Source organism: Fibrobacter sp. UWH4 (assembly GCF_900142475.1).
GTDB lineage: Bacteria > Fibrobacterota > Fibrobacteria > Fibrobacterales > Fibrobacteraceae > Fibrobacter.
In genome coordinates, this window is record NZ_FRAY01000003.1 from 1 (window position 1) to 57,671 (window position 57,671).

A 57,671-nucleotide genomic window follows, 5' to 3' on the forward strand; every position below is an offset into this window, starting at 1 on the left:
CACCACCAAAATCAAGAGCGCTATCCCGAAGGTGTTCAGCACGTTACTGAAGAACTTCCAGCCGCCCTTCTCGTCGCCCGCCACCTTGTATCCGGGTTTTATCCCCGCTCATAAAGAGCCCCTATAAGATCTACTTTCAGAATATACCTTTATTTATGCGGGTTCGCAAGCGGTTAGACGCTGGAAAAATCGTAAAACTGGGTGATTACCTAGATGCAAAGGCGCTTTCCATAAAGGACTGCTCGTTACGGGAAATCCCGTTCTTTGTTGCGGTTTTACGCCAGTTTGTGCAGACGATTTTTTTCATTTCGGTAATGGTTGTTTTGGGGCGTGCGCTTCTCCGGGTGATATTTTTTCAGGAGTTCGATGTCGTGGAGTTTTTGGCCAAGTTCGTCGTCTGCGGCGACCTTGAGAAGGTCGGTGTCCATGCCGCTTATGGCGTGGAGTACTGCTGCGTAAATGCCGATTGCCACTGCCGCGGAACCTTTTTCCACCGCCCATACCGATGCTCGGCTGACGCCCGCCCTTTCGGCAGCAAGCGCGACAGAAATTTTACGACGCATGCGTGCCAGACGGATTTGTTCTCCCATCTGTTCAAGGATTTTACCGGTTTTCGGCAGTAGAGTTACGCTTTTCTTACCCATGATGTCAATAAATATATATTGTTTTGATTAAATTGTCAATAAATATTGACGGATTAGCCTAATTTGAAGAATGGAGGGAATGAAATTTGAACTTTGAACGAGGTTCTACCTCCGCTCATAAAGAGTTCCTATAAGATTCAAGGGGACTCTTTCCGACATAAAGAGTGATGTTTCGTTTATCAGGGGAAAGATGGAAGCGCAAAAATAAGTCTAATTGCCATCGGATTCGGTGCAAAGATTTATCGCTCCACCTTTGGTCATTCCAAGTCCGCCTCTACTCGGATGTTCCCACGCCTTTTCAAAACACCCTATAACGCTCGCGGCGCTGCTAGCTTGCGAACACAATCTAACTGCCTGTCCCCTAGTTAGACCTAAGCCATGTCTATTCGGATGTTCCCATGCGACAGCATAGCATTTAAGAACTTCAAAAGCATCATCGGCTCGTTTGCACAAGTCAACAGCCTGCCCCTTTGTCAGACCAAGTCCACCGTCGGCAGGATGTGCCCACGCGACCCTAAAGCACAAAATAACCTCGTTGGCATATCTTGCGCGATTGCAGATTTCCGTAGCCTGTCCTCTTGTTAAGCCAAGCCCACCATCAGCAGGATGCGCCCATGCTTTTTGAAAGCATTGGGTTGCTTGATTGGCGAAAATAGCCTGAACGCCAACAACAACCAAAAACGCTATTAGAGATATTCGCTTCATTTATTTCAACTCTCTTTTGAAAATTCTTCTTTCTTTGACTTATTTTTCGCGCCCTTGGGCCTTCCGCCCTTCTTGCCGTTCTCGGCGCTGGTGGGCTTGGGACGGCTCCCAATCATCTGCGAATGGATTGAACGCACTTCCGCGTTCGTAAGAATTTTTCCGCAATGCGGACACTTTGCTGGCATAGGAATCTCCCGTTTTACCTAATCAAGATAGGTTTTACCTCGGCTCATAAAGAGCCCCTATAAGACCTGCTTTCTGAATATACCTTATTTTATGCGGGATCGCAAGCGGTTGGGCGCTGAAAAACGCTGTTTCTTGTTGTGAAAAAATCAATGGTATTGGATTGTTGGGTGGTTGACGAATGGCTTAGGGGAGTATAAATTTAGAGTGTGGTGTATGGGTAAAGCGAGGAAAAATGAAATTCGGGATTGGCAAGGCTTCTGTCGTAACGACTGCGGCGATACTTACTTTAGCTTGTTCGGCCTTTGCGGCCGATTGGTACGCGAAGGAGACGCGCTGGGCGGGGCATGACCCGGACATCATCCGTTACGAGGACGGCTATGCGCTCGCGACGACGGACAACCACATGCTCATGCAGTTTTCCGAGGATGCGCTGAACTGGAAGAACGGCGAGCCCGCCATGCCGGAATTTTCGAAGTGGCTTTACAAGTACGCGCCGAACATGATTGACATCTGGGCGCCGGACATTCATTACATCGGCGGGGAATACCGCATGTACTATTGCGGCTCCGAGATGGGCATCCGCTCGTCGGGCATGGGCTTTATGGCGAGCAAGGAAATCGACCCGACAAAACCCGGCTACGGCTGGACGGACATGGGCGAGGTGATTCACACGGTCAAGAGCGACGCCTACAACGCGATTGACGCGGCGGTGCTCAAGGACAACGATGGCAAGGTCTGGATGGCGTTCGGTTCGTGGGGCACGGGCATCCACATTCTGGAACTGAACGAAGAAACAGGCAAGGTGAAAGACGGCGCGAAGATGATCAACATCGCAAACCGCGGCGGTTCGGGCATCGAGGGCGCAAGCCTCATCGAGCACGACGGCTACTACTACCTGTTCACGGCGTGGGACAACTGCTGCAAGAAGGGTGCCGATCTCGAGAACAATTCTTACAAGACGACGGTGGGGCGCTCCAACCGCATTGACGGCGGGTACGTGGACCGCAGCGGCAAGGCTCTATTGAATGGCGGCGGCACGATTCTTTTGAGCCGTTACGGGCGCTACTACGGGCCTGCGGGCGGCGAGGCGTTCCAGGACGTGAACCGCCAGCGTTTCGTGAACCATTACTACGACAAGAACGACGGCGGTAACTCTTACATACAAGTTCGCGACATCGTCTATACCGACGACGGCTGGCCGGAACTGGGGCAGCCCTTCCTCGGGCGTTACCTGAGCGCCGAGGCGGAACATGGCGCCTTGACGCACGTGGATATCTCGAGCAGCTCCGATGCATCGAACGGCGAGTTCTGTGCCTACATCAACTACGAAGACAGCAAGATTCGCCTGCCGATGATTATCCCGCAGGCGGGCGATTACCTGATTCGCTACCGCTACGATAACAACTGGACCGAAGACGGCGCGAACGGAAGTTCGCACTTCGTGAGCATCAACGGCAAGAACCAGGAAGTGGCGTTGCCGCTGACGGGCGCGTGGAGCGCATTCCCCGAGAAGTCGGTGGTGTACATCCCAGCAAAACTCAAGCGCGGTTCGAACTTCATCGAGATTACGAAGGGCAAGCACTATGCGGAACTCGACCGCCTCGACTTCTTGCGCATTATCCGCGACACGATTCCCGCGAACGGCTTTGACAACGGCATCCGCGTGCGTTTGACGGCTGATGATGAGTTCGCCATCAAGGATGGCGGCTACGCGATTTTCGAGAACGTGATTACGGATTCCGTCGTGGGCCCGGGCGTGCTTGTGCAGGTGAAGAACGGAGTCGGCGGTACGCTTTCGCTGCGTAAGGAAAGCAAGAAGGGCGACGTGATTTCGAAATGCGATTTGCCCTCGGCAGGCGATGCCACCAAGTGGGTTGACGTGCGGTGCACCAACCTGCCGGAACTCAAGGGCGTGCAGGACTTCTACCTGACGGCGGAAGGCCTCGGCGGCGAAACGCTCGTAGGCAATATCAAGTTTGACGAGGGCGCGAAGGATTCGACGGATGCAATCCGTCGCATCGATGGTCGCGATAATCGAGCCCTCCGTGCGGGCGACATGCGCGGCCAGAATAAAAAATACCGAGACCTGAAAGGCCGGCGGTATGATAAGCAAATCCCGTACAGGGTGATGTTCTGATTTCCTATATTTGTTCTATGCTTACGATTAATGGACAGAGTGTCGATGCGGCGGGCAAGACCGTTGCCGAATACCTTGCGGAAGCGGGGTACAATACCGTGCGCATCGCTGTGGAACGGAACGAGGAAATTGTTCCGAAGGCAAAGTATGCCGAGACGGTGTTGGCTGACGGCGATGTCGTCGAGGTTGTGAACTTTGTAGGCGGCGGGTGATGCAATCCGAAATTTCGCAGATGTGCGATTCCCGCGTGCCGACTCGCGAAGAGATGCTCGCTGCGCTAGAAAAGCGGCAAGGTGCAGATGCCGTACGCAAGTTGCAGGCTGCCACGGTTGCCGTTTGCGGCTTGGGCGGGCTTGGTTCAAATATCGCGATTTCTTTGGCGCGGGCCGGAGTCGGCAAATTGATTCTGGTTGATTTCGATTGCGTCGATGTGACGAACTTGCATCGTCAGCAGTACAAGGCGAACCAGGTGGGTATGCCGAAGCCCGATGCCTTGCTTGCGAACTTGAAAGAGATTGCCCCGTACACGGAATACGAAACTCACTTTGAAAAGGTGACTGCCGAAAATGCGGTCCCGCTCCTGGCCAAGGCCGATGTGGTTTGCGAGGCGTTCGACAATGCCGAGGCGAAGGCGATGCTTGTGAATACGGTGCTCGAAAATATGCCCGAAAAGTACCTAGTCGCAGCTTCTGGAATGGCCGGCTACGATAGCGGAAATTCAATTACGACCCGCAAGGTGACCAAACGCTTTTATGTCTGTGGTGACGGCAAAAGCGATGTGAATGACGGAATCGGTTTGATCGCCCCGCGCGTGATGCTCTGTGCTGCCCATCAGGCCCTGACCGTTGTGCGTATCATTGTTGATTTTGCGTAAGAAAAAGCGCAAGTCCCATTGACAATCCATCCATAGAAAGATGCAAAGAGCATGAGATATCCCCTTTAAAAGGGGGTATTTTTTTTATTGGTGATTTTTGGAGATGTTTATGAAAAAGATAAACAGTTTTGCTGCTATTTTGACTCTAGCCGCTTTTTCAGATGCGGCTGTGAACTTGAACGTTAGTTTAGGCGACAGCATTAAGCCGGTAACCCATGTGGCCACGGGCTCGCTTTACGGCCTTACTGAGACGCTTCCGAGCAATATCGAGAAGGACGTTGCGCCCCTGAAGCCGAACGTTTTTCTTTCGCCGGCTCGTAGCGGTAGCGGCCGCCAGCAGGGCATTGGTGGTGCGTTCCTCGTTGCTCCGCGTGTCGAAGGCATCGGTGCCAAAATCCAAATTCGCCTTGCCGACGTCTTGCCTGGTTGGCCCTACAAGTTCCAGAACATGGACCACTGGAAAAACGAGGTGACTTCGGTCATTAACGACAAGCTCAAATCAAATAACAAGAATTTCGACGGTTACGAAATCTGGAATGAGCCGAACGACACCTGGAAGGTTTCGGGAATAGATTTCAATTCCGGTCTTTGGAAACAGACTTATGATTTGATTCGCAAGCTTGACCCGGGTGCAAAAATTATCGGACCTTCGTATTCTTTTTACCATGCGTCCAAGATGGAAGAATTCGTGAAATACTGCTCGCAGAACAACTGCATGCCCGACGTGGTCAGTTGGCACCAGTGGGGTAGCGGCGGCTTTGTGGGCTCTGTCGAAACCTACCGCAATCTTGAAAAGAAATACAACGTCAAGCCGCGTCCGTTGAGTATCAATGAATATTCTTCGACGGAACATAGCGAAGAAGGCTGCCCGGGTCTGTCTGTTCCGTTTATCGCCAAATTCGAACGCCACGGTGTCGAAAGCGCTATGATTTCTTGGTGGTTTGTACCGCTTCCGGGACGATTGGGTAGCTTGCTCACCAAGAACAACGAACGCGGTGGCGGTTGGTGGCTGTATAAGTGGTACGGTGATATGAGCGGCTACATGGCTAAGGTTACGCCGCCCAATGACAAGAGCGACGGCGTAGACGGCTTTGCCGCCCTTGACAAGAAGAAAGGCTTTGCAAGCATTGTGCTTGGAGGCAATACTTTGGGCGATGTAAACGTGAATATCTCGGGGATTCCCGCTGCATTTGGAAACAAGGTGAATGTGACGGTGGAATATGTGGTATGGGAAGACAAGGACAAGGCTGTTCCATCGACGACTCCGGTGTCAGACAAGGAATATGGTGTAAGTGACGGCAAGATTACGGTGCCGGTGAATATCACGAATACCAAGTACGGTTATCGTGTGTATGTGACGCCGATTATTCCTCAGGCGCCTTATAAGGATGTTGCCGCTGCAATCCCGGGAAAAATTGAAGTCGAAAATTACGATGTCGGTGGCTCAGGCAAGTCATTCCTCGACAAGGATGACGATAACAAGGGCGGCGAGTACCGCGACGATGCTGTTGATATCGTAAAGGCGGGCAATGGCTACGCCATCGGCTACACGCAGGAAGGCGAATGGCTCGAATACACGGTGAAGGTAGCCGAAGCGGGTGAGTATGGCTTGTCCGTGAGCTACGCAACTTCTTCCGAAAATACTGGCGTTAAGTTGTATGTGGATGACAAGGTCATCAAGGACGATGTCGTTTTCCCGCAAGGCGCTGACTGGGAAACTTATTCTACATACGATGCGGGCAAGGTGAATCTTGATGCGGGTGACCATGTGCTCAAACTTGAAATTGTGGGCAACTATGTGAACATCGACTGGCTGGAACTTTGTAAAACTGATTAGTGCGGAGTATCCGATTCAACAGGGGATTCAACAACTGTGATTGGAAATCGTCCGACTCTATTGGGTTCACCTAGCGTATCGAACTACAATGTATTCGACATGCAGGGACGTTTGATTGCAAGGTTCTCTGATACTGAGCTAGTAAACATTCAGGTGAAAATGACCGCCCTGGTCAAGCGTCCTGGTTCTTACCTGGTCAAGCCTCAAGAGGGTGGACGGATCTTCCGCATTGTGATCAAGTAGCCTTTATTCCATAAAATTTCTAAATTACCTGCCATGAAAACGATTGAAGTCGTGGCGGGTATTATTTGTGATGGCGATCCGCGGTTGGCGGGGACTAGGATGCTCGCTACCCAGCGCGGTTATGGCGACTACAAGGATTACTGGGAATTTCCCGGTGGAAAGATGGAGTCCGGCGAAATTTCAGAACAGGCGTTGGTTCGCGAACTTAAAGAAGAACTAGCCGTCGATGTCCTTGTCGGTGATTTTGTCTGCACCGTGGAATATGATTATCCTGCTTTTCACCTGACCATGCATTGCTATCTATGTACGATTGCGGGCGGAAAGGCTCCGGAACTTCTGGAACACGAAGCTTCTAGATGGCTTTCTCAGGCAGAGTTGCGTACTGTGGATTGGCTCCCTGCTGATTTGCAGGTGGTGGAGGCATTAGAAAGCCGTTGAGAAATTCTAAATTTTATTTTGGAATAGGTGGATAAAGGTAAAGTATTATGGACGAAAAGAAAGATGCTCTTGTTATTGGCGGTCACGAATTCAGTTCCCGTTTCATTTTAGGTTCCGGCAAGTATTCCCTTAAGTTGATTGAAGCAGCGGTGCGCGATGCCGGGGCACAGATTGTGACCCTCGCGGTGCGCCGTGCGAATACCAAGGACCACGAGAATATTTTGGACTATATTCCGAAGGGCGTGACCTTGCTCCCCAATACCTCCGGCGCACGCAACGCCGCCGAGGCGGTGCGCATCGCGCGCCTTTCCCGCGAACTCGGCTGCGGTGATTTCGTTAAAATCGAAATCATGCGCGACACCAAGTACCTTTTGCCCGACAACTACGAAACCATCAAGGCGACTGAAACCTTGGCGAAAGAGGGTTTCGTAGTGATGCCTTATATGTACCCGGATTTGAATGTGGCGCGCGACCTCGTGAACGCAGGTGCCGCAGCCGTGATGCCGCTCGCCGCTCCGATTGGAAGCAACAAGGGGCTTTCGACTCGCGAATTCATCCAAATTCTCATCGATGAAATCGACCTTCCGATTATCGTGGATGCGGGCATCGGCAAACCGTCTGAAGCTTGCGCTGCCATGGAAATGGGCGCCGCTGCGATTATGGCGAATACAGCACTTGCAACCGCCGGTGACTTGCCTATGATGGCGCAGAGTTTCAAGCTTGCCATCGAAGCGGGCCGCAAGGCTTACCTCGCTGGCCTTGGCCGCGTACTGACCCGCGGCGCTTCTGCCTCCGACCCGCTCACGGGATTCTTGAGAGACTAAATATATCTAAGCTCTAAGTTCTACCAACTAAGCTCTTTTATTGCACATCAATCTGCACCTTGTACATCGCCTTTTTCGGCGTGAGTGCGCTGCGCGGGGCTGTTGTCACGGTCACGTTCTTCTTGGTGACTCCGGGCTGTTGCTGTAGGGTCTTGAGCAGTTCTTGGTTGCGGGCCTCGGCCATATCAAGGATTTCTTTTTCGAGAGTCTTGCGGTCGAGTTCCTTGGCGTGTGCGTCGGCGTAGGCGGCGTATGCGCTGTCCTTGTCGGCGATAGCCTGGATGGCCTTTTCATCGAGTTCGTTGAGCGTCGCCTTGTTCTGCGTTGCCTTGTAGAATTCTGTTTTCAACTTGCGCGTCTTGTAGGCGTCAACGGTTCGCTTCAGGTTGAAGCTCTGAACGAAGTTTAATTTGAGCTTGCTGTCCTTGGCGAGCGCTTCAGTCATCTTTTGTGCCTTGGCGTACTGTTCGCTGCTGAATGAACTGGCGAGAGGATCGATGCGTATTTCGTCATTCTTGCCGAGGTCAAGTCCGACAATTCCTGCACCGGTCGCGGCGACATTTCCGACAACCTTGAACGGAGAAAGCGCAACCTTAACGAGCAGGTTCATCACGGTCTTCCATACGATTTTTAGGTAAGAAAATTCGGGATCCTTCACGTTGCCTTTCACGGGGACGTCGAACTGAATCTTGTCGTTTTTGTCCTTGAGAATGTAGAGGCCGACTTTCATCGGAACGGTGTATTCCGGGTCGGTTTCTGAATCCTTGTCGCCCACGTCGATGTTGTAGATGTCAATCGTATTCTTGCTTTCGATGTTCCATCCGCTCATCTTGTTTTCGCTCGCAAACGCCATGGTACCCGAACTGATGGGGTAGCCTGTGTAGTGGTGACTATACGGCGAAAAGTGCTTGAGCGCGAGGTTCTTCACGCTGATGTAGGCGTCCATCGTGCTGATGTCGGAAAGTGCGCCCTTGTACTTGAGCGAAAGCGATCCGCCTTCGGGGAAGGAGGCTGTTACGTTGATGGCGCAGGGGGTGTTGAAATTGATGTTTGAACCGTTGACGGCGATGTTGCTCACCTTGTAGTTGAACGGCTGCTTGGGCGTGTGGTCCGTGGCCGTAACGGTGGTGTTGATGACGGCGAGCTTGTTTACAACCGCCTTGAGCGGCTTGGATTTTTCGTTTGATTTCGGCTCTTCGGCAGCGGTTGTATCGGAAGAGTTGTTCTTGGCGGGTTTCATGATCGGTTCTAGCAGGACGTCGATGTTGGTTTTGCCATCCTTGAACAGGTCGAGGTGTGCGGATGCTCCGTCTACGATAACCGAGTCGACGCGGAAATCCATCTGGTCCAGGTTCGCCTTGGCGATGCCCACGCCCACGTGCGAAACGCCGATGACCTTGCCGCTGGTTTCGGTGAGCTTGATGCCGTCTACGGCGACGGTTCCGCTTACGTTCGAGGCGAGAATCTGGTTGACATTGCCTGCGACGTTTAGGTTCACGCCGAGCGAGCCTTCAAAATCCTTGTAGTTGATAAAGTCTTTGAGGTAGGGCTTGGCAATGGCGAGCGCGAGCTTGTTGAGCGTCACGTTAACGCCGAAGTCCTGCGTCTTCATATTGAATTGCACCTTGACGCCCAGGTCGCCGCCGTTCGCGAACTTGAGGTTCACGCCGATGTCGGTGTTCTTGTTGCTGAAGTACACGGCGGGAATGGCGACGGAGAAATCTTCCAGGTGAATCTTGGAGCCGACCTTGAGGTCTTCGTAAATGATGTTGCCTTTTTCGAGAGTGATGTTTTCGAGGGCGACGCTGAAGCCGATCATTTCGTTCGGGTCAAGATTCAGGGCTTGAGTCGTGTCTGCGGCTTGCGCCTGCACAGTGGCTGCCTTGGCATTTGCTGCGGTGGAGTCGGCGGTGCTGTCGGCTGCGAATTTGTCTAAAATGTCGCTGAAGTTGAATTGGTCGCCTTTCTGCGTGACTCGCGTATATAGGCCTTTCAGGTAGATTTCGCTCACGCTAATCTCTTTTTTGACGAGACGCGTGGGGTTCACGTTGATGCGGAACTTTTCGAAAGCGACGAATGGTGTGGTGCCGTCGCTTTCGTAGATGGCGAAGTCATCGACGGTGACAGTGAAAGAAAACGGGCTGAAGTCCACGTTTTCGATTTTCATCTTGCGTCCGATGAGTTCCTCGGAGTGGTCGACTACATAGTTCTTGGCTATGTTGGGGCCGACTTTGAGAGCAACGACGAGGAGGATGCAGAGAACTGCGAGAACGATAAGGGCTATGTAACGCTTCTTCATACTTTAAAAATAGAATTGTTGCTTTGGAACGGCTTGTTAATTTTTTTTAGAGATGCATTTTCTATCTTTGTTTATGATGGAAAACGATTCCCTGAATGTGTTGATCTTGGCGGCGGGCCTCGGAACGCGGCTTCGCCCGCTGACAAATGACGTGCCGAAACCGCTCGTCCCTGTGGTGGATGCCTCAATTTTGGATTTGCAGGCCCGAAAGGCCCGTGCGATTGGTAACATTCGGTTACACGCAAACGCACACTATCTGGCGGACCAGTTGGTGGCGGCAGGGAAAAAGCTTGGCTTTGAGAAGGTTTGGGTGGAGTTGCCCGAAATTCTTGGAACGGCCGGTCCGCTCAAGCGTGTTTATAATGAAGGCTACCGCGGCGGCCTCTTGATTATGAATGGGGACGCCTATTGCGATTTTGACTTGAAGGCATTTGTTCGAAATGCGCTGGCGTTGGCGGCTCAGCCGAACGGTCCGCAGGTGGCCTTGCTCGCGGTGGATTTTCCGAAGGTGAATACCTTCCGCGTGGGGGCTGATGGCCGCTTGGCGGGCATTGCCGGGAGGTTCGGCGCTACAGAAGGTGCGCCCGCGACGTTCTCGGGCGTTTCGTGGTACAGCGACGAGGCTCTTTCGCGAATCCGCGACGGGGAATTCGATATCCGTGAATTCTGGAAGCAAGAAATTGCGGCGGGGCGTGCTCCGTTCGTGGACATGACGCAGCTGCATGCGACCTGGATTGATATGGGTTCGCCCGAAGGCTTGATGTCGGCGGTGGAGGCCCGCCTTAAGGAACTTGGCCGTGACCCGAACGAAGCTGTCGTTGAACCGGGCGTAGAACTGCCCGCAGGTGTGAAAATCCGTCATTCCGTCATTTATGCCGGCGCGGAAATCGCCGAAGGCGAAACAATCGAAAACGAAATCCGTGGCAAGGGTTTCAAGTGGAACGTCCCTCCAACCCCTGTTTACTAACCACTAATCACTAACCACTCACTCATGCGTAAATTCAGAGTTGTACTTGTTGAACCGGAACATCCGCACAATGTGGGCTTTGTGGCCCGCGCCATGCACTGCTACGCCCTCGATGAACTTTATATCGTTTACCCGAAGCGCGACAAGGTGATTGAAAATTCATACCACACGGCACCGAACAGTCACGAGGTCCTGGACAAGGCGACCATCGTGCACAAGTTCGAAGATGCCATCGGTGATTGCGCCTGCGCAGTTGCCTTCAGCCGCCGCATTTACGGGTCTGCCATCAAGCACACGATGATGCCTGGGCTTTCGGAATTGTTGCCCGAGAATGGCACGATTGCTCTTGTGTTTGGTCGAGAATCTTGTGGCCTCGAAACCGAAGAGGTGAATGCCTGCACGTACCAGTGCGAAATCCCGGTGCCGGGACTTATGAGTTTGAACTTGGCGCAGGCGGTGACGGTGGGCCTGTACGAACTTTGCCGCAGCGGAGCGCTCGCCAATGGCGAAGGTCGCGCGAAGCGTGGAAGCAAGGGTGCCTGCGAAACGGCTCCGGCGACGATTGACCAAATTGACAGCTTCAAGAAGTTCCTGGACCGCTACTTGACTGGCCAGTATCACGACCAGTCGTGGCGTGACAACTTCCTCAATACGCTTTTGCAGCGCCTGCACCCGACCCGCAACGAACTTTCGGCGATGTTCGGACTTATTCGTAATCTTGCGAAAAAGCCCGCCCGCCTGGAACAGGCTGCCGACAAGGCCGCGGCACAGAAAGCCGCTAAGGCTGCCGAAACGGCAACAGACAAATAAAAGTCGTAAACACTGTTTCTGTGTCATTGCGCAAGCGCATGACGGCGTCGGTTCTGCAAAGTATATGCAAGCATTTGCTTTGATAACCTAGCAACGTCATTGCGAGGAGCGTAGCGACGAAGCAATCTATAGATAAATATGGAAATAGAGTACAACATCGCCGGGCGAATTTTGGCCAAGGAAGGCACGCGCGTCATAACGCTTGCCGAAATCCTTGCGTCGCCCTTGGTGGTGAATGGGGCTGCGGGTGCCGCGACTTGTGCCGCCGACCTCACTGAAGACATGCTTGCCGCATACTGCAAGTCTGTTTCCGCGCAGAATGCCTGCAAAGTCTATCTGTGGAAAGATCGCGAGGAATACGGCAATGCGAACGTGTTCAATGGCGGCTCCGATTACGAAGTCGTGAACGAAATCTGCTTCCTGTGCATCTACGATTGTGGAAACGAAGTGGCCCGTGAAACCACGGACCACTGGAACGAAAAAATTGACGCCGTTATTTGAGGCGTTTAGCCTGCCCAATGCTTCAATTGCGAAAGGTGCGAGTCGAAGAACTTGCGCCTTTCCGCATCTGGCGTATTTTCCGGATTAGGCATGTGCGAAAGCAAAAAGTCCAGCAGCGTATTCTTGTCGGTGTAGGCGAACTTGCCGTCGGCATAGCACCACTTGCAGTAATCCTCGTTGAAGTTGCCATCGACTTCGCGGCTGATCATCGCGTCGTCGCCGAGGGGCATGCCGCAACACTGGCAAAAGAGCTGACGTGGAGCGCCGAGCAACGTATTGATGGAAACATTGAATTCCTTTGACAATACCTTGAGCATTTCGGTGTTCGGCTGTGTTTCGCCGGTCTCCCAGCGGCTTACGGCCTGCCTGGTCACGTGAATGCGTTCGGCCATCTGGTCTTGGGTGAGATTGTGCTTTTCGCGGATGTTCTTCAAAATATCTTGGGTCGTCATAGAATCTCCTTTGTTCGATTACGGAGTCAAATATACTTACGGCCTGACACAAATGCAAGAAACAGGCTGTTGCGTTGTGTAAAAACTACTTTAGACAATCCTGTTTGTTTCGCCTAGTGGCTTATGCTTGAAATAGACTGTTTTGAAAACTATTTATATTTGGCTTATGGCATCACAGACGATTAAGATTCAGTACCTCGACGATTCTATCACGCGCCTCACGTATGTGGGCGGCAAGTCCGACTGGATTGACCTCGCGGCGGCGGAGACCGTGACGCTCAAGGCGGGGGATTTCCGCCTGATTCATTTGGGCGTTGCAATGAAGTTGCCCGAGGGTTACGAGGCGCATATCGCCCCGCGTAGTTCCACATTCAAGAATTTCGGCATCTTGCAGGCGAATTCCGTGGGCGTGGTGGATTCCAGTTATTGCGGTGCAAACGACTGGTGGAAAATGCCCGTGTACGCCACCCGCGACGTGACCATCGAGAAGGGAAGCCGCATCGCGCAGTTCCGCATCATGGAGCAGCAGCCGACGCTTACCTTCGAGGAAGGCCCGCTGAACGGCGCAGACCGCGGCGGTTTCGGCAGCACGGGAATCTAAAATTTCTACATTTGTCTGCGTATGCAGATTCTTGAAAGTTTGGATTATTGGTTTTGGATTCCGGTATTTTTTTGGATCGGACTGTACTTTTGGTTTTATCGCGTCACCTATCCGCGCTACATGAAAAAATTGGTCAGAAAAGGAATCAAATGGGCGTATGTCCCTGCGTGGCGTGGTTATTGGCTTCCGTTGGATTTTCTTTTTACACTTCTGATGGCGTTGGTATCGGCGCTTCCGGCTGTCTGGGTGTTTTTCAAGTGGCTTGATTACCCTTGGTACTACGGTTTTGCTGTATCGCCGCTGTTCTTTATCGTCGGAGCGGTTCTTTGCCGTACCGCCAAGAGCAAGACAGCAGAACTTTATCAGTCCGCTTATTTTTTGGAGTATCGTAAGGTTCGTTACGAATCCGAAATCAGGGGCAATTTCCGCAGCGAGAGCGATGTCCATAACCATACCATCTGGAGCTTTACCAAGAAGCTGAAAAATGCAGAAGCTCACGGTCGCTTGTGGAAATACGTGAATGCGATGGCGAAGACGAAAAAGATTCCGCCCGATGTTTACGCAGAGACGATGTACTAGGAGCCTTCAATGATGTCCAATATCCTAGATTCAATTGGAGTAGGCGAAAACGTCCTCGATGGCCGCGCGGCATGGAAGTATGCCGAAGAGATTCTCTTGCAGGTCTCGAGAACTTTTGCGCTCAACATCAATGTCCTGAAGGGAAAACTTCACAAGAGTATCTTGCTTGCCTATCTGTATCTGCGCATTGCCGATACGGTAGAAGACGATCCTGATATGAAGGCTTCCGAGAAGGAAATTGTCTTGGGCCTGCTTGCCGACATTTTCAGGACGGCGGACCTGCCTGAAGAGGCTGTTGCAAAATTTGAACGCTCGCTCCCGGAAAGTTGGCGTAAGTCGGAACACCCGTACATGAACTTGTGCCTGCATACGCACGTGGTGGTTCCGCTGCTGAAGGAATTGCCTGAAGTCTATGCGGCTCCGGTGCGTGCGGTGACGATTGAAATGTGTCATGGCATGGCGAAGTTTGCGCTCAGGCAAGAGGCGGCGCTCAGTTCCGGCTGGTTTACGCTGGAGAGTGTCGCCGACCTCGACGAATACTGTTACTATGTGGCGGGTATTGTCGGCAAACTTCTGACGAATCTTTTTGCCGCGGACACTTGCCTGATCGGTGATGCTCGCAAGGCCGAAATGCAGAAACTCGATGTGAGTTTCGGGCTTGCGTTGCAGGTGGCGAACATCGTGAAGGACTGCATCGAAGATTCGTCTCGCCGAGTCTGCTTTGTGCCCGAAGAAATTTGCCGTAGGCATGGATTCGCTCATTCATATGAAATGTTCAATGTCCCGACGGATGCCGCTGCGAAGGTCGATTTTGACAAGCGCCGCGCCGCCGTCATGGGTGAACTCGTGAAAAAAGCCTGGGGACACCTGGACGATGCGATTGCCTATACCAAGCTGATTCCGAATGTCAAGATGCGCACGAGGCTTTTCTGCCTATGGCCGCTCTTTATGGCCGCCGAGAACATGAAATTGATTGGCGACGGTTCGAGCCTCTTTGCTTCCGAGAAAAAGGTCAAGATTACCCGCGATACCGTGAAGCGGATTATCAAGTCGACCACATTGCATTTCTATTCGGATCGCTGGATTGAAAAGTCTTACGCTAAATTGAAGAGCGAGGCGCAAACCTTATAAACGTCATTGCGAACCCCATAGGGGCGAAGCAATCCAAAGAAGAATATGAAAAAATTTGATTTTATAAATAAGTGGCCGTTCCATTTGGGCGTTATTCTTTTTAGCATTGTTGCCGATCAGCTGACAAAGCTATGGGCGCTTGTGCGTTTTACGAACGAGACCGGAGCGCCGAATCACGACGTCATCAACGTTGTCGGTGAACTGGTTCGCTTTCAGTTGGTGTTTAACAAGGGTGCTGCATTCAGCAGTCGTCCGCAAGATCTGATGCCTTTCTTGCCTCCGTGGCTGTTTTTCTTGCTGATTTCGGTTGTGGCGACGATTGTACTTTTGTGGTTCTACAAGTCCATTGATAAGCGCGATTGGATGAGCCGTCTCGGTGTAGTGATGATTTTGGGCGGTGCCGTCGGTAACTTTATCGACCGTATGCGCCTTTCGATGGTGGTTGATTTTATCGACTGCGATTTTCCTGATTTTATCATGACTCGTTTCCCGACGTACAATGTTGCCGATTCTTTTGTAACGGTCGGTGTCGCCATTGTGATTCTTTCACCCATTATTTTGAAGAAAATCCATCAAGAAATTAAGAATGAAAAAGAGCATAGAACCGAAACGTGACCCCCTGCGTCATCCTGGAGCGCAGCGACGGGATCCACCCTTCGATCGAGAATGACTTGATTTAACCTCCTACTTCCTACTGCTTATGAATTACCTAGTAGACGAAAAGCATTCCGGTGAACGCATCGACAAGTTTCTTGTGGGTGTCATGGAAAATGTTTCCCGCACCGATATCCAGAAACTGATTGCCGCTGGCGAAGTCAAGGTGGGCGGTGTTGCCTCTCCCAAGAATTTCCGTGTCGAGGCGGGAATGGTCGTGGTGGTGGAAAAGGTTCCCGAAAAAGAAGCGAGTACGCTTGAACCGGAAAACATTCCGCTCGATATTGTCTACGAGGACGACGATATTGTCGTGCTGAACAAGCCGCGAAATCTAGTGGTGCATCCTGGCAACGGTGTGCAGAATGGAACGCTTGCTGCAGGTCTCCTGTATCATTTCAAGGAGAATTTGTCAGCGGTCAACGGTCCGTTACGCCCGGGCATTGTCCATCGTCTGGACAAGGATACACCAGGGCTTATGGTGGTCGCCAAGAACGATGCCGCGCACCGTCACCTGGCTCACCAGCTGGAAACGCGCACCTTGCACCGCACCTACAACGCCCTGGTGTGGGGGCATCCCCGCGACTTGGAAGGCACAATCGATGCCCCTATCGGGCGTAATCCGAAGAACCGCCTCAAGATGGCGGTCGTAAGCGATGGTAAGCCTTCCCGTACGCATTTTGTGGCTAAGAAATTCTTCGCTTTTGCGACGCTTCTGGAATTGCAGCTGGAATCCGGCCGTACGCACCAGATTCGCGTGCATAGCCGTTACATGGGACACCCGGTGGTGGGCGACCCGCTGTACGATGGTCGCGACGGCTGCTTGAACCGCGTGTCTCCTTTGATGAAGGATGTTGCGGCGAAGGTTCTCGAAATCGCTCCTGCACAGCTGTTGCAGGCGGTCAAGATTGAGCTCATTCACCCGACGACGGGCAAGAAGATGAAGTTCAAGGTCCCGCTAGAAAAGCCTTTCGAACAAGTTCTCAAGCTTCTCAAGAAGGAATGCCCGATGGATGCTCCTGTCTTTGATGAAGAAGACGAGGGCTTCCGCGACTTCGATCCTGAAATGCGCTTTACCGAAGGCGATGAGGCGGACGAAATGGACAACGAATCGCTGGATGTGTTTGACGAAGGCGTTTTCCCTGAATTGAAGGAACGTAAGACGCGCGCCCAGCGCTTTGCCGAACGTGCCGCCCGTGCGGCGAACCGTAAGGCGAAGGCCGCGGAACGCAAGCGAATCAAGCAAGAAAAGGCCGCGCGTAAGCGCGGCGTCGCTCCCGAGGATTTCGTCCAGCCCGGATACGAACCGACGATTGACCCTAATTTGTTGTAGTTCGGATTTCGGAATTGTGAATTCGGAATAGGTTAGTTTGTTTTAATTCTGAACTCCGAATTCCGAATTCTGAATTTCATTAATGCCGTTGGCATTAACGAAGAGGGTATTCCTTGTAGTCCTTGACACCGAATTCCTGGCGCAGGTAATCCCAGCGGACCAGGCGGTTCTTCCAGTAATACTTACGATACAGGCGGCGTGCGACGCGGCTTGTTAATTCGTACGGAATCGTGTGGTGGTCATCGGCGACACTTTCCATCGAAATGCGAAAGTCGAGTTCTCCGTTCACCACGTCGACGGTTTCGCCGACTTGTACATCAGGAATGTGGCTTACATCGACCATGGTCGCGTCCATGCATACGCGTCCGAGAATCGGGCAGAGTTGTCCACGGATAAAGACGAAACCCTTGTTGTATTCACCGCGCAGGTAACCGTCGCCGTAGCCGATGGCGATGGTTGCGATGCGCGTGGGCTGTTGCGCCATCCAGTAGCCGCCGTAGCTCACCGTTTCGCCGGGCTTCACGTCGTGGATGTGGCGGATGGTTGACTTGATTTTCATAACGGGCTTGATCGGCCACGGGGAAGGGGCTGCGCCCATGCAGTTGTAACCGTAAAGGGCGAGGCCTGGGCGAACCATGTCGAAATGGCTTTCGGGATGGGTGAGGGTTCCCGCCGAACTGCTGCAGTGGCAGATTTCGGGGCGGAGTCCTTCGGCTTCCAAAACATCGACTAGGCGTGTAAAACGCTGAATCTGAATTTCGGTTTTCGGATTCCCCGGCATGTCGGCAGTGGCCAGGTGGGTGAACATTCCTTCGAAACGCAGATTCTTGAGGCTGAGCGCCGCACGGATGTTGTTGAAGTCTTCGGCGTCAAAGCCGTAGCGGTTCATGCCGGTATCGATGGCGAGGTGGGCCTTGCAGGTGGTTTCCGTTTCGCGTAGGAATTGGTCGAATGCCATGGCGGTGCGGATATCCGTAATGGCTGCGGTCAGCTGGAATTCAACAAAGTAGGCGAAGTCCGCCGGTGTGCAGGGGCCGAGTACCAGAATCGGCAGATCCATTCCGTACTGGCGGAGCAGCATGCCTTCGCTAATGTGGGCGACTCCGAGGTAGTCGGCACCACCAAACTTGGCTGCAAAGGAGCAGGCGAGACTGCCGTGGCCGTATGAATCCGCCTTTACGGGCAGAAGGATCTTTGTGTTGGCAGGAATCTGGCTCCTGATAAATTGAATGTTGTTGCAGAGGGCGTCTAAGTTGATTTCAATCCAGTTCGGGCGCGCAATCTTATTTAAGTCGGGGGGTGTTGCTAAAAGTTTCATGATAGTGAAAATATAGGTAACTCCTAACTTTTTTTATCAAAATTCGTAAAGAAATGCTTTCAAAGAGCGCTAATTTAGGGCTAATTGTAACGGATGCGATACGAACGGAACCTTCAAAAGCCTTGGTACTCTAAGTTGGAATAAACCAGGTTGACATGTTTTTTGTAAAAAGTCTTCGTTCTCCAAAGAGGTTCGAATTTTGATGCGGCCCCATAACGACGGCATTTCTGTTCTTTTGTTCGAATTTACAATTTGCTCGATGAAAAATTGTTTACCGTTTCCGGTGAATCCGTTTGATTTTTTGTTTGTAGTTTTCTAGTGAAGAAAGATATGAGCCATTCTAATTCTGAATAAAGGAACAGATGTAGAATGGATTGCGAATAAAATAATTTCTTTATTTTGTCGTTCTGATTCCCTGACATATTTGACTTTGTGTAATGGGCTTGCTTTTAAAGTCCCGTTCCGAAGTCTGCCTAAAGGCAAGAATAATGCCCCGTCATAAGGGGTAGTGTCCCTGCCTGTATCTCAAAACACCAAAACCCTGCAAAGGGAGGATAAAATCATGACAGCAGTCATACAAACCCCGGAAACGTTCATCGCGTCCTTGATGCCGGATTCCGATAAGAAGATGGTGCGCATTGCAGGCGTATCGCTTCTGGTCGCGATACTCTTGTGCTTCTGGGCCACGACGTACGAGGTGCTGATTGACGATTCCATTTTTGTGGATACGCCAACCACCGAAATGCAAGCAACCATGAACATCATCGACAAAAAGGAGGAAAAAAAGCCCGACAAGAAACCGGAACGAAAACCTCAAGATATCCAACGCAAAAGGCCTGGCACTGGCGGAAAACCCGTAGGGCGAGGAAACCCTCGAGCCCCGCTTAATCGTGGCGTTATTCATGCGCTAGAGGCTCAAACTGCAAATGCTTCGGCTGCCGCTTACGACTTGATCAAGCAAAGCTTTGCCAAGGATATCGATAAGGTCCTCAAGAATACGAATGGCTTGCAGGTCACGGGTAAAACAAAAATTGGCGAAGTCCGTGGAAAAATTTCAGACGGTTTTAACCAAGGCATGTTTGCTGGTGGCAGCGGTGGTATCGGCGACGATATCTCGAACCTGGTCAGTGGCTCTGCTGGAGCTATATCGACCAAGGCAATGGGAAATATAAAGGCTCCCAAGGAAACGGATATCGAGTGGGGCTCCGGTCCGTCATCCCGTTCCGCTGCAGATATCATGAAGGTTGTCCGTCAGCGTACTCCGGGGCTTCGGCATGTCTACAATAAATACCTCAAAAAGAAGCCGGGGTTCCAAGGAAAGGTAACGCTCAAGTTCACGATTGCTCCAGGTGGCGAAATCATCAGTATGTCGCTGGTGTCGTCCACGACGGATTACAGCGAATTCGACAATGAAATCAAGAAATCGGTCGGTCGCTGGACATTCAGCAAGGTGAAATCAGGCAATACCACGGTGACAATCCCGTTTACATTCACGGAATAAATTATTTCGCCGCGGCTGTTACGTATTCTCGTCATCGCGAGGTGCGTAGCGCCGTGGCGATCTCCTTTTGCTATATTATAGTCTGCAAATAGGAGTATAGAAATGACAGATCCTCGCGTTACAAAGCTAGCTGAAAATTTGATTAACAACGCCATTGCCCTTAAGGCAGGCGAAAACATTCTTATCGAAACCACCGACACGCCCGACGAAGTCACGACTGAACTCGTGAAGGCTGTCGCCAAGGTGGGCGGTAACGCATTCGTGCATAACTACCGCGGCCGTGTCCGTCGCGAAATGATCAAGTCGGCATCCATCGAACAGATGCAGCTGCAGGCTGACCTTGCGATGGCTGAAATGCAGAAGATGCAGGCCTACATCGCCATCCGCGGCGCCGAGAACGCTCTTGAAAACTGCGATATCGACGGTCGCCAGATGATGAATTACCGCAAGATTACGGAGCCCGTGCTGAATTACCGTGTCGATAAGACTCGTTGGTGTGTACTTCGCTGGCCGAACCCCTCCATGGCGCAGGGTGCCAAGATGAGTTCCGAGGCGTTCGAAGACTTCTACTTCGAAGCTTGCCTTGCCGACTATCCGAAAATGGCAAAGGCCGCGCAGAACCTCGTAGACCTCATGAACCGTACCGACAAGGTCCGCCTTGTGGCAAATGGTACCGATTTGACCTTCAGCATCAAGGACATTCCGGCGATTCCGTGCTGCGGTAACATGAATATCCCCGATGGCGAAGTCTATACCGCACCGGTGCGCAACAGTGTGAACGGCGTGATTCACTACAATACGCCGACCCTTTATGATGGCAAGTACTTCAGCAATATCCGCCTGGAATTCAAGGACGGCAAGATTGTGAACGCCACTTGCGAATCCGGCGACAACGTGGCCCTGAACGCTCTCTTCGATACTGACGAAGGTGGCCGTTACGTGGGCGAGTTCGCCATCGGCTTCAACCCGTTCGTGAACGCTCCCATGTGCGATATCCTCTTCGACGAAAAGATTGCTGGCTCCATCCACTTTACGCCGGGCCGCTGCTACGAAGAAGCCCCGAACGGCAACATCAGCGCTATCCACTGGGACCTGGTGCTCATCATGCGCCCGGAATACGGTGGCGGCGAAATCTGGTTCGACGACAAACTCATCCGCAAAGACGGCTTGTTCGTTATAGATGAACTCAAGTGCCTGAACCCCGACCAACTGGGAAAATAGATTTTCATAAGAAGGAGGAAATATGTTGAAAAAACTCTCCATTTTTTGGGGGGGCTTGCTGGCTGTACCATGCTTGGCTACAAATGGTAAAATGGCTGGTGCAGGAACCGCAGAAAGTCCTTGGCAGGTCGCTGATTACGAAGACCTTAAGGCTGTAGGTATTGGTGACTACAGCATGAACGGTCATTATGTGTTGACTGCCGATATCGATGCGTCTGCTTCCCGGAACGAAAAGAATGCCGCCGATTCCACCGCCGGTTTCCAGCCTATTGGTGTAGCATATTACGGAACGGAACAGTCCGTTTTTGATGGAGTATTTGACGGCGCGGACCATATCATATCGAATCTTTATTCGATGTCGACGGATACTCGTTCAACGGCCATGTTTATGGCTGTAGGCCCTAATGGTGTTGTCAAGAATCTGAAAATGTCCGATTGCTTTATTTCGGTAAAGTTTGTCTGGGCAGCTGGCTCTGTGGCCGTAATGAATTTTGGCTTGATTGAAAATGTTGAGCTCAAGCGTGATACGGTGCGCGCCCCGGTTAGTACAGGTGGTGTGGTGGGTATTAATGAAAACGGCATCATTCAAGATGTAGACTTTAGTGGCGTCGTTTATGGCATTAATGATCGTGTAAGTGTCGGCGGTATTGTCGGTAGCAATACCGGAACAAAATCGGTTATTCGTAACGTGAAAGTCGATGCCGACATGCGGTCTACTTATTACGGACAAAAACTTGGTTTAGTTGCCGGTGACAATGAAGGCCTGATTGTTTCTGCAGAAATCAATGGAATTCTTGAACATGGAAACCGTTATCTGGGCGGTGTGACCGGATATAATACGGGAACGATTGATTCGTGTGTTTCTCATGGTTCAATTTATTCGATGAATGAAAATTCGGCTGGCCTGGTTGGGTATAATAGCGGAACCATCAAGAATTCCAGTGTCGATGCCGATACGGTTTTTGGTGAATACCGTGGTGCGGCTGGTTTTGTTGGAACGAACGATACGACTGGGGTCATCGAAAACGGCTTTGCCAAGACGAATGTTCATTCCGATAGTTCTGGCGGTTTCGTTGTTCACAATGCTGGTATCATCAAGAATTCCCGTATGGAAGGCACGGTTTCTGCCGATTCTTTCCCTGGGAGACTTGTGTCTGGTTTCGCATTGAATAACGTCGGCACTATATTAAATTCGTATTCGAAGGCAAATGTTGATGCGTTCAACAATTTGGCAGGATTTGTATTCCGCAATAGCGGCAAAATCGATAGTTGCTATGCGACGGGCCATGTGAATAACGGTAATAAGGGATCCGGTGATACTTATGGTGGCTTTGTCGGTCAAAATGACTCTACCGGTATTATTTCGAATAGTTTCGCAAGCGGGGAAGTCGTTGGTGGCATGCATGCTGGCGGCTTTGTGGGAGTAAATAAAGGAAAAATTCTCAATTGCTATGCGACGGGTGATGTGCATTCGTATTCTGTTTTTGGCGGCTTTGTCGGCGTGAACAAGGGCAATATCTACTATTGCTATGCGACTGGATCTCTTGAAAGAATCACAGGTTATGATGAGTCGTATACGGCGGGCGGCTTTGTCGGTTCCAATGAAGGTCAAATCAATAATGCCTACGCTACGGGAAATGTCACCAGTGAATACACAGGCGCTGGTTTCGTTTCGAGTAACAGTGGAACCATTTTGAATGCCTATGCTACGGGAAAGGTTTCTGGTAAGGTTGAACCTGCTGGATTTGTCGGTACGAATAGAAAGAATATAGAAAACGTATTCTTTGCTGGAAAGACTGTTGCAAGCGGCGCTGAACTTTATGGTGCCGGCTGCTTTGTGGCAGGAAACGACGGATCTGTAAAAAATGCCCTTTACAATAAGGATGGCTGCGGGTTTGGAGCGGATTCAACGGTAGACGGCGTTGCGTTTACTGAAATGAAGAATGCGTCTCTATACAAGAACTGGACTGATTTCGACAAGTATTGGACTTTGAACGATACGATGTCGTATCCGCAGTTTGTGTTTACCGCGGGCGTTCTTCCCGAAATTCCTATTGACGATCCTCCTATAAAGGTAAAGTCCAACATGGTCGTAGCGAAGGGCGCAAATGGACTGAAGCAGTATGGAAACCGCCGAAACCTGCAGGCAACGGTAACGCTTTCCCGTTCGGGATTGACAAACGTCAAGGTCTACAATTTGAAGGGTATCCTGCAGAAGACCGTGTCTTTGGGCGATCTTCACGAAGGTGTGCATCAAGTGAATTTGAATGGTGCTGTTGAAGCTCGTGGCGTGGCGTTGATTGTTCTGGAACAGAACGGCAAGGCTCTGTCGAAAGCCCTGCTTCGCTAGTTTGAACTTGCTGTAAAATTGCTGAATACAAAAAAGTCGTCCCGCAAAGGACGACTTTTTAAATGTGCGTTTGGATCCTATCAGTCCTCTGTCGCTGCGCTCCAGAGTCCTTCCAGGATGACAGTGGGGAAAACTCCCGGGATTACACACCCTTAGCGAGAATCTCACCAATCTGCACGGCGTTGAGTGCAGCGCCCTTGCGGATCTGGTCACCGGTGAGCCACAGCGTGTTGCTGTTCTCGTCGGCCAGGTCCTTACGGATACGGCCTACGAACACGTTGTCCTTGCCGGCGCTTTCGAGCGGCATCGGGTACACATAGTTCTGCGGATCGTCCTTGAGGGTCACGCCCGGAGCGTTCTTCAAGGCATTGCGAATTTCTTCGACAGAAACCGGACGTTCGGTTTCGAACCACACGGATTCGGAGTGAGAACGCAGCGAGCTCACGCGCACGCAGGTGGCGCTCGTGCGAACGTCAGAATGCATGATCTTGCGGGTTTCGTTGTACATCTTCATTTCTTCCTTCGTGTAGTCGTTTTCCGTCATCTTGTCGATCTGCGGAATCACGTTGTAGGCGAGCTGGAAGGGGAACTTGTTGATGTGCGTAGTCGTACCGGTTTCGAGGATGTCCTTGTACTGCTGCTTCAGTTCTTCCATGGCGATGGCACCTGCACCGCTTGCGCTCTGGTAAGAAGAAATGTGAATCTTCTTGATGTGGGAAATCTTTTCGATCGGGTTGAGCACCACAACCATCATGATGGTCGTGCAGTTCGGGTTGGCAATAATGCCCTTGCCGCCGTTCTCAGCCTTGTAGAGCTTGATGTCTTCGGGGTTCACTTCCGGGACAACCAACGGCACTGCCGGGTCCATGCGGAAGAAGCTGGTGTTGTCGACAACCACGGCGCCGTTTTCGACGGCGATCGGAGCGAATTCCTGGGAAATCGCTGCACCAGCGGAGCTGAGCACCAGGTCGACACCCTTGAAGGAGTCCTTGTTCAGGACTTCGCACTTGAGGGTTTCGCCCTTGAACTTGAATTCTTTGCCTGCGCTACGTTCGGAGGCGAGGAGCTTCAGGCTCTGCAGCGGGAAATTGCGCTCTTCGAGGATGGAGAGAATTTCTTGGCCCACGGCGCCGGTTGCGCCCATAATGGCTACGTTGCGAATCATAATTAACCTTTATTGTTCGGTTTGTTGTTGATTGTTTGATTGTAAAACTTCAGTGGCGTTCCAGAAACGCTTCAGGTAGATTTTCATCTGGGCAATCTGGTCTCTGGACTGTCGGTAAAGAATCAGCTGCTGTTCCGGGTTTTCCTGGAGCGTGTAGCTGTAGAGTGCGTATGCGGCAAGACGCACGCATTCGCTCGCCTGAATCAGTTCCGTGTGCGCCTCGCTAGATTCGTGCGGGTGGAAAAGCCCGAGAACCTTCTTGTTCAAGGCAACGGCATTGTTGTTGATGGCGAGCGCCTGGCTGCTGCGCTGTTCGCGTTCCGCTTCAGAAATGTTCGAGGCGAGAGGTTCGAAATTGTCGATGGCGTTGATGATGTCGGTCATGCGCTTGATGACGGTCTCCGCATCGACAAGGTAGCTTTCCATGCGGCTCAGCGAGCCGTCTTCCCGGTTCTTTTGGGCTGATGCTACCGAGGAGGCTGCCTTTGCAGAAGTTCTGGACTTGTTCGGCAGGATCTTTCCGCCTTCACCGTTCTCGAACGAGGCGATGTAGTCCTGGTACTGGGAATTCATCGCAGCAAGTTCAGCGGCGGTGTAGTCCGAAGTGGGAATGAAGGTCGGACGGTCCCAGTAGGCGATACCCATGAAGGCGGACAGCATGAAGAAGGCGAGGAAAATGTTTCCGGCCTTGGCAGCTCGGTCTTCGAAACGGATAAAGCTGATGATGGCGAAAAAGAACAGACTCGCGAATGAAAGCAGAAGTCCGCCGTCGCAGTTGTAGGTGATGAACGAGTTCTTCGCAAAGTAGAAGATGCAGTCCATGGCTACAATCAGGATCGACAAAAACACACCCAACATCTTCTGGGTGCGTGTGTCCGCAGATACGGACATGAGTATCGCCGTAAAGGTGATGCCCAGCGGGAGCACCATCATCAAGGCGATATCAGCAATCTGTTGGTTCATTTTTTAGAAAGGAAGGTCGTCATCCACGCCTTCGGGTGCGGGTGCATCGTAGGTGGGAGCGCTAGCCTGGTTATAGTTGCTGGACTGGTTGTAGGAGTTGCCTCCCTGGAAATTGCCACCGTTCTGGCCACGCGGGGTCAGAAGCTGGAACGTATCCAGGTTGACTTCGGTGCTGTAACGCTTCTGGCCGGTCGTCTGGTCGGTCCAGCTGCGGTTGGTGAGGGAACCTTCAACATAAAGGGTCATGCCCTTGTGGACACCGAGCGTTTCCATGGTGTCGGCAATCTTGCCCCAACCCACGATATTGTGCCAGTCCGTCTGTTCCTTCTGTTCACCATTGTTATCGCGATAGCGACGGCTGGTAGCAAGGGAGAACGATACGCGCTTGCGACCTGCTGCGCTTGCGCTAATGACGGGGTCCTTGCCGATATTGCCGATAAGCATCACTTTATTCAAATATGCCATAATTCATCCTATTTGTTTTTTTTGTTCTATGGTAAAAAATAAAAAATTCCGACTGTCATTTTGTGCCATTTTGTGAAAATTTTGCATTTTGCAAACAATGTTTGTCATTTTCAGGGACGAATGTACACTTTTTGTTGCTTTTACGTTTGTTTTCATTTATATTTTGATTGATTCTTCGATTTTAACTTCTAACTCCGAATTCCGAAATCTGAATTCCGAATCTATTATGGTCACACTCGCTCTCTCTCGCTTCGAAAAGGCTTTTCCAGCAAACCTCAAGGGCAAGCGCCTTGGCGCAGTCCTCCACCCGGCATCGGTTCTCCCGGATTTGCACTATACCCTCGATTTACTCAAGGAATACGACGGCAAACTCTTTAAGCTTTCTGCCCTTTTTGGCCCCCAGCACGGTATCAAGGGGCATACCCAGGACAACATGATCGAATGGGAAGGTTACACCGACCCCGAACTGGGCATTCCCGTTTATAGCCTTTACGGCGAACACCGCGAACCTACTGCCGAAATGCTCAGTCACGTGGATATGATGCTTGTGGACTTGCAGGATGTCGGTGCCCGCTACTACACGTTTATCTGGACTCTGTTCCTTTGTATGAAAGCCTGCGAAAAGGCCGGAATCCCTGTGATCGTGGTGGACCGTCCGAACCCCATCAACTGTATCGATGAAGAAGGCCCGGTGCTGGACTTGAATTACACGAGTTTCGTGGGACTCCACAGCATCCGCACGCGCCACGCAAAGACGATTGGCGAACTGGCGGTGCAGTTCAAGGAAGAACGTTTTCCCAAGTGTGAACTCTACGTGCTCGGCATGGAAGGTTACGATAAAAAGATGTGGTACGACCAGACGGGTCTTCCGTGGATTCTGCCGAGCCCGAACATGCCGACGCTCGATACCGCGATCGTTTACCCGGGCATGTGCCTGTTCGAGGCCACCAACGTGAGCGAAGGCCGCGGCACCACGCGCCCCTTCGAAATTTTCGGAGCCCCGTTTATCGATGCGGTCAAGCTCTGCAAGTACATGAACGGACTCAAGCTCCCCGGCGTGTATTTCCGCGAGAATTACTTCCAGCCCACATTCCATAAGGGCGCAGGTCAGATTTGCGGCGGTGCGCAGATTCACGTGCTCGACCGTGACAAGTTCCGCAGCTTTGACATGGCGGTAAAGTTGTTGCAGTATATCTTCAACGAGTACCCGAAGGATTTCGCCTGGAAACAGCCCCCTTACGAATACGAATTCAAGAAGTTGCCCATTGACATCTTGCTCGGCAACGGCACCTTTAGACGAGATTATATAGAGACAAGTATTTAACAGATGTGAAGTGTGAGATGTTTAGTGAGTAATTATAATTTCTCATTTTTCATTTCGCATTCCACATTGCACATTACACACCATACATTGCGGCATAGCCGCGAAGAAGGAAATTCATAATGATTCAACCAATCAATGGAAAATTTGAAATGCCCGCGCTTCCTTACGCAGCGGGAGATCTCGCTCCGGTGCTCAGCCAGGAAACCATCGAATTCCACTATGGCAAGCATCTGCAGACTTACCTCAACAACTTGAACGCCGCTCTTCCGGGTAGCGCATTCGAAGGCAAGTCTATCGCTGAAATCGTGAAAACGGCCGAAGGCGGCGTGTTCAATAATGCGGGACAGTTCCTGAATCATTACATGTACTTCATGCAGTTCAAGGCTCCGTCTGCGGGCAATGTTCCGACAGGCAAGATTGCCGAAGCAATCGCGCGCGATTTTGGCTCCTTCGAAAAGTTCCAGGAAGAATTCCAGGCGAAGGGTGCAGGCCTCTTCGGTTCCGGTTGGGTATGGCTTTCTGCCGATGCGCAGGGCAAGCTCGTGATTACGCAGGAAGGCAACGCCCAAAATCCGCTCACCAAGGGCCTCAAGCCGCTGTTGACCTTCGACGTGTGGGAACATGCCTACTACATCGACTACCGCAACCGTCGTCCGGACTACCTCAAGGGACTCTGGCAGATTGTGGACTGGAACGTAGTCAACAACCGCCTTGCATAAGGTTGACATAAACGAATATGAAAAAATCCGCTGGGTTTTCCCAAGCGGATTTTTTGATTCCGTTCGCCACTTCGTGGCTCTAGGTTTTCTTAAGGATGGGGGTGCTCCTGCTCAAAAGGCGGGCGCGGCGGCATCTTCGACATCGCAATCTTGATGATAATCGGCTCGAAGATGAAAATGAGAACCTGTGCCACGACAAAGCAGATGACCTGCGAGCTGATGAACATCGGCAGGTACGGCGGCTTGTGTCCAGGGGGAATCAAGAAGAAATACACGAACGTGACCATGACGGTTGTCATGAGCGGTGTATAGATCAGGTTCGATACGATGGATTCCACGATATGGGCCTTGAGCGTTCTCGGCTGCAGGTGGAACTTGCGTCCCAACGCCGCATTTACCTTGGGCATCGGAACAACGAGACCGATTCCGAAACTGACGGCAAAACTAAGGACGAAACTTTCCAGGAATCCGATGATAATCGCAATCATCGGCATTTCAGGCGGATGTTCGGCGGTCAGGTTTCCGGTAAGTGAAAGCGCGAAACTAATCATGAGCGCCATCATGAAAGAAATCTTGAGGCCGACCTTTTTCATCTGTTTTTGAATTTCGGGTGGCATCGGGGGAGTTTGATTCGTCATAGGTTACCTTTATTTTTATCGCAAAGTTTTTCAAAGTCAGCGACGGACATGGGTTTTGCAAAGAAATATCCCTGGAACAGCTGACAGCCTATTTCGTTGAGCATCTTGTACTGGTCTTCGGTCTCGACACCTTCGGTAAGCGAGAACAGTCCGAGATCGTTCGAAAGCCTGAGTACGTTGCGCAAGATAGTTGTTGCACGGTGGTTGTCTGCGGCCTTGCTCAGGAACTTCATATCGATTTTTAGAACGTCGAGCGGCATGTCCTTGAGCTGGTTTAGGGAAGAATATCCGCTGCCGAAGTCGTCCATTTCGACGACAAATCCCGATTTGCGGAATTTGCTCAAGATGGCCATGCGGCTTTCGGCTTCGGTCATCATCACCGTTTCGGTAATCTCAATACGGAGTCGCGACGGTTCTATCTTGAATTCCTCGATAAGCGCCATGATTTCGGCATAGACATCCATGAAGTAGAAGTCTTTGGGCGAAATGTTCACGGAGATAAACAGGTTGGATTTTTCGTCTTTCCACGAAGAAAGAATTTCGCAGGCGCAACGCCAAATGTACTTATCTACCAGGGCGATCATCCCGTTCTTCTCGAATACGGGGATGAACTTGAACGGAGGGAGGAATCCTTCGTCGGGGTGGAGCCAGCGGACAAGGGCTTCGGCGCCGATGATGGATCCATTATTGTTTACGATAGGCTGCAGATAGGGAACAATCTGCCGATTTTTGATGGCCGCTTCCAGTTCCGTGGATATTTTTTGATTCCAGAGCACCTGGTCGCGCATATTGTCGTCGTAGATGGCGATATGTACGTTGAATTCGTTCTTGATGGTGGTGAGGGCCAAGTGGGCTCGGTCGAACATGATGGATATGTCGATGCTGGGATCGGTTACGTTGTATATGCCCACATGCATCAGAATGTGCTGATCAATAGATCCGTTCGAAATGACGAACTTCGAAAGTCGTTGTTCGACGACATCTAGCCTTGCGGAGCCTGTCGGATAGCAGATGCCGAACGCGTCCCCTGAAAGTCTTCCGAAAATCCACTCCTCGGTTGCGTTTTCCCTGATCCAGTTTGCCACCCTTTTGAGGACTCCGTCACCCACCTCGTTACCAAAGATGTCGTTTATCATCTTGAAATCCTTGATGTCAAGGAGAGCGATGGAATAGGAAGAGTCCTTATCGGTTGCGACCTTGTTCCGAATCAGGTTGAACAGGTGCTCCTTGGTAAAGAGTCCCGTGAGCATGTCGTGGGTGGCTTCGTAAATTTCGCGCTGGTGGTTGAGGATATCTTCTGTATTGTCTTGGATGCTTAAGAAGTAGCCGATTTTCTTGTTCTTTACATCAGTTACCAAATGTTTTTCGATTGCGTAGTGCTTTGCAGCTTTCCCGAATCCGATGGTTTGTTTTGTACTCCAGTTATCTTCGCCTGTGTCAACGATGTTGAACCAGCTGGTCAAACGCTTCTTGACATGCTCAAAATTGTCGGAATGAATGTTCAGTATTTTTCGGGCTTTCCCGTTAATCCAAACGCAGCGGTCGCTTGCGTCAAAGAATACGACTGCTTCGGGTAATTTGGACGCGATATTTGCAAGCATTCGGTCGAGAAGTCTGAATGGTCTGTAGAAAAGCGAAAAATAGAAAATGAGAAAACTGCAAATGGTAAAACCGATCATTGAACTGTCTATGGGCGTTCTTGAGATAATGTAGTAGGTCTGCCATATTCCACCTAAACTCAAGGCGAACAAAATGACGTAGTATTTTTCGGCGTAAATTCGCGGGACTTTGATTGTTTTTACAATGAAAAAGGCTAGTGACGTTGCATAAGCTAGGTAGACGATGATGCGGTGACAGAATTGCCCTGCATAGGGAACGAGCCTATAGTAAAGCGTACCGTCGACCGTGATGGCTTCCATGCCAAAGGCGTGGCCGAAAAAAGGGTTGAAAAAATACTGGATGATATCGATGGTCAGAATGGAATAGAGAATCATGCATTTCTTTTTGTGGTTTCTCCAAGAAATGCCACAATAAGAAAGAGAGAAATCGAACAGGCACATGACCATAAGGTCCATGCCTATAGAATAAATGTAGCTGCCAATAGTCGAGAGAAATTCGTTCTCGGAAAGGACAAGTATCAAATTTCCGACGATGGGGACAATGAAGGTAAATTGCAAATAAGAAACAGGCTTCGCGACGCTCTTGCTTGACCGTCGTGAAATCGTCCCAAATAGTCCGAGAAGGATTATTAGTAGTATATATATAATTGCAAATGTTTCTCGCATGAACAATCTTTACCTTAACCACATAATACATTATTATAGGAAATGCGTGAGAAAATTTTTACAAAATGATATTCCAAGTTGGAATAATTGGGGGTGAAAATGGCTCAATAATACCCCTAAAACCCGAGAAGTTTCCCGTTCAATGGAGCGGCTGTTTTTTATCGGGCATTTGGCGCTTCGCAGTTCTCGTTATAACGATTTCGTCATCCGGGTGCATTCGAAAACGCCTGACTGGTGAGTTTTGGCGCCGACACTCTTGTAACCGAGTTTCTCGTAAAAGCCGACCGCCTCGATGCGGCTGTCGATGACAATCTGCTTGTAGCCGCATTCAGCAATCCACTTTTCGGCTTCGCGCACGGCCATGGCGCCGAGCTTCTGTCCGCGATATTCCGGCAGAACGACCACGCGGCCGATGGTTGCCGTGTCTGCGTCAATTTCATAGAAACGGCAGGTGGCAACCGGATATTCGTCATCCAGCAAGACAATGTACTTAGTGCCGTCGCCGTCGTGCTCGTCGAACTCCTCGCGGAGCGAAATGTGGTGCTGCCGGTTCATGCCCTGGATGCGCACGCTGTACGCACCCGCACGTTGCCATTCTTCTGTTGCTCGGAGAACTTTGATATCCATAGTAGATTAAGGTAGGAACTTAAAGAGGAATCATTTTACTTAAAGAGCCCAAGGCCAAGCCCGACAAATGCCCTGATGGCGATGACATCGGCGGCATACATATTTACATCGAAACCGAAATTGATTGTCGCGAAAACGGCGTCATGCAGGAGTCCTTTACGATAGTCCTCCTTTTCGACGGGGGCGTTGACAGTATATTCGTAACGGATTCCCAGGGAATAGAAAAACTGCTTGTGTGTATCGTCTTCTGCCGGGATAGATTCATCCCCAGAACTGCCGCTGTAGTAGCATAATTTGACCGTAGGGGCAATCCTGTGGTCCATATTGTCTAAAACCGGATAACCGTAGGAGATGTACGGAGCCACGCCGCCCGCGGTTTCCCCGCCCTTGTGGTAGATGTCTTCGTAGTGGATGTCGTCCCCTTCATTTTTTCCGAATCCGACGCTAAATCCTAAACCGAAGTCCCCTTTCGACGTTATTACCTTTGCGGAAATATCCCCGCCGTAGAACCTGATTTTGTTGAAGGACTCGTCAATGGTTGGCATCGCCATAAAGAAGGAAAGATCGAATGCGAAAAATCGACGTGGTGTATAATACCCTAACTGAGATCTCCCGTACAATCCCAGATGGTAGTCCATTGCAACGGAGTCGACTTGTTGGTCTATAAGTTGTGCGAGTTCCCTACGTTCTTTTTTGGATAAAGAATCCCGCTTCATCCGGTATGTTAGTTGTGAGAGAGCACTTTGTACCCTATGGCGGATATTTGGTTTTTGCTGTGCTACAGTTGAATCGATATGTTGCTTTTGCTCAAGGTATATTCGGTAATACGATGTATCTGGAAGTTTTGAGAAAAATTGGTCAATTCCTTCTTCATCATTATATTCAAAAAACTGAAATTGTCCTCGCGATATGTAAAAACCGCTCCCTATGGGCTTTCGTGAGTAACAATGTAGCAGGTACCGGCATGACCAATTAAGTAAAACCTCTTGCCGAAGTGAATCCAGCGGTTCTTCTGGATGTTCCGTATAAAAAAGAATAAGGCTGTCCCGGATGGGGTTAAAGACCGTCTTGAAAGAATAGAAGTCGCTTGCGGCTTGTATCAGGGATGAATCGGGCAATGAAAAGAGTTTTGTAACGGAATCCGCTATGATTGGCATTGAGTCAATGCTTGCTTCGTATGCATCCGGATCAACACCGTCAAAATACATGTGTGGGGAGTCCGCAAGAACTTGCGCAACTAGGATAAATATGATTAGGACGGTCGCCTTCATACGGTAAATATAGTTTTCCGCTGTGGAAACTTGTTTTGATGGCTTATGTAAAATTTTTGTACGCCCCTTGCCAAAAAATTAAAACTTAGGTACAATTTCCGCATCCCCGAACGCATCTCGTCTAAGGAAAGGCGAGGTGCGTTCTTTTTAATTTGGGTTTCACGGCCCTTTGCGAAAGAACGCCTCTAAAAATCAATCGGTCGCAGCTTGCGACCATAACAACGGAGGCTATAATATGAGTCGCAGTTACAAGAAACCGTTTGTGAAAATGGCAAAGGATGTTGAATTTCAGAAAATGGCGAATCGAGAGTTTCGTCGTAAGGCAAAAAATGTCCTGCGGGGTTCTGCCGATCCCGAGCGCCACATGCCGGAAAAGAACCGCAAAGAGGGGGATTGTTGGGGCTGGCCGTCCGAAGGTGTCAAACTGCCTATTCCTAACCCGGAGGGCATTAGGAAATAGTGAAAATCGCTCGAAAAAAGCTAAATGATTTACAAATGTATTGACAAATGTGTGTACAATAATTATATTAAGAGGTAGAATTCGTGGCTAGATGGAATTCTGAGAAAAATGAATTGTTGAAGGTGACGAGACATGTTTCCTTCGAACAAATCGAAGAAATTATGCGGAACAAAGAGGTCCTGGATGATTACGAACACCCGAATCAGGAGAAGTATCCAGGGCAGAGAATTATGGTTGTTAGGATTGAAGGCTACTGTTATGTTGTTCCTTACAAGCCTGAACCTGATGGAGATATTTGGCTTAAGACTATTGTGCCGAGCAGAGTCGCGCAGAGAAAATATGGAGGTAAGTAATGTTGTCTTTTAAGGAACATGCGAAAAAGTTCAATCTGGACGAAGAGGAACAAGAAATCCTTGCCGATTTCGAGGCGAACCATGCCGGCAAGCCTCAGATTACCGAAGAACGCAAAAGAGAACTCGCGTCGTTGGCTAATGCCTCCTACAAGTTTAGGGCCTCGGCAAAGAAACCTTATACGATTCGTCTGCACTCTGGAGCTGTCGATGTCATCAAGGCTTTCACGGACCGCTTTGGCGGGCACTACCAGACCCTTGTCGATGATGCTGTGATTGAACTTGCTGCCAAACTCAAAGCCGAGATGGTGTAGGGCTGTTTAAGGCTTGATGGTTATCGGGGTGCCGTCCTTGACGGCATCGTAGATTTCTTCGATTTCGTCGTTCGTGACGGCGATGCAGCCGGCAGTCCAGTCTTTCCCCCTGTGCCAATATTTGAAAAGAAACGCAGGAACCTTGTTCGGATAGCCGTGGATCATGATGTCTCCGCCGGGCTCGTAATTGCCTTCTTTCGCGGCATTGATTTGCTCCGCATTCGGGTACGAAATTCGGAGCGATAAATGAAACTTGCTTTTGGGGTTGTGAAGCACGATGGTGTAGTCGCCCTCTGGCGTCTTGTTGTCACCGGACTTGACCTTTGCACCCACGGGATTCTTGCCCAACGAAATTCTGTACGTCTTGACGACATTCTCGCCGTTGCGCAAGTGCATTTGGCGTTTCGCCTTTTCTACGAGAATGTTGTCGATGGGTGAGGGGAGCATGAGTTTCTGAATCCTATCCGCCCTAAAACTTGGAGTAATCCCGAGAGACCTCTATTGTTTTTGTGTAGATGTCGTTATCGAATTAATGAAATGATGTTGGCTAATGAGTTAATGTCGGCAATTTAGGATTTCTTCTGAAGTATATCTTTTGGTGGATTCCTGTGCCTGTAGTTCGGCTTCATGTAACTTGGCATAGATTTCATTTTCAATTTGAAAATGCGCGAACGCTTCCATGCTCATAAGAACCATGTTGCCATAGCCGTCTTTAGTCAAGAACACAGGCTGTCCAGATTCGTGGACGGTCTTGGAAATGTCTTCGAGACAATCTTGCAAGTCTGAAACGGGTCTTATGGCATTCATATAAACCTCACCGGTATAAGCATAATATATACAATTTTGCGCGAGAGGGTAGGGGGAAGCCTCCCCACCACCTAAAGGTGGCCATGTACACTAAGGCCTAAAGGCCAAGTGTCCAAAGGTCGCTACAGCCTTGCCCTTCTGTCACCCTGGAGCGGAGCGATAGGGCCCATGGCAAGTCTTCCGCTTCCCCTACGCCTAGGGCTCCGCCCTAAAACCAAAAAAACTTATGCTCTACGAATGTAAGCGATACAGAATCTAGCTTTGAGTTTGAAATCCACCCTTGGCATCTTGAACCGTTTTCATAGTTTTTTTGATACAGGAGAGATGATGAATCCGTTGATTTTAAAATGTAAACAGAATCGTTAGTTTGCAAGTAACAGTGTACATCTAGAAGTTCTTTTTCTTGATATAGGCTGATTGCCCCTTCCTTACTTGCATAATTTTGTGCACAGCAAGTTAGTATTAGTGTTGTAATAATCAATGCAATAAATTTGATTTTCATTTATATAGATTTTGTCAAAACTTTTATTATAAATATAAAAAACGCCCAGGCTTTGAACTGGGCGTTTTGTAATGCCTGTGGATCCTATCGCCGCTTCGCGGCTCCAGGATGACGATTTGTGGGAGATCCTTCGACTTCGGGCTGGCGCCCTTCGCTCAGGATGACACTGCGTGTCACTTCAAGAACTGCATATACGGCAGCTTGCTAGCGAGTTCCTGCACCTTGTCGGCGTTGGCCATGAGGGCGGAGCGTGCGTGCCAGGAACCGTCGAGGAACTGACCGCGGGGGCCGTCGGCGAGCGTGAGCTCGATGGTTTCGTCACCCATCTTGAGCGTGCGGCTTTCGGTGCTGGTCACAAGTTCTTCGCTCGGGTGTGCTTCGATCCAGGCGAGGATCTTGTCAGCCACTTCGTGGCTTACCTTGTAGCAGGGAACGCCGATAGCGACGCAGTTACCGAAGAAGATTTCGGAGTAGCTTTCGGCGATGATGGCGCGGATGCCCCAGCGCTTCAGGGCCTGCGGAGCGTGTTCACGGCTGGAACCGCAACCGAAGTTCTGGTTCGAGACGAGAATGGAGCCGTTCTTGTAGGCCGGATCGCGGAACGGGTGGACCTTGCCCTGGGCGGCGAGGCCTGCGATATCGTCGGCGAAGGCGTTGTCGCCGAGGCCTTCGAACGTGACGCACTTGAGGAAGCGTGCCGGGATGATACGGTCAGTGTCGATGTCGTTGCCGCGTACAGGAACGCCGGAACCTTTAACAATGTCGATAGAATTCATTTTTTAAATCTCCTTAGCGTTACTTGATGTACTTGCGGACGTCGGTGACACAGCCTTCGATGGCGGCGGCGGCCACCATGGCGGGGCTCATGAGGATGGTGCGGCCCGTGGGGCTGCCCTGACGGCCCTTGAAGTTACGGTTACTGGAGGAGGCACTCACCTGGCGGCCCTTGAGCTTGTCTGGGTTCATGGCGAGGCAGAGCGAGCAGCCCGCTTCGCGCCATTCGGCACCGGCTTCCTTGAAAATCTTGTCGAGACCGAGAGCTTCGGCTTCCACCTTGATCTTCATGGAGCCCGGAACGACCCACATCTTCACGGTCGGGGCGACCTTGTGGCCCTTGATGATTTCGGCGGCGGCCTGCAAGTCGCTGAGGCGGCCGTTGGTGCAGCTACCCACGAAGGCGATGTCGATGGGGCGGCCAATCATCTTGGAACCTTCTTCCCAGCCCATGTATTCGTAGGCTTCGGAGATGACCTTCTTTTCGCTGCCGGTAAATTCATCAATCTTCGGCATGTTGCCGTTCAGCGGGATGGCCTGGGCCGGAGTGATACCCCAGGTGACCATCGGTTCGAGGTTGTCGCAGTTGATTTCGACTTCGTCGTCAAACTGGGCGTCGGCGTCGGTAGCCACGGACTTCCAGTATGCGACTGCTTCGTCCCACTTGTCGGCCTTCGGGGCGTACGGACGGCCCTTGAGGTATTCGAAAGTCTTTTCGTCGGGGTTGCAGTAACCGACGCGGGCGCCGCCTTCGATAGCCATGTTGCAGACCGTCATACGGCCTTCCATGCCCATTTCTTCGATGACCGGACCGGCAAATTCGTAAGCGTAGCCAACGCCACCGTTCACGCCGAGCTTAGCGATGTAGGCAAGAGCCACGTCCTTGGCGGTTACACCCGGCTTGAGCTTGCCGGTGAACTTGATGCGGCGAGTCTTCAAGGGGCTCATGGCGAGGGTCTGGGTGGCGAGAACGTCTGCCACCTGGCTTGTGCCGATACCGAATGCGATAGCGCCGAATGCACCGTGGGTTGCCGTGTGGGAGTCACCGCAGGCAACGGTCATGCCCGGCTGGGTCACGCCTTCTTCGGGGCCCACGATGTGGATTACGCCCTGTTCGGCGGTGGCGGGGCCAAAGAACTTGATGCCGTTGTTCTTGGTGTTGTTTTCGATATGGGAGAACATCTCTTCGGAAATGCCGTCCTTGAGCGGGCGGTTACGTTCCGGGAAGGTAGTCGGAATGATGTGGTCCACCGTGGCGAACGTGCGTTCCGGGAACAGAACCTTCTGGCCTTCTTCGCGGAGCTGCGCAAAAGCCTGCGGGCTCGTGACTTCGTGGCAGAGGTGGAGCCCGATAAAGAGCTGGCACTGGCCGCTCGGGAGCTTAGCTACCGTGTGGCTTTCAAAAATCTTCTGATAGAGTGATTTTCCCATAGTTTTGTCTCTTTTTGTTCCCGCTGAATTCTTTGGTCCCTATCGCTTCGCTCCAGGGTGACAGAAAAGAGTGTCATTCCTCTTCGAGGCTTGACTGCTGCGGTTATCCAATGCGAGTGCAAGCACCCGCGCTGTCTAACCTTGCATGTCATTCTGGAGGGCCGAAGGCCCGATAGAATCCATCAGGATTGTTTTTACTATTTGTAATGCGGCACAAATATAGAAAAAGAGCCCGCAGCTTTTCAACTGCGGGCGTCTCTCTCTCGTAAAATTGGTTGATTCTTAGTACTGTTCGAGCTGAGTGTCGAAATGGTACTTTTCGTGGTAGTAGCTGAGCATTTCGCTTGTGCTGGTGAAGGCGCCCGCACGGATAGCGTTGCGGACTTCGGGGTCGTTGCGGGACATTTCGATAATTTTTGCATCTATGTCCTTGAACAGCAACTTGTTAGATGCCATAGCCACGTGGTTCTGGTTGTAGTCCAGGTGGTAGCTGCGTTCCAGCATCTGGAAAAGCTCCGCCTGGCATGCGTTTTCGGGAGGGTTCTTCTTGACGATAGGCATATAGCACTTGTTGATGTAATCCTGCTTGTACGAAATAATCATCTCGTCGATGGCAGGAATGTTGTGGTCCGAATCGTGGCTAGCGAGTTCTGCTTTGGGAGTGACAACACCGGAACATCCGGTAAGAAGGGCGGCGGTTATGGTTGCAAGAGCCAAAACTCTAAACTTCATTTTATTTATCCTTTTTCTTTGTTGAAGCCAATTCCCTAATTCCGAAAACAAAATTATTTAAATGTCAATTTTTTGGCGAGGGGTCGGATGTAACAAATAGCTTACAACTGACCTAAAAAAACACTTAGAGAACACTTTTTGAGTGAGTTTGTGATGAGTGTCACTTGCGTCGAAGTGTTGTGTGTTTTTCAACAGGGGTTATCGATTCCGTACGGCATCGGCTGTGGGCTTGAACATGTAGAACCACTTAATCGGGTCGATTACTTTGTATTGAACATTGCCGATAGACTTGTTCCCGTTACGGTCGATGATTCCCGTGACAACGTGGGCGTGGGGGCCTGTCGTGTGCCCTGTGAGGCCGACTGTTGCGATGGGATCTCCGGCCATGACTTCTTGACCGTCCAGATAAAGTAACTGGTCGCAGTGCATGAAAATGACGACATCTTTTTTGCGCACAAGACCGATGACGATTCCTCCGCGTTCATCGCGGGCGGTCCATGCCTTGGCGGCAAACGGCGCGAGTATGCGTGCTCCCTGACGGCTTGCTACATCGATGCCGTTGTGCTGTCTAAAATTCGCTGTGGCTTGGGGGTGGTAAAATTCCGTAATGTAGGCGACGCTGTCCGACACGATCGATGTCCAGTATTTCCAGGCGGCGCCGATGGAATCCGATGCGGTGTTGCCGATGTAGTCGGGCCTCGAAAACTTGACGATGGTCCCTTCGGGAGGAACGTTTAATTTGTTCTTTTTCCAGGCGTTGGCAGGGTAGCCGTTTTCTTCGAGTGTTACCTTGATGTACTGCTGCACCATGCGCTCGTTGGTGATGATGGCGCTGAACCTTCCGATGGCGTAGCGGGCAATGCGTTGCAGGGTTTCCTTGCCGTCAAAGGTGTATTCGAACGAAGGCGCTATGGAAAGCTTATCGCGTTCGTGGATGCGGTTGCGCATGTTCGAAATTCCGGGTTCCGTTTCGGTCACGAACAGGAAGGGGAGCGCAATCACAAGTAAAAGCAACAGCGGGAAAATGGTCCTGAATACCTTGGAGGATCCGTCTAGCGGATTCTTCTCGATAATTGAAATCTTGTGGAGTTGCTCGATAATCCGGGTGAATGCTTCGGGACTTGTTCTCCAATCGCAAAGCCTGATTTCCTTGTAGAAGGAATGGCTTCTACGGACGGCTCGGTAGGCGTGGTAGAATTTCTTCTTGTTCGGTTTTTGCGGCAGGAGCCAAAGCAGGTTCGCCTTGTTAAAGTGGGGAAGGTCTTCGAGGTATGCTGAAGCCTCGCTTACACTGTCTCCGTCGATCACGATCAGCCTTGAAATCAGCTTGGCGTAGTAGGCTTCTTCGTCGTTGATGTCCAGGGGTAAGATGACGACGATTTGCGCGATGGCTTTCTTGATGTGCTGCAGATTGTGGTAAAGGTTCCGGAACTGGTCGTCGTCCTTGGGGAACGCCCTGGAGCCGGTTACGGTCCAACTTGAAGATTCTGAATTTAGTTTGTTCAGAATTTCCTGCGGAAGGGGCTTTTCGAAAAGAGCCTGGACCTCAATGGGGGCGTCACCTTTGAGGTGATTCTTTCCCGAAAAGTCTATGACCATAAAACGAGCGCCGGCATTCAATGCCAGCGCAAGATTTTGCAGAGGCTCAAGCGGAATCTCGTTTTCGCCGGGGAATGCGAAACTAGTTACTCCGCCTTGCCTGTACAGGTCGTTCAGGACCTTTCTCTGCATGGTTTCTGGTTATGCCTTCTGGAAACCGCGGGGATAGCTGAAACCTGCCGGAGGTGCGGCGACGAACTTGTCTACCTGGAGGTAGAGTTCTTCGGCGGAAGAGGCGGGGTTAAAGTAGATTTCCTGGTTCCTGTTCTGGGTGCGGCCCTTGAGGGGTTCGCCGCGGCGGGAACGGCTCACAATGCCGAGCGGAAGCACTTCAAGAAGCGGAAGAAGGCCGAAATAGCGGAACAGGCTGAAATTTTTCTGCCAAGTGGTGCGTTCGGCGAGAACGGCGAACGTGCCTTCGAAAATGGACTTCGTCTGAAGCAGTTCGTCAGAGGTCATTGTCACCAGTTCGTGGTTGGTGGGAAAGTTGTTCACGAAGTTGACCATGTCGCCTTTGAGGTAGTTGGCGTCGCAAAGGAATACGAATTTCATTTTTTACCTAGCCTGTTTTGTTTGTTTAGATAAAAAATAGTTTTTGGGCAAATGATTGTCATCGGGCGAGACTGGCAAAATTGCTAAAAATGGAACTTTTTGTTCCGATTTAATGTAAAATGTTTGTAAATTTTTTTGCAGACTCATAAAAATTGAAAAATGTGTAATAAAGGAAAATTTGGCCTTGAATTGCTAACTTGTTGATTGTCAATAAGTTACAAATATGAAAATTTTTCTTGCCGAATCAGGTTGCGTTTTTTTACGAAAAATCGGCTTTTTGACGCTTTTGGGCAGATAAAATCATTATATTTGACCTCGTAAAATTGCGCTCGGACTAGCGGGTGCGGTTCTCTATTTTGTGAAAGCAAAAGGTGAAGTTGGAAGAAGTTTTTATGGGAGATCATAAATGAAACGAAAAAATAGATCTGTAGCAGCAATATTGGCGTCTGTCAGTTTGCTGGCATCAGTGGGTGTAGCCCAGGAGGCGGAGAACTCTGCTCCTTCCGTGATGGGTATTCCGGGTGAATCCATCGATGAAGGCAAGAAATTTGCCCCGATTAAGTTGGACAAGTATGTTACCGATGAGGACAAAGCCGAAAAGATTAAGTGGTCCGTGTCCGGCAATAAGCAACTCAAGGTTTCTATTTCGCCTGAACGCGTAGCGACTATTGAAATTCCGGACCAGTATTGGAACGGTTCTGAAGATATCACCTTTATTGCAACTGATACCAAGGGCGCCTCGGGTTCCGAAACGGTGAACTTCAACGTGGAATCCGTAAACAACCCGCCTGAAGTCAAGCAGATTCCGGACCAGACCGTCGATGAAGGAAAGACCTTCGCGAAGATCAAGCTCGACGATTACGTGACCGACCCCGACCATCCGAAGAACCAGATTCTCTGGGAATTCGACATCTCTCCGATTGGCAAGGACCAGGCCGACGGCGACCTGAACGTGGAAATTGACCCGAACCGTGTGGCTTCCGTGATTATTCCGGATCCGAACTGGTACGGCTCTGCAAAGATCAAGTTTACGGCTACCGACGGCGAATACGCTAGCGCCTCTACGGCCGCAAACTTTGTGGTGAAGCCGATCAACGATGCTCCGGTGCTCCAGAAGATTCCGGACCAGACCATCGAAGAAAAGAACGAATTCGAATCCATCAGCCTGACCGATTATGTAGCAGACGTGGATGACGATGTCATGAAACTCAAGTGGACCATTTCGGGCAACAAGGACCTGAAGTTCGACATCGACAAGTATGGTTCTGCAAACATCAAGATCCCGAATGAATTCTGGAACGGCTCTGAAACCGTGACCTTCACGGCGACTGACCCGGACGGTGCGTCTGCCAAGGCGACCGCCAAGTTCACGGTCAAGTCCGTGAACGATGCTCCTGAATTCGTGCAGGAAGTCCAGGATCAGACCATCGACGAAAAGCAGGAGTTCAAGCCCATTGAACTGGACAAGCTGGTCAAGGATCCCGATCATCCTTTCGAACAACTTAAGTGGACTGTTTCGGGCAACAAGGATCTCGCCGTCAATATCGCCGGCAAGAACGCCACCATCAAGATCCCGAACAAGATGTGGAATGGTTCTGAATCCATCAAGTTCAAGGTCTGCGACCCGGCCGGTGCTTGCGCCGAATCCGAAAACAGCTTCACGGTGAACTCCGTGAACGACGTGCCGCAGCTCGTGAAGCAGATTCCGAATCAGACCATCGACGAAAAGAAGACCTTCGCGAAGATCAAGCTCGACGAATACGTGAAGGATGCCGACCACAAGAATTCCGAACTCTCCTGGGAAGCTGACGTGAAGCACCAGGGCAAGGAACCGCAGTCCGGTACTTTGTCTGTAAATATCGGTGACGACCACGTTGCATCTATTGAAATCCCGGATCCGTACTGGAACGGCGCTGCTGTCGTGACCTTTACGGTGTCTGACCCCGAAGGCGCTTCTGTCAAGCAGGCTGTGACCTTCACGGTCAAGTCCATCAACGATATTCCTGTGTTCAAGAAGATTCCGGACCAGGCTATCGAAGAAAAGAACGAATTTGCCTCCGTGATGCTCGACGATTACCTCTCCGATGCCGATCACGATCTCTCCCAGTTGAAGATCGACATTACGGGTAACAAGGACATCAAGGTCAACCTGAATAACAAGACTCGTGAAGTTTCTTTCAAGACTCCGAACGAACTCTGGAACGGTTCTGAAACCATCACCTTTACTGCTACTGACCCCGATGGCGGCAAGGCTTCTACCCAGATGAAGCTTTCTATCAAGTCCATCAACGACCCTCCGACCATGAAGGACATTGCTGAACAGTCCATCAAGGAAAAGGGCGAATTCAAGCCGGTTGAACTCGACAAGTATGTCGAAGACCTCGACCACACCAAGGCCCAGCTCAAGTGGACCGTGACGGGCAACCGCGAACTCAAGGTGTCCATCGACGGTAACCGCGTGATGAAGGTGACTCCGCCGTCTCCGCAGTGGAACGGTTCCGAAACGCTTACCATCAAGGTGAGCGACCCCGAAGGTGCTACCGATGAACGCTCTGTCGCTTACACCGTGGAATCCGTGAACGACGTTCCGGAATTCATCAAGCAGGTCGCTCCGCAGACTATCAAGGAAAAGGGCCAGTTCCAGCCGATCAAGCTCGGTGAAATGGTTCGCGACCTCGACAACAAGCTTTCCGACCTCCAGTTCACGGTTGACGTGAAGTCTACCAAGGGCAAGGAAGCTGGTCTCACTGTTGAAGTTGATGCCCAGCATGTGGCCAACATCAAGATTCCGAACAAGTTCTGGAACGGTGCCGATGAAATTACCTTTACGGTGACCGACCCGGAAGGTGCCAAGGCTGTGTCCAAGGCTCTCTTCACTGTGCAGTCCGTGAACGATGTGCCGACTCTCAAGAAGGTTCCGGACCAGATGATCGAAGAAAAGCATGAATTTGCTTCCGTCAACCTCGCCGAACTTGCTTCTGACCCCGACCACGCCTTTAAGGATCTCAAGTGGACGGTTTCTGGCAACAAGCAGCTCAAGATCGATATCGATAAGAACGGTGTCGCAACGATCAAGATGCCGACCAAGATGTGGAACGGTTCCGAAAAGGTGACCTTCACGGTGACCGACCCGGAAGGCGCTTCTGCCAAGTCTGACGCCGTGTTCACGGTGAAGTCTATCAACGACCCGCCGGTTATGAAGGATATTGCTAACCAGACCATCAAGGAAAAGGGTGAATTCAAGTCGATTGAACTTGACAAGTACGCCTCTGACGAAGACCACGATCAGTCCAAGCTCAAGTGGACCGTATCCGGCAACAAGCAGCTCAAGGTTGTGATCGACCCGAAGCATGTCGCTACGGTTACTGCCCCGAACAAGTTCTGGAACGGTTCCGAAGACATTACCTTCACGGTGACCGACCCGGAAGGGGCATCCGACAAGCGTACGGTGAAGTTTACGGTGGAATCCGTGAACGACCTGCCTGAATTCGTGAAGCCCATCAAGGACCAGAGCATTCCTGAAAAGCGTGAATTCGCGATTATCAACTTGAACGATATCGTGAAGGATGCCGATCACAAGCCCGACCAGCTTTCCTGGAGCTTCGACGTGAAGCCGGCGAAGGGTGCACCGAAGAGCTACACTCCGCAGCTCAAGGTGACTGTGGATGGCCAGCGCATGGCTAAGATCGTGATTCCGGACAAGTACTGGAACGGCTCCGAAGAAATTACGTTCAAGGTGGAAGATCCGGATGGCGGCAAGGCCCATTGCACGGCTACCTTTACGGTGCAGTCCGTGAACGATGCTCCGACCATCGGCAAGATCAACGACCAGATGATAAAGGAAAAGGAAGAATTCAAGTCTTTCAACCTGAAGCAGCTTATCAAGGATCCTGACCACGCCTATGATCGCTTGAAGATTGAAGTGACTGGCCAGAAGGATCTCAAGGTCTCTATTTCCAAGGACGGCGACGTTTCTATCAAGGCACCGAGCCCGCTCTGGAACGGCAACGAAAAGATCACCTTCACGGTGACCGACCCGGAAGGCGCAACCGCCAAGGCGACTGCCGCATTCTCTGTGCAGTCTATCAACGATCCTCCGGTCATGAAGGATATTGCTAGCCAGACCATCAAGGAAAAGGGTAGCTTCAAGTCTATTGCTCTCGACAACTATGTCGAAGACCTCGACCATCCGAAGAACAAGCTGAAGTGGAAGATCGAAGGCGCCAAGGAACTCAAGGTCGCCATGGATGCTAGCCACAATGTGTCTGTGTTGCCGCCGAACCCGAACTGGCACGGCAAGGAAGCCGTCAAGTTCACGGTGACCGACCCGGAAGGTGCTTCTGATAGCCGCTCCGTGACCTTCACGGTGGAATCGGTGAACGATGCTCCGCAGTTCGTGCGCGAACTCAAGGATCAGTCCATCGACGAAAAGAAGCAGTTCCAGCAAATCAAGCTCGACGATCTCGTGAAGGATCCGGACCACAAGAATTCCGAACTCAAGTGGACCTTCGACGTGAAGGCAAAGTCTGCCGCCGCTCCTGCCAAGGGCAAGAAGGGCGCTGCCGCTGAACCGGCTCCGTCTGCCAAGGATGGCCTGAGTGTCAAGGTGGACAACAACCATGTTGCAACAATCGTGATTCCGAACAAGTTCTGGAACGGTGCTGCCGACATTACCTTCACGGTGACCGACCCGGAAGGTGCAAAGGCTTCCAAGACCGCCCATTACGAAGTGCGTTCCATCAACGACGCTCCGGTGATTTCCGCAAGCGCTCCGAAGGGTGAAACCATCCGTGAAAACGGCGTGTTCAGGACCATCGACCTTTCGAACCTCGCTACCGACCCGGACCACAAGACTGCCCAGCTCAAGTGGACTGTCTCTGGCAACAAGTTCCTCAAGGTGAATATGCGTAAGGACAACACCGTCCAAATCGCTGTGCCGGATCCGCAGTGGAACGGCAAGGAAACGGTGACCTTCACGGTGACCGACCCAGAAGGTGCTTCTGCCAACCACAAGATGCACTTCGAAGTGACCCGCGTGAACGACGCTCCGGTCATCGCCAAGAAGATTCCTGACCAGAAGATCAAGGAAAAGCAGCTCTTCAAGCAGATCAAGCTCGACGAATACGTGAAGGACCCGGATGACAAGCCGAGCGAACTCAAGTGGACCGTGACGGGCAACAAGCTCCTGAAGGCTGAAATTTCTCCGAGCCGCGTGCTTACGGTTACGGCTCCGGACAAGAATTTCTGGTGCGCTCCGGAATCCATGGTTCTTATCGTGAAGGACCCGGATGGTGCCGAAACTTCTCAGATGGTGACCTTCGAAATCACCTCTGTGAACGACGCTCCGGTGCTCAAGAATATTCCTGACCAGAAGATCAAGGAAAAGGGCACGTTCAAGGAAATCGACCTGAACAAGTTCGTGCACGATCCTGACCACAAGCTCTCTGAATTGGTGTGGACGGTGAAGGTTGACAAGGTGAATGCCGCTCCGGCTGCAAAGCCTGCCAAGAAATCGGCCAAGAAGTCCGCAAAGAAGGGCAAGAAGGGTAAGAAGGAAGAAGAGGCCGAAGAACAACCGGCTCCGGCTCCTGTTGACGAATTCCAGGTGGAAATTGACAGCAAGAACATTGCTCGCGTGAAGATCGCCAACAAGTTCTGGAATGGCGAACGCAATGTGACCTTCACCGTGAAGGACCCCGAAGGCGCCTCTGATTCCAAGACGGTGAACTTCAAGGTTGAATCTGTGAATGATGCACCGGAAATCAAGCCGATCGCCATCCAGAGCGTCCAGGAAAAGGAACGCTTCAAGCCGCTCGACCTCGCTCAGTACATCTCTGATCCGGACCACCAGCTGTCCGCTCTGAAGATTGAAGTGGCTCCGACCCGCGCCCTCAAGGCTTCTATCAATGCCAAGAAGGAACTCGTCGTTTCTACTCCGAACAAGTTCTGGAGCGGAACCGAAAAGATCAAGATTGACGTTTATGACCCCGAAGGTGCTCGTGCTACTCAGCAGATCACCTACGAAGTGGTGCCTGTGAACGATCCTCCGGTCATCAAGCACATTGCCGGCCAGAAGATCAAGGAAAAGGAAAAGTTCGAAATTGTCGATCTCTCCAAGGCTGCCGAAGACCCGGATAACAAGCCCAACGAACTCCACTGGACCGTGTCCGGCAATAAGGACCTCAAGGTGGATATCAAGGGGACGCGTGCCCAGGTGCTGACTCCGAACCCGAACTGGTTCGGCAAGGAAACCCTCACCTTTACGGTGAAGGATATCGCCGGTGCATCTGCTTCCGCCAAGGCTACTTTCGAAGTCACTCCGGTGAACGACGCTCCGACCCTCAAGCCGGTACAGCCGTTCGTGATCGAAGAAAAGAGAACCTTTGCTCCGGTTGACTTCAGCAAGATGGTGAACGACCCTGATAACTCTCTCGAAGAATTGACCTGGACGCTCGACAACGATGTTCCGAATGTGAAGGGCAGGAAGGGTAAGGACGGTCCGGCCGTGAAGCATGAAATCAACTTCATGATTAACGAAAAGGGCCTGCTCCAGGCAGAAACTCCGAGTCCGTACTGGAACGGTATGGAAACGGTGACGGTGAACGTGTTCGACCCGGCTGGCGAAAAGGCTTCTGTCCAGGTGAAGTTCACGGTGAAGCCGGTGAACGACCCGCCGGTCGTGAAGAAGATTTCTGACCAGGAAACTCTGCAGGGTTCTGCCTTCAAGCCGATTAAGCTCGACCATTATGTTTCTGATCCGGATCACAAGAACACCGAAATCAGGTGGGCTGCTGCCGGTGCCAAGAATCTTGCTGTGCAGATTAACGGAAGCCGCGAAGCCATCGTGAAGCCGAAGAAACCGGATTGGTTCGGTGAAGAAACCATCATCTTTACCGCTAAGGATCCGGCCGGCGCTTCCGACAAGGCGATGGTGAAGTTTGTCGTAAAGCATGTGAACGCCGCCCCGATTATGCGCGACATTCCGGATGCAACGATCAAGGAAGATGACAACAATGGTGTAATCGCCGTGATCAAGCTTGACCAGTACGCACGCGACAAGGATCATCGTTTCGACGAACTCAAGTGGTCTTTCACTGGCAACAAGTTCCTTGAAGTGAAGTACGACAAGTACAAGAAGACCGCTACGGTTGCCCAGCCGCACCCGAACTGGAATGGCAAGCCGGAAAGGATTACCTTCACGGTGACCGACCCGGATGGCGCCAAGGCTTCTAAGTCTGCTCTGTTCACTGTGATTGCCGTGAACGATCCGCCGGTTGCTACTGCACAGACCTACATGACTCAGGAAGGTGAAGAACTCAAGGTGAGCGCCGCCGAAGGTCTGATGGCCGGTGTGACGGATGCCGATGGTGAAAAGCCGGTGTCTGTGCAGCTGGTGCAGAAGCCGCGCAACGGTAAGATCAACCTGAACGAACGTGACGGTTCCTTCACCTACATGCCGAACAAGGGCTTCAGCGGCCTTGACGAATTCAGCTTCAAGGTTCGCGATCCGGGTGGACTCGCCTCTCAGGTGACGACAGCCGAAGTCAATGTTTCCTTCAAGATGAAGGATCTCCGCGGTGGCGACACCAAGAAGAAGGCTGAACCGAAGAAGGAAGAGCCGAAGGAAGAGGAAAAGGCCCCGGCTAAAGGCAAGAAGAGGGGCAAGAAGGGCAAGCGCCGCTAATCCATAAGTGGCCTCGCTCTGCGAGCTTCTACCATAAATTTGAGTAAAGCTTAATAAGTGAAAATCCCGCTCTTTGAGCGGGATTTTTGCGTTTTTTGGGAATTTTTCTCCCGAAGTGGCTGTTTGGTGTTGAAAGGTTCAAAACGGAAAAAACTTGCAGAAGGCTTTTTTGCATCGTTTTTTGCCCCTGAAATATATTTTTGAATTGGATGCAAGGGCCTGTTGCCCATTGTAGTTTAGGGATGAATTTATGAAAAAAGGATTGTTTGGTGCTTTTGGACTTAGCCTGGCCGCTATCATCGGCATGCAGGCGACTGCCGCATACTCTGCTGAAAAGGCGGCAGATTTCAGCTGGAGCAACGTGAGCATGGGCGGGGGCGGATTCGTCTCCGCCGTGATCGCTTCTCCGGTCGACAAAGGGCTGTTCTACGCCCGTACCGACGTGGGCGGCGCGTACCGCTGGAACGAATCGACTGCCCGCTGGGAATCGATGATGGACTGGGTCGATGTTTCCGAGCGAGGCCTTTTGGGCATTGAAGCCATTGTCGTTGATCCGCAGGAATCGGGCGTTGTGTATATGGTGGCGGGAACCAGTTACTGGAACAACGGCCGTACGGCGTTCCTCCGCAGTAGCGACAAGGGTGAATCTTGGGATGTCCTTTACACTTGGGACGAAGACGGTGCCAAGGGGGCGAAAGTGGCACGCTTTGGCGCACACGGTAACGGCATGGGCCGCGGAAACGGTGAAGCCTTGGCGGTCGACCCGAACGATTCCAAGATTATGTTCTACGGCTCCAAGAACAAGGGCCTCTGGAAATCGACGGATAACGGAACGAGCTGGAGCCATGTGGATGCTTGGACCAAGGCCGCCGGGAGCGATACGACCTGGAATGGTTCGGGATTTAGCTTTGTGCAGTATGCTCCGGGCAGCTCCAAGGTGCTTTACGCCGGATTCCTACGTGAAGGGACGACGGCCAAGGGCACGTTCGAAAACGTGTTCACCTCGACCGACGGCGGTGCAAGCTGGCAGGCGCTCCCGATTCCGGATTCATTGCGCAGCACGGCCGGCGGGAGCATTGTGCGCCTGATGCCGCAGCGTGCGGTGGTTTCGGGCGACGGAAAAACGATGACGGTGACCTTTGCCGATGGCGCCGGGCCGCATTCCATGATGTGGGACGAAGGCTGGGGCATGATTTACGATGGTTTTGGTCGCGGTGCGGTGCTGCAGCTTGATGTGGCTTCGGCGACTTGGTCCGACGTTTCTCCGGAAAACTTCCTGGACGAAGGCGGTGACGCCAAGTACGACAAGGTGGACGTGAAAGGCATGGTCGACTGCGAAGCGACTGGCGGCAAGACTTGCGAAGATTATTACCCCTACATTGCTCCTTATGGCGGCATTGCTATCAATCCGAAAAATGCCAACGAAATGGTGGTGACCACTGAAGGTTACCGCGGTCCGCAGTTCTGGTACACGGCTACAAGCGACACCAGCGGCAAGTGGAGCGACCAGTGGGGTACTAACATTTACCACACGACCGATGGCGGCAAAACCTGGATTGCAAGCTTCAAGTACTATTGGATGGAAGGTGGTTTCTACCCGACGACGAAGCAGATGGATGCCAACGGAATTGGCTGGATGCATAATGGTTCTATTCACTGGTCCGGTAGCGTTGCCATGGATCCGTTCGACAACAACCGCGTCTTTGTGACTTCGGGTAACGGTATTTTCCGCTGCGACAACCTGAGCGATTATGTGTACAAGGAAGCGGAAAATTCTTGGGAAGAACCGCAGCTCACCATGAACCAGGTGTGGCATTTCTCGGCGCATGGCGTCGAAGAAACGGTGCCTTTCGAAGTGGTGAGCATTCCGGGTGGCCCCATGATTTCGATTATCGGCGACTACGACGGATTCCGTCACGATGACATTGCAAAATATCCGGCATTCAGGCACAAGACGAATGTTGGCGGCGATTATGTATCGTTGGGTACGACGCAGGGCCTTGCTTATGCTCCCAAGAGTGGCAAATTGGCCAAGGTGGCTGACAAGCGTGCCTACGAGGGCCAGTACAATGACATTCCCATTGCTCCGGTGCAGTATTCCCTTGACTCGGGCAAGACTTGGACGGTGGAAACCTATACAGGACCTGACAAGAACGCTGCCAAGGGTACTGTGGCTCTTTCGGCAAAAGGTACATACACCATCTGGGTTCCGATGGAAGGAACGACCGATGTCTACCGCAATTACAACGGCACGACTTGGGAAAAGGTGACGGGAATCGATAACACCGCCTACGTGGTGGGCGATCCTGAAAACGACGACGTGTTCTACGCCTACGCCAAGGCGGACGGCAAGTTCTACAAGAGTACCGATGCGGGCGCAAGTTTCAAGGCAGTGAGTACGCCTGGTGAAAGCGCGTTCAAGAAGTTCCGTGCCATTCCGGGCTACGAGGGTGACTTGTGGTTGCCTGTCGCTATTCAGGATCGGTCGAACGGAACGCCGGCAAGCGGAAAACTTTTGCATTCGACCGATGGCGGTGCTACCTGGGCTGCGGTTGAAGGCGTCGGTTACTGCGAAGCGGTGGGTTATGGCGCACCCAAGGAAAAGGGTGGCTACCCGGCAATTTACGTTTTCGCAACAGTCGGTAAAGTGACGGGTGTGTTCGGCTCTGACGATAAGGGTAAAACCTGGACTCGCGTCAATGACGACGGTCACGAATACGGCGGCCTTGCAAACGGCGAATTCGTGATGGGCGACATGAATACTTATGGCGTTGTGTACATGAGTACGGCTGGCCGCGGCATTGCAGCTCGCGTGCCGAGCGACTGGAACATGGGTTCCTCGAGTTCTGAAGGAAATACGAAGATTGCTCCGTCTGCTAAGGTGATTGCTTCGGCCTCGGTAACTTATGCAAACGGTAACCTAGAACTGCACTTGAATGCAACCGTTGCTCGCGTGAGCGTGTTCGACATGCGTGGCAAGAAGATTTCTAGCCGCTATTACAGCAGCTCTGCCTCGGTGCCGCTCAAGGAACTGGTGCGTGCCAAGGGCAGCTATTTTGTTCGAGTCGATAACGGCAAGAAGGTGCTGTTCGCAAACCGCGTGATTGTGACGCGATAGTGGAAATAGATAATTGGTTGTCTGAAAAAAAGTCCCGCTGGGTTTAACCGAGCGGGACGTTTTGTTGTCTAAGTTCTAAGCTCTACCAACTATTTCTTCTTCTTCTTGCTTTCGAGCCATTCGTCGAAGGTGATGCTGCGGTCGATGACGCCGTTCGGGGTCAGTTCGAGCACGCGGTTCGCGATCGTCTGCACGAATTCGTGGTCCTGGGAACAGAAGATAATCGGGCCCTGGAAGGCGGTGAGGCCGTTGTTGAGGGCGGTGATGGCTTCCAAGTCCAGGTGTGCTGTCGGTTCGTCGAGCAAGAGGCAGTTCGCGTTGCTGAGCATCATGCGGCTGAGCATGCAGCGCACCTTTTCGCCACCGCTAAGCACGTTCGCGCTCTTGAGGGCTTCTTCGCCGGTAAAGAGCATGCGGCCGAGGAACCCGCGGATGAAGGTTTCGTCCTGTTCCTTGCTGTACTGGCGCAGCCAATCTACGAGGGAGAGGTCGCAGCCGAAGTAGGCGTCGTTGTTTTTGGGGAAGTAGCTGTAGCTGATGGTGTTGCCCCACTTGAGCACTCCATCGGGTGCCTTTGTTTCTTCGGCGATGAGCTGGAAGAAGGCGGTCTTGAGCGTGTCGTATTCACCGACGAGTGCGACCTTGTCGCCGCTGTTCAGGCTGAAGTCTAAGTTCTTGCAGATGATGCCGTCGCCGCCATCGATGGTGGCGTTTTTGACTTCGAGCACGATCTTGCCCGGTTCGCGGTCCATCTTAAAGTTGACCCACGGGAACTTACGGCTGGATGCCGGCATTTCTTCGACGGTCATCTTGTCGAGGAGTTTCTTACGGCTGGTTGCCTGCTTGGCCTTGGCGGCGTTAGAGGCGAATCGGCGGATGAACGCCTTGAGTTCTTCGATCTTTTCTTCGGCGCGGCGGTTCTGGTCCTTGCGCTGCTTCTGGGCGAGCTGGCTTGCTGCATACCAGAATTCGTAGTTACCGCCGTAAATGTTGATCTTGCCGTAGTCGATATCGCAGGTGTGAGTGCAGACCGCATTGAGGAAGTGACGGTCGTGGCTCACCACGATGACGATGTTTTCGAAGCGTTCGAGGTAGTCTTCGAGCCAGCCGACGGTTTCCAAATCCAAGTGGTTCGTCGGTTCGTCAAGCAACAGAATATCCGGGTTGCCGAACAGCGCCTGGGCGAGGAGCACGCGCACCTTGAGGCCTGCGTCCAAGTCGGCCATGAGGCTGTAGTGGAATTCTTCGGGAATGCCGAGGCCCTTGAGGAGCACAGCTGCGTTGGAGTCGGCTTCGTAACCACCGATTTCACCGAAGCGGGTTTCGATTTCCATGGCCTGCATACCCTGTTCTTCCGTCATTTCGGGGAGTGCATAGAGTTCGTCGCGCTTCTTGCCCAGCTCGTAGAGTTCGGGGAAGCCCATCATGACGGTTTCGAGAACGGTATTCTGTTCGTAGGCGAAGTGGTCCTGCTTCAGGACGGCGATGCGTTCGCCCGGGTCCTTGGTGACTTCACCGGTGTTGGGTTCGAGTTCGCCCGAAAGGATTTTCAGGAAGGTGGACTTTCCGGCGCCGTTCGCGCCGATGACTCCGTAGCAGTTGCCGCGCTTGAAGGAGAGGTTCACTTCCTTGAAGAGGACGCGGCTACCGTATTGAAGACTGACATTAGAAACGTTGAGCATAAATTATTTCAGAATTCGGATTTCAGATTTATGAATTATTAAGTAAAAATGTGCGTTCAAAAAAGATTAAGTTTGGAAAACAGAATCCAGAATTCAAAATAGTTTGTTTAACAACTCCGAATTCCGAACTCTGAATTCCGAATTAATTCTGATTTGCTTTTTCTAGTTCGCGGGCGTTGATGATGAGCATCTGCAGGCGGTTTTCGATGTTCGCGAAGCTCGTATCCGGGTCGTAGTCGAGGCTCAAAACCTGGATGTGCGGGCAACGTTCCTTCACGGCCTTGGTAAGGCCACGACCAGAGATATGGTTGGCAAGGCATGCGAACGGCTGCAGAATGATGTAGCTGTTGATTCCGTGCTTCGAGTTGTACAGGATTTCGCCCGGAATCATCCAACCTTCACCCGTGTTGTAGGTGGGGTCGATGATGTCGGACACGTAGTCCTTGAGTTCCACGCAGTCTGCGTGATGTTCGTACAGCTTGAACTTGTGCATGGACTTGCGGGCGGTTTCTACAGCGTGCGTATAGACCTTGGAGGTCACGCCGCCTTCCAGACGGTCCATCATCGGGTTTGCAGAGAATCCGCGTTTGATCTTTTCTTCGCGTACCACTTCGTCGACGCGGAAGAAGTCTGTCATACCCGGCAGGTAGACTTCCATGCCGTTGTTCATCAGGTAGTTTTCCACAAAGCCGTTTGCACTCGGGTGGTAGTTCATCAAGATTTCGCCAAGCACGGCAACGCGCGGCTTGCGGATGCCCTTCTTGCGTTCTTCGGTGATTTCGATACCGTTGAATGCTTCGATGCACTGTTCAAAGACTTCGATGAGCTTGGAGGGACGCACGAGTTGCATGGTGGAGAGGTGGCCTGCAACGCCAATCACCTTCGGCATCCATTCGTCGTAAACCTTCTGGGTGTCGCCGGCGTTCACTTCGTACGGGCGAACGGCACGGTACATGGTTTCGATAGCGTCCATGGTCACAAGGCCCCACAGCATGTGGAGTCTAAAGTCCAGACCCAGCTGGAAGCCCGGATGCATGCCCTTGTAGTCCACACCGGTCGTAATGATGGTCACGTCCTTGAAGCCCGCTTCGTCCAAAGCCTTACGGGCGAGCACGGCGTACTGCACGGCGCGGCAGTTTTCGCAGTTCTTCGCCAAGCACATGGAAACCTGGTTCTGCGGAACTTCGGGGTGATCGACGAGCCAGTGGAGCGCTTCGCCGATGTTCACCTGGCAGGGGAAGCAGATGTCGTTATGCACGTACTTCTTGCCGAGTTCGATTGCCTTCTTGTCTGCCACGGGCAGGTATTCGGCGATGAATCCTTCGCGCTTCATGTATTCGCTCGCGAGCACGGAGAAGGCGGGGGAGAGGTTCGGCGTCAGAATGCGACGGCGCTTCTTGTCTTCGGGCAAGAACGGCGTATGGAACAGCGGTTCGTTGCTTTCGGGCTTGTCGGGCAGGTTCGCTGCACGGCGTGCCTTTACCGTTTCGATAAAGCTCTTGACGCGGATTCCCACGGGGCCGCGGGCATCGCCTTCGTCGAGCTTGAGCATGAGCATTTCCTTGTTGGAATCAAGGTGCAGCATGCGCATCATTTCGTCGGTCAAAATCGAGTCGTGTCCGCAACCGAAACTTACGATCTGAGCAAGTTCGATGTTCGGATCCTTCGCGGCAATCATGGTGGCACCAATCATGCGCAGGTGGAAGGTGTTCTTGATTTCGATACGGGTGTGGCTCGGCACATCTTGGTCGAAAACGCCGGGGAGCGATTCGGTGGTGAGCACCGAAATGCCCATGGCGGTAAAGTGGCTTGCGATGTTGTGGTTGATGAGCGTGTCCGCATGGTAGGGGCGGCCTGCAATCACCACGGCAAAGGAGTTCTTTGCGCGTACATCGTCGAGGATCTTCTGGCCTTCTTCCAAAAGCGTGGTGCGGTAGTTGTTGAGCGCCTTTTCGCCTTCGGTAACAGCCTTGTCCAAAAGCTTCTTGTCCAGCTTCCAGTTTTCGTGGAACCAGTCGATGGTCTGGCTGCGACGGAGCTTGGCGTTGAACCAGTGGAAAATCGGCTGGTCCATGGGAACGCCGTAGTTCTTTTCGGGCTCGTCGGTGTTCTTGCACACGTTCGGGTAGGCCTGCACCACGGGGCAGACGGACGTTGCCGTGAACTTGGTGTGGTCGCTGGGGACCGCCACCATCATGGGGAAGAAGATTCGGTCCACCTTCTTTTCAATGAGGCTGAGCACGTGTCCATGTACAAGCTTTGCCGGGAAGCAAACCGTGTCAGAGGGCACGCTGTGGAGGCCCGCTTCGAACATCTTGTAGTCGCTCTGGCGGCTCACCACGACGGTGTAGCCGAGGCTCGTAAAGAAGGCCTTCCAGAACGGGAGCGAAGCCCAGAATTCCAGCACGCGGGGAATACCGATGGTCTTGCCGTTGTTTTCGACGAGCTTTGCCGGAGCGTAGTCCTTGACCAACAGCTGGTTCGTGCGCTTAATCATGTCGGGCACGGACTGCATCTTCTTGTTGATTTCGGCGATGAGCGCCTTGGTCTTCGGATCGTTGGGGTCGGCGGTGACTTCGCCGCGTTCGCAGCGGTTACCCGTCACGAAGCTTTGGCCGTCGCTGAAGGTCACGATGGTGCGCGAGCAATGGTTGGTACAGTACTGGCAGAGCTGACCCGGCTGGTTGTGCCAGCTGAAGGTCTTCATGGCGTCAAGCCCGATAAAGCGGCTCTTGAGTTCCGGTTCGGTCTTGCGCTTTTCTTCCATGAATTTCTTGGTAAGGAGAGCGATACCGATAGCACCCATTTCACCCGGGCGTTCCGGACGGATAGGCTTAAGGCCTGTGTACTGTTCGAAGGCGCGGAGCACCGCGTTGTTCTTGAACGTACCGCCCTGCACCACGACCTTCTTGCCGAGTGTGTTGAGGTTACGGATACGAATCACCTTCGTAAACACGTTGTTGATGATGGAGCGGCAGATACCTGCGATAATGTCTTCGGGCTGCTTGCCGTCGCGCTGCTCGGTGATGATGGAGCTGTTCATGAACACGGTGCAGCGGGAACCCAACTGAGAGGGGCTCTTGGCGTTGAACGCGAGTTCTGCAATCTTTTCCATGGGGATGCCGAGGCTGCGGGCATACGTTTCGATGAACGAACCGCAACCGGAAGAGCATGCTTCGTTCAGAATGATACCCGTGACCACGCCGTCTTGCACGGAGATGGCCTTCATGTCCTGGCCACCGATGTCGAGGATAAAGCTTACGTCGGGGCAAATCTTCTGGGCGGCGTTTGCGTGTGCGACCGTTTCCACCGTGTGGAAGTCGGCATGCACGGCCTTCGCAAAGAGCTGTTCGCCGTAACCGGTGGTTCCGACACCCAAGATGTTGAGCTTGCAGCCGTATTCTTCGTAGCGGTCGCTGAGTTCGTTGAGGGCGTTCTTGAGCACCTGCAGCGGTTCGCCGTTGTTGCTCGCGTAGAAACCATCCACGATGTTTTCTTGTTCGTCCATGAGCACAAACTTCGTGGTGGTAGAACCCGCGTCAATACCCAGGTACACGTTGAGCGTGGAGCCCGATACGGGCTGCGGGTAGTGGTTGCCGGCCATCTTGTGTTCTTCGAGGAACATCTTGTATTCGGCTTCGTTCTTGAAGAACAAGTCGGCGGCGGCCTTGGCCTTGTTTTCGGCCTGGCGGGTTTCGTTAAAGTGGATGAGCGCGTCCAGGGAGCCTTCCTTGCGGTAGAAGCATTCCTGGTCGGCAAACATGGAACCCAAGGAAAGGGCTGCACCCATGGCTACGAGCACTTCGGAGTGTTCCGGCACAATGGCCTGTTCGTCGTTAATGCCCAGGCGTTCCTTGAAGGCGCGGACAAGCGTCGGGTTAAAGGTGAGCGGGCCACCTTCGAATATCACGGGCGGCTTGATTTCCATACCCTGGGCAAGGCCACCGATGGTCTGCTTGGCAATGGCATGGAAGCTGGAAAGGGCGATGTCTTCCTTGGCGATGCCGTTGTTGAGCATCGGCTGGATGTCGGTCTTGGCGAATACACCGCAACGGCCCGAAATTTCGTAGACCTTTTGGCCACGCTTGGCAAAGCCTTCGAAGGCTTCGGTCTTGATGCGCAAAAGTTCGGCCACCTGGTCGATAAATGCACCCGTACCGCCGGCGCACACGCCGTTCATACGCATGTCGGAGGCAATCAGCTTGCCGGTAGTCTTGTCTTTTTCGAAGAACACCACCTTTGCATCTTGTCCGCCGAGTTCAATGGCGACCCTGGATTCCGGATAAGTCGCACGCACCGCAAGGGCGTTTGCCACGACTTCTTGTACAAAGAAGGCGTGGGTGGCTTCGGCGAAGGGCTGACCGCCACTGCCGCAGAAGGCGACCCTGAAATTTTTATCGGGGAAAAGTCCGTGGGCCTCACGCAGCACCTCGAAAACCTTCTGTGCCTGCATGGCGTTGTGGCGCTGGTAGGTATAATGCAAAAGCTTGTTGGTCTCTGGATCGACGACCGCAATCTTCACGGTGGTGGAACCAACGTCCACGCCGACCCATAAATCGTTCTTCAAATTGCTCATAGTGGGCACAAAAATAGAAAATTGTAAACTT

Annotated in this window: 45 protein-coding genes; 25 read left to right on the forward strand and 20 right to left on the reverse strand. The window is 51.8% G+C overall.

The window, feature by feature from the left end:
• Positions 1-275 precede the first annotated feature (275 nt).
• A complete protein-coding gene (locus tag BUA93_RS05380) occupies positions 276-644 on the reverse strand; it encodes a helix-turn-helix domain-containing protein (protein WP_072978157.1) in 369 nt (122 codons plus the stop codon).
• A 710-nt stretch (positions 645-1,354) separates the two neighbouring features.
• Positions 1,355-1,534, reverse strand: a complete 180-nt coding sequence (locus BUA93_RS05390) for a hypothetical protein (protein ID WP_072978160.1) — start codon at positions 1,532-1,534, stop codon at positions 1,355-1,357.
• 233 nt (positions 1,535-1,767) lie between these two features.
• On the opposite strand from BUA93_RS05390, the gene BUA93_RS05395 reads away from it, so the two are divergent.
• The 7 genes from BUA93_RS05395 (at position 1,768) to BUA93_RS05420 (ending at position 7,888) form a co-directional block, all read left to right on the forward strand.
• Entirely contained in the window at positions 1,768-3,672 is a 1,905-nt protein-coding gene (locus BUA93_RS05395; RefSeq protein WP_254793867.1) for a family 43 glycosylhydrolase, read from the forward strand.
• Between the two features lie 17 nt (positions 3,673-3,689).
• Positions 3,690-3,884 (forward strand): sulfur carrier protein ThiS, encoded by a 195-nt coding sequence (gene thiS / locus BUA93_RS05400; RefSeq protein ID WP_072978161.1) that lies wholly within the window; start codon positions 3,690-3,692, stop codon positions 3,882-3,884.
• Positions 3,884-4,546, forward strand: a complete 663-nt coding sequence (thiF, locus tag BUA93_RS05405) for a thiamine biosynthesis protein ThiF (protein WP_254793868.1) — start codon at positions 3,884-3,886, stop codon at positions 4,544-4,546. Before thiS ends, thiF begins: the two co-directional genes overlap by 1 nt.
• Before the next feature lie 109 nt (positions 4,547-4,655).
• Positions 4,656-6,383 carry a cellulase family glycosylhydrolase gene (locus BUA93_RS05410; RefSeq protein ID WP_254793869.1) on the forward strand — a complete coding sequence of 576 codons (1,728 nt, stop codon included), beginning with the start codon at positions 4,656-4,658 and terminating at the stop codon, positions 6,381-6,383.
• Positions 6,384-6,443: 60 nt separating this feature from the next.
• A complete protein-coding gene (locus tag BUA93_RS16530; RefSeq protein ID WP_254793870.1) occupies positions 6,444-6,626 on the forward strand; it encodes a T9SS type A sorting domain-containing protein in 183 nt (60 codons plus the stop codon).
• 33 nt (positions 6,627-6,659) lie between these two features.
• A complete protein-coding gene (locus tag BUA93_RS05415; protein WP_072978162.1) occupies positions 6,660-7,064 on the forward strand; it encodes a (deoxy)nucleoside triphosphate pyrophosphohydrolase in 405 nt (134 codons plus the stop codon).
• Positions 7,065-7,111: 47 nt separating this feature from the next.
• Complete coding sequence (locus BUA93_RS05420; RefSeq protein ID WP_072978163.1) at positions 7,112-7,888, forward strand: thiazole synthase; 777 nt, start codon at positions 7,112-7,114, stop codon at positions 7,886-7,888.
• A gap of 37 nt (positions 7,889-7,925) precedes the next feature.
• On the opposite strand, the gene BUA93_RS05425 is transcribed toward BUA93_RS05420, so the two are convergent.
• Positions 7,926-10,187 carry a DUF748 domain-containing protein gene (locus BUA93_RS05425; protein WP_072978164.1) on the reverse strand — a complete coding sequence of 754 codons (2,262 nt, stop codon included), beginning with the start codon at positions 10,185-10,187 and terminating at the stop codon, positions 7,926-7,928.
• 73 nt (positions 10,188-10,260) lie between these two features.
• Here BUA93_RS05425 and BUA93_RS05430 point away from each other — a divergent pair, with 73 nt between their 5' ends.
• From BUA93_RS05430 to BUA93_RS05440, 3 genes are all read left to right on the forward strand, one after another.
• On the forward strand, positions 10,261-11,154 hold the full coding sequence (locus BUA93_RS05430; protein ID WP_254793871.1) for a sugar phosphate nucleotidyltransferase: 894 nt from the start codon (positions 10,261-10,263) through the stop codon (positions 11,152-11,154).
• Between the two features lie 24 nt (positions 11,155-11,178).
• Positions 11,179-11,964, forward strand: coding sequence for an RNA methyltransferase (locus tag BUA93_RS05435; protein ID WP_072978165.1), 786 nt, complete (start codon positions 11,179-11,181; stop codon positions 11,962-11,964).
• A gap of 138 nt (positions 11,965-12,102) precedes the next feature.
• The gene (locus tag BUA93_RS05440; RefSeq protein ID WP_072978166.1) at positions 12,103-12,465 is read left to right on the forward strand and encodes a hypothetical protein; all 363 of its coding nucleotides are present in this window, start codon (positions 12,103-12,105) and stop codon (positions 12,463-12,465) included.
• Positions 12,466-12,470: 5 nt separating this feature from the next.
• Here the strand turns inward: BUA93_RS05440 and BUA93_RS05445 are convergent, their stop codons facing one another.
• Positions 12,471-12,917, reverse strand: a complete 447-nt coding sequence (locus BUA93_RS05445) for a zinc ribbon domain-containing protein (protein ID WP_072978167.1) — start codon at positions 12,915-12,917, stop codon at positions 12,471-12,473.
• Between the two features lie 166 nt (positions 12,918-13,083).
• On the opposite strand from BUA93_RS05445, the gene BUA93_RS05450 reads away from it, so the two are divergent.
• The 5 genes from BUA93_RS05450 (at position 13,084) to BUA93_RS05470 (ending at position 17,212) form a co-directional block, all read left to right on the forward strand.
• Positions 13,084-13,518 carry a dUTP diphosphatase gene (locus BUA93_RS05450; RefSeq protein ID WP_072978168.1) on the forward strand — a complete coding sequence of 145 codons (435 nt, stop codon included), beginning with the start codon at positions 13,084-13,086 and terminating at the stop codon, positions 13,516-13,518.
• A gap of 120 nt (positions 13,519-13,638) precedes the next feature.
• Entirely contained in the window at positions 13,639-14,097 is a 459-nt protein-coding gene (locus tag BUA93_RS05455; RefSeq protein WP_139257805.1) for a hypothetical protein, read from the forward strand.
• A gap of 9 nt (positions 14,098-14,106) precedes the next feature.
• Positions 14,107-15,228 carry a squalene/phytoene synthase family protein gene (locus BUA93_RS05460; RefSeq protein WP_254793872.1) on the forward strand — a complete coding sequence of 374 codons (1,122 nt, stop codon included), beginning with the start codon at positions 14,107-14,109 and terminating at the stop codon, positions 15,226-15,228.
• Between the two features lie 45 nt (positions 15,229-15,273).
• A complete protein-coding gene (gene lspA / locus BUA93_RS05465; RefSeq protein WP_072978170.1) occupies positions 15,274-15,843 on the forward strand; it encodes a signal peptidase II in 570 nt (189 codons plus the stop codon).
• Between the two features lie 85 nt (positions 15,844-15,928).
• Positions 15,929-17,212, forward strand: a complete 1,284-nt coding sequence (locus BUA93_RS05470; RefSeq protein WP_072978171.1) for an RluA family pseudouridine synthase — start codon at positions 15,929-15,931, stop codon at positions 17,210-17,212.
• Positions 17,213-17,306: 94 nt separating this feature from the next.
• On the opposite strand, the gene alr is transcribed toward BUA93_RS05470, so the two are convergent.
• Positions 17,307-18,530 (reverse strand): alanine racemase, encoded by a 1,224-nt coding sequence (gene alr / locus BUA93_RS05475; RefSeq protein ID WP_072978172.1) that lies wholly within the window; start codon positions 18,528-18,530, stop codon positions 17,307-17,309.
• 562 nt (positions 18,531-19,092) lie between these two features.
• On the opposite strand from alr, the gene BUA93_RS05480 reads away from it, so the two are divergent.
• The 3 genes from BUA93_RS05480 to BUA93_RS05490 all read left to right on the forward strand — a co-directional run bounded on the left by BUA93_RS05480 (position 19,093) and on the right by BUA93_RS05490 (position 23,602).
• Positions 19,093-20,031: an AgmX/PglI C-terminal domain-containing protein gene (locus BUA93_RS05480; RefSeq protein WP_072978173.1), complete on the forward strand. Its 939-nt coding sequence runs from the start codon at positions 19,093-19,095 to the stop codon at positions 20,029-20,031.
• A 102-nt stretch (positions 20,032-20,133) separates the two neighbouring features.
• The gene (locus BUA93_RS05485; protein ID WP_072978174.1) at positions 20,134-21,252 is read left to right on the forward strand and encodes an aminopeptidase; all 1,119 of its coding nucleotides are present in this window, start codon (positions 20,134-20,136) and stop codon (positions 21,250-21,252) included.
• A gap of 91 nt (positions 21,253-21,343) precedes the next feature.
• Complete coding sequence (locus BUA93_RS05490; protein ID WP_072978175.1) at positions 21,344-23,602, forward strand: GLUG motif-containing protein; 2,259 nt, start codon at positions 21,344-21,346, stop codon at positions 23,600-23,602.
• Between the two features lie 142 nt (positions 23,603-23,744).
• Here the strand turns inward: BUA93_RS05490 and BUA93_RS05495 are convergent, their stop codons facing one another.
• Genes BUA93_RS05495 through BUA93_RS05505 form a run of 3 tightly spaced genes read right to left on the reverse strand, consistent with a single transcriptional unit; the run spans position 23,745 to position 26,195 of the window.
• Complete coding sequence (locus BUA93_RS05495) at positions 23,745-24,767, reverse strand: aspartate-semialdehyde dehydrogenase (RefSeq protein WP_072978176.1); 1,023 nt, start codon at positions 24,765-24,767, stop codon at positions 23,745-23,747.
• 9 nt (positions 24,768-24,776) lie between these two features.
• Positions 24,777-25,730 carry a hypothetical protein gene (locus tag BUA93_RS05500; protein WP_072978177.1) on the reverse strand — a complete coding sequence of 318 codons (954 nt, stop codon included), beginning with the start codon at positions 25,728-25,730 and terminating at the stop codon, positions 24,777-24,779.
• 3 nt (positions 25,731-25,733) lie between these two features.
• Positions 25,734-26,195 (reverse strand): single-stranded DNA-binding protein, encoded by a 462-nt coding sequence (locus BUA93_RS05505; RefSeq protein WP_072978178.1) that lies wholly within the window; start codon positions 26,193-26,195, stop codon positions 25,734-25,736.
• Between the two features lie 226 nt (positions 26,196-26,421).
• On the opposite strand from BUA93_RS05505, the gene BUA93_RS05510 reads away from it, so the two are divergent.
• Both BUA93_RS05510 and BUA93_RS05515 read left to right on the forward strand, forming a co-directional pair.
• Positions 26,422-27,519, forward strand: coding sequence for an exo-beta-N-acetylmuramidase NamZ family protein (locus tag BUA93_RS05510; RefSeq protein WP_072978588.1), 1,098 nt, complete (start codon positions 26,422-26,424; stop codon positions 27,517-27,519).
• Positions 27,520-27,638: 119 nt separating this feature from the next.
• Positions 27,639-28,238: a superoxide dismutase gene (locus tag BUA93_RS05515; RefSeq protein ID WP_072978179.1), complete on the forward strand. Its 600-nt coding sequence runs from the start codon at positions 27,639-27,641 to the stop codon at positions 28,236-28,238.
• Positions 28,239-28,327: 89 nt separating this feature from the next.
• Here the strand turns inward: BUA93_RS05515 and BUA93_RS05520 are convergent, their stop codons facing one another.
• From BUA93_RS05520 to BUA93_RS15875, 4 genes are all read right to left on the reverse strand, one after another.
• Positions 28,328-28,876 (reverse strand): hypothetical protein, encoded by a 549-nt coding sequence (locus tag BUA93_RS05520; protein ID WP_254793873.1) that lies wholly within the window; start codon positions 28,874-28,876, stop codon positions 28,328-28,330.
• Positions 28,873-31,161: a GGDEF and EAL domain-containing protein gene (locus tag BUA93_RS05525; protein ID WP_072978180.1), complete on the reverse strand. Its 2,289-nt coding sequence runs from the start codon at positions 31,159-31,161 to the stop codon at positions 28,873-28,875. The genes BUA93_RS05520 and BUA93_RS05525 overlap by 4 nt, the downstream gene beginning before the upstream one ends.
• Before the next feature lie 189 nt (positions 31,162-31,350).
• On the reverse strand, positions 31,351-31,788 hold the full coding sequence (locus BUA93_RS05530; RefSeq protein WP_072978181.1) for a GNAT family N-acetyltransferase: 438 nt from the start codon (positions 31,786-31,788) through the stop codon (positions 31,351-31,353).
• Positions 31,789-31,823: 35 nt separating this feature from the next.
• Entirely contained in the window at positions 31,824-32,339 is a 516-nt protein-coding gene (locus BUA93_RS15875; RefSeq protein WP_139257809.1) for a hypothetical protein, read from the reverse strand.
• Positions 32,340-33,294: 955 nt separating this feature from the next.
• Between BUA93_RS15875 and BUA93_RS05540 the strand changes: the two genes are divergently transcribed.
• From BUA93_RS05540 to BUA93_RS05550, 3 genes are all read left to right on the forward strand, one after another.
• Entirely contained in the window at positions 33,295-33,519 is a 225-nt protein-coding gene (locus tag BUA93_RS05540; RefSeq protein ID WP_072978183.1) for a hypothetical protein, read from the forward strand.
• Positions 33,520-33,602: 83 nt separating this feature from the next.
• Positions 33,603-33,872, forward strand: a complete 270-nt coding sequence (locus BUA93_RS05545; protein WP_072978184.1) for a BrnT family toxin — start codon at positions 33,603-33,605, stop codon at positions 33,870-33,872.
• The gene (locus tag BUA93_RS05550) at positions 33,872-34,183 is read left to right on the forward strand and encodes a hypothetical protein (RefSeq protein ID WP_072978185.1); all 312 of its coding nucleotides are present in this window, start codon (positions 33,872-33,874) and stop codon (positions 34,181-34,183) included. The genes BUA93_RS05545 and BUA93_RS05550 overlap by 1 nt, the downstream gene beginning before the upstream one ends.
• A gap of 6 nt (positions 34,184-34,189) precedes the next feature.
• On the opposite strand, the gene BUA93_RS05555 is transcribed toward BUA93_RS05550, so the two are convergent.
• The 6 genes from BUA93_RS05555 to BUA93_RS05585 form a co-directional block, all read right to left on the reverse strand.
• A complete protein-coding gene (locus BUA93_RS05555; protein ID WP_083597164.1) occupies positions 34,190-34,630 on the reverse strand; it encodes a L,D-transpeptidase family protein in 441 nt (146 codons plus the stop codon).
• A gap of 1,035 nt (positions 34,631-35,665) precedes the next feature.
• Positions 35,666-36,268 carry a 3-isopropylmalate dehydratase small subunit gene (locus tag BUA93_RS05565; RefSeq protein WP_072978188.1) on the reverse strand — a complete coding sequence of 201 codons (603 nt, stop codon included), beginning with the start codon at positions 36,266-36,268 and terminating at the stop codon, positions 35,666-35,668.
• Between the two features lie 19 nt (positions 36,269-36,287).
• A complete protein-coding gene (gene leuC, locus BUA93_RS05570) occupies positions 36,288-37,697 on the reverse strand; it encodes a 3-isopropylmalate dehydratase large subunit (protein ID WP_072810663.1) in 1,410 nt (469 codons plus the stop codon).
• Positions 37,698-37,979: 282 nt separating this feature from the next.
• Complete coding sequence (locus BUA93_RS05575; RefSeq protein ID WP_072978189.1) at positions 37,980-38,429, reverse strand: hypothetical protein; 450 nt, start codon at positions 38,427-38,429, stop codon at positions 37,980-37,982.
• Between the two features lie 198 nt (positions 38,430-38,627).
• Positions 38,628-40,160 (reverse strand): M23 family metallopeptidase, encoded by a 1,533-nt coding sequence (locus BUA93_RS05580; protein ID WP_072978190.1) that lies wholly within the window; start codon positions 40,158-40,160, stop codon positions 38,628-38,630.
• 9 nt (positions 40,161-40,169) lie between these two features.
• Positions 40,170-40,580 carry a hypothetical protein gene (locus BUA93_RS05585; RefSeq protein ID WP_072978191.1) on the reverse strand — a complete coding sequence of 137 codons (411 nt, stop codon included), beginning with the start codon at positions 40,578-40,580 and terminating at the stop codon, positions 40,170-40,172.
• Positions 40,581-40,986: 406 nt separating this feature from the next.
• On the opposite strand from BUA93_RS05585, the gene BUA93_RS05590 reads away from it, so the two are divergent.
• Positions 40,987-48,264 carry a tandem-95 repeat protein gene (locus BUA93_RS05590; protein ID WP_083597166.1) on the forward strand — a complete coding sequence of 2,426 codons (7,278 nt, stop codon included), beginning with the start codon at positions 40,987-40,989 and terminating at the stop codon, positions 48,262-48,264.
• Positions 48,265-48,514: 250 nt separating this feature from the next.
• The gene (locus tag BUA93_RS05595) at positions 48,515-51,382 is read left to right on the forward strand and encodes a T9SS type A sorting domain-containing protein (RefSeq protein WP_083597168.1); all 2,868 of its coding nucleotides are present in this window, start codon (positions 48,515-48,517) and stop codon (positions 51,380-51,382) included.
• A gap of 89 nt (positions 51,383-51,471) precedes the next feature.
• On the opposite strand, the gene BUA93_RS05600 is transcribed toward BUA93_RS05595, so the two are convergent.
• Complete coding sequence (locus BUA93_RS05600; protein ID WP_072978194.1) at positions 51,472-53,064, reverse strand: ABC-F family ATP-binding cassette domain-containing protein; 1,593 nt, start codon at positions 53,062-53,064, stop codon at positions 51,472-51,474.
• A 142-nt stretch (positions 53,065-53,206) separates the two neighbouring features.
• Positions 53,207-57,640 carry an acyl-CoA dehydratase activase gene (locus tag BUA93_RS05605; protein ID WP_072978195.1) on the reverse strand — a complete coding sequence of 1,478 codons (4,434 nt, stop codon included), beginning with the start codon at positions 57,638-57,640 and terminating at the stop codon, positions 53,207-53,209.
• Positions 57,641-57,671 lie beyond the last annotated feature (31 nt).

Excerpts from the sequence above, each read along its gene's own strand:
- BUA93_RS05380 (WP_072978157.1), bottom strand. The coding sequence starts at position 644 with ATGGGTAAGAAAAGCGTAACTCTACTGCCGAAAACCGGTAAAATCCTT.
- BUA93_RS05390 (WP_072978160.1), bottom strand. The coding sequence starts at position 1,534 with ATGCCAGCAAAGTGTCCGCATTGCGGAAAAATTCTTACGAACGCGGAA.
- BUA93_RS05395 (WP_254793867.1), top strand. The coding sequence starts at position 1,768 with ATGAAATTCGGGATTGGCAAGGCTTCTGTCGTAACGACTGCGGCGATA.
- thiS (WP_072978161.1), top strand. The coding sequence starts at position 3,690 with ATGCTTACGATTAATGGACAGAGTGTCGATGCGGCGGGCAAGACCGTT.
- thiF (WP_254793868.1), top strand. The coding sequence starts at position 3,884 with ATGCAATCCGAAATTTCGCAGATGTGCGATTCCCGCGTGCCGACTCGC.
- BUA93_RS05410 (WP_254793869.1), top strand. The coding sequence starts at position 4,656 with ATGAAAAAGATAAACAGTTTTGCTGCTATTTTGACTCTAGCCGCTTTT.
- BUA93_RS05415 (WP_072978162.1), top strand. The coding sequence starts at position 6,660 with ATGAAAACGATTGAAGTCGTGGCGGGTATTATTTGTGATGGCGATCCG.
- BUA93_RS05420 (WP_072978163.1), top strand. The coding sequence starts at position 7,112 with ATGGACGAAAAGAAAGATGCTCTTGTTATTGGCGGTCACGAATTCAGT.
- BUA93_RS05425 (WP_072978164.1), bottom strand. The coding sequence starts at position 10,187 with ATGAAGAAGCGTTACATAGCCCTTATCGTTCTCGCAGTTCTCTGCATC.
- BUA93_RS05430 (WP_254793871.1), top strand. The coding sequence starts at position 10,261 with ATGATGGAAAACGATTCCCTGAATGTGTTGATCTTGGCGGCGGGCCTC.
- BUA93_RS05435 (WP_072978165.1), top strand. The coding sequence starts at position 11,179 with ATGCGTAAATTCAGAGTTGTACTTGTTGAACCGGAACATCCGCACAAT.
- BUA93_RS05440 (WP_072978166.1), top strand. The coding sequence starts at position 12,103 with ATGGAAATAGAGTACAACATCGCCGGGCGAATTTTGGCCAAGGAAGGC.
- BUA93_RS05445 (WP_072978167.1), bottom strand. The coding sequence starts at position 12,917 with ATGACGACCCAAGATATTTTGAAGAACATCCGCGAAAAGCACAATCTC.
- BUA93_RS05450 (WP_072978168.1), top strand. The coding sequence starts at position 13,084 with ATGGCATCACAGACGATTAAGATTCAGTACCTCGACGATTCTATCACG.
- BUA93_RS05455 (WP_139257805.1), top strand. The coding sequence starts at position 13,639 with ATGAAAAAATTGGTCAGAAAAGGAATCAAATGGGCGTATGTCCCTGCG.
- BUA93_RS05460 (WP_254793872.1), top strand. The coding sequence starts at position 14,107 with ATGATGTCCAATATCCTAGATTCAATTGGAGTAGGCGAAAACGTCCTC.
- lspA (WP_072978170.1), top strand. The coding sequence starts at position 15,274 with ATGAAAAAATTTGATTTTATAAATAAGTGGCCGTTCCATTTGGGCGTT.
- BUA93_RS05470 (WP_072978171.1), top strand. The coding sequence starts at position 15,929 with ATGAATTACCTAGTAGACGAAAAGCATTCCGGTGAACGCATCGACAAG.
- alr (WP_072978172.1), bottom strand. The coding sequence starts at position 18,530 with ATGAAACTTTTAGCAACACCCCCCGACTTAAATAAGATTGCGCGCCCG.
- BUA93_RS05480 (WP_072978173.1), top strand. The coding sequence starts at position 19,093 with ATGACAGCAGTCATACAAACCCCGGAAACGTTCATCGCGTCCTTGATG.
- BUA93_RS05485 (WP_072978174.1), top strand. The coding sequence starts at position 20,134 with ATGACAGATCCTCGCGTTACAAAGCTAGCTGAAAATTTGATTAACAAC.
- BUA93_RS05490 (WP_072978175.1), top strand. The coding sequence starts at position 21,344 with ATGGCTGGTGCAGGAACCGCAGAAAGTCCTTGGCAGGTCGCTGATTAC.
- BUA93_RS05495 (WP_072978176.1), bottom strand. The coding sequence starts at position 24,767 with ATGATTCGCAACGTAGCCATTATGGGCGCAACCGGCGCCGTGGGCCAA.
- BUA93_RS05500 (WP_072978177.1), bottom strand. The coding sequence starts at position 25,730 with ATGAACCAACAGATTGCTGATATCGCCTTGATGATGGTGCTCCCGCTG.
- BUA93_RS05505 (WP_072978178.1), bottom strand. The coding sequence starts at position 26,195 with ATGGCATATTTGAATAAAGTGATGCTTATCGGCAATATCGGCAAGGAC.
- BUA93_RS05510 (WP_072978588.1), top strand. The coding sequence starts at position 26,422 with ATGGTCACACTCGCTCTCTCTCGCTTCGAAAAGGCTTTTCCAGCAAAC.
- BUA93_RS05515 (WP_072978179.1), top strand. The coding sequence starts at position 27,639 with ATGATTCAACCAATCAATGGAAAATTTGAAATGCCCGCGCTTCCTTAC.
- BUA93_RS05520 (WP_254793873.1), bottom strand. The coding sequence starts at position 28,876 with ATGACGAATCAAACTCCCCCGATGCCACCCGAAATTCAAAAACAGATG.
- BUA93_RS05525 (WP_072978180.1), bottom strand. The coding sequence starts at position 31,161 with ATGCGAGAAACATTTGCAATTATATATATACTACTAATAATCCTTCTC.
- BUA93_RS05530 (WP_072978181.1), bottom strand. The coding sequence starts at position 31,788 with ATGGATATCAAAGTTCTCCGAGCAACAGAAGAATGGCAACGTGCGGGT.
- BUA93_RS15875 (WP_139257809.1), bottom strand. The coding sequence starts at position 32,339 with ATGGCGATGCCAACCATTGACGAGTCCTTCAACAAAATCAGGTTCTAC.
- BUA93_RS05540 (WP_072978183.1), top strand. The coding sequence starts at position 33,295 with ATGAGTCGCAGTTACAAGAAACCGTTTGTGAAAATGGCAAAGGATGTT.
- BUA93_RS05550 (WP_072978185.1), top strand. The coding sequence starts at position 33,872 with ATGTTGTCTTTTAAGGAACATGCGAAAAAGTTCAATCTGGACGAAGAG.
- BUA93_RS05555 (WP_083597164.1), bottom strand. The coding sequence starts at position 34,630 with ATGCTCCCCTCACCCATCGACAACATTCTCGTAGAAAAGGCGAAACGC.
- BUA93_RS05565 (WP_072978188.1), bottom strand. The coding sequence starts at position 36,268 with ATGAATTCTATCGACATTGTTAAAGGTTCCGGCGTTCCTGTACGCGGC.
- leuC (WP_072810663.1), bottom strand. The coding sequence starts at position 37,697 with ATGGGAAAATCACTCTATCAGAAGATTTTTGAAAGCCACACGGTAGCT.
- BUA93_RS05575 (WP_072978189.1), bottom strand. The coding sequence starts at position 38,429 with ATGAAGTTTAGAGTTTTGGCTCTTGCAACCATAACCGCCGCCCTTCTT.
- BUA93_RS05580 (WP_072978190.1), bottom strand. The coding sequence starts at position 40,160 with ATGCAGAGAAAGGTCCTGAACGACCTGTACAGGCAAGGCGGAGTAACT.
- BUA93_RS05585 (WP_072978191.1), bottom strand. The coding sequence starts at position 40,580 with ATGAAATTCGTATTCCTTTGCGACGCCAACTACCTCAAAGGCGACATG.
- BUA93_RS05590 (WP_083597166.1), top strand. The coding sequence starts at position 40,987 with ATGAAACGAAAAAATAGATCTGTAGCAGCAATATTGGCGTCTGTCAGT.
- BUA93_RS05595 (WP_083597168.1), top strand. The coding sequence starts at position 48,515 with ATGAAAAAAGGATTGTTTGGTGCTTTTGGACTTAGCCTGGCCGCTATC.
- BUA93_RS05600 (WP_072978194.1), bottom strand. The coding sequence starts at position 53,064 with ATGCTCAACGTTTCTAATGTCAGTCTTCAATACGGTAGCCGCGTCCTC.
- BUA93_RS05605 (WP_072978195.1), bottom strand. The coding sequence starts at position 57,640 with ATGAGCAATTTGAAGAACGATTTATGGGTCGGCGTGGACGTTGGTTCC.